This is a genomic window from Roseovarius tibetensis (assembly GCF_050896375.1).
Classification (GTDB): domain Bacteria; phylum Pseudomonadota; class Alphaproteobacteria; order Rhodobacterales; family Rhodobacteraceae; genus Roseovarius; species Roseovarius tibetensis.
Window position 1 is genome coordinate 1 of the sequence record NZ_JBPBBB010000019.1, and the last position, 57317, is coordinate 57317.

54 protein-coding genes and 1 tRNA gene (1 of these 55 running past the window's edge) are annotated in these 57317 nt (G+C 64.8%); 23 read left to right on the forward strand and 32 right to left on the reverse strand.

All coding sequences use genetic code 11. The features are described 5' to 3' along the window. Positions 1–738: 738 nt before the first annotated feature. The 4 genes from ACROSR_RS12725 to ACROSR_RS12740 all read right to left on the reverse strand — a co-directional run bounded on the left by ACROSR_RS12725 (position 739) and on the right by ACROSR_RS12740 (position 5530). Positions 739–812, reverse strand: a tRNA-Cys gene (locus ACROSR_RS12725). A 180-nt stretch (positions 813–992) separates the two neighbouring features. After that, positions 993–3026, reverse strand: coding sequence for a TRAP transporter permease (locus ACROSR_RS12730; protein ID WP_432685617.1), 2034 nt, complete (start codon positions 3024–3026; stop codon positions 993–995). An 86-nt stretch (positions 3027–3112) separates the two neighbouring features. Continuing rightward, positions 3113–4117 carry a TAXI family TRAP transporter solute-binding subunit gene (locus ACROSR_RS12735; RefSeq protein WP_432685729.1) on the reverse strand — a complete coding sequence of 335 codons (1005 nt, stop codon included), beginning with the start codon at positions 4115–4117 and terminating at the stop codon, positions 3113–3115. 108 nt (positions 4118–4225) lie between these two features. Beyond that, positions 4226–5530 carry a hypothetical protein gene (locus ACROSR_RS12740; protein ID WP_432685619.1) on the reverse strand — a complete coding sequence of 435 codons (1305 nt, stop codon included), beginning with the start codon at positions 5528–5530 and terminating at the stop codon, positions 4226–4228. A gap of 257 nt (positions 5531–5787) precedes the next feature. Between ACROSR_RS12740 and ACROSR_RS12745 the strand changes: the two genes are divergently transcribed. Beyond that, positions 5788–6354, forward strand: coding sequence for a GNAT family N-acetyltransferase (locus ACROSR_RS12745; protein WP_432685621.1), 567 nt, complete (start codon positions 5788–5790; stop codon positions 6352–6354). Positions 6355–6519: 165 nt separating this feature from the next. Beyond that, positions 6520–7194, forward strand: coding sequence for a type 1 glutamine amidotransferase domain-containing protein (locus ACROSR_RS12750; RefSeq protein WP_432685623.1), 675 nt, complete (start codon positions 6520–6522; stop codon positions 7192–7194). 264 nt (positions 7195–7458) lie between these two features. On the opposite strand, the gene ACROSR_RS12755 is transcribed toward ACROSR_RS12750, so the two are convergent. The 8 genes from ACROSR_RS12755 to ACROSR_RS12790 all read right to left on the reverse strand — a co-directional run bounded on the left by ACROSR_RS12755 (position 7459) and on the right by ACROSR_RS12790 (position 16013). After that, a complete protein-coding gene (locus ACROSR_RS12755; protein ID WP_432685625.1) occupies positions 7459–7875 on the reverse strand; it encodes a BLUF domain-containing protein in 417 nt (138 codons plus the stop codon). Positions 7876–8025: 150 nt separating this feature from the next. Then, positions 8026–8745 (reverse strand): SDR family NAD(P)-dependent oxidoreductase, encoded by a 720-nt coding sequence (locus ACROSR_RS12760; protein ID WP_432685627.1) that lies wholly within the window; start codon positions 8743–8745, stop codon positions 8026–8028. Then, positions 8739–10949 carry an alpha-ketoacid dehydrogenase subunit alpha/beta gene (locus tag ACROSR_RS12765; RefSeq protein WP_432685629.1) on the reverse strand — a complete coding sequence of 737 codons (2211 nt, stop codon included), beginning with the start codon at positions 10947–10949 and terminating at the stop codon, positions 8739–8741. The genes ACROSR_RS12760 and ACROSR_RS12765 overlap by 7 nt, the downstream gene beginning before the upstream one ends. A gap of 28 nt (positions 10950–10977) precedes the next feature. After that, positions 10978–12246, reverse strand: coding sequence for a hydroxymethylglutaryl-CoA reductase, degradative (locus ACROSR_RS12770; protein ID WP_432685631.1), 1269 nt, complete (start codon positions 12244–12246; stop codon positions 10978–10980). Positions 12247–12278: 32 nt separating this feature from the next. After that, a complete protein-coding gene (locus tag ACROSR_RS12775; protein WP_432685633.1) occupies positions 12279–13043 on the reverse strand; it encodes an SDR family NAD(P)-dependent oxidoreductase in 765 nt (254 codons plus the stop codon). Between the two features lie 10 nt (positions 13044–13053). After that, positions 13054–14397, reverse strand: a complete 1344-nt coding sequence (locus ACROSR_RS12780; protein WP_432685635.1) for a TRAP transporter large permease — start codon at positions 14395–14397, stop codon at positions 13054–13056. Beyond that, on the reverse strand, positions 14390–14968 hold the full coding sequence (locus ACROSR_RS12785; RefSeq protein WP_432685636.1) for a TRAP transporter small permease subunit: 579 nt from the start codon (positions 14966–14968) through the stop codon (positions 14390–14392). Before ACROSR_RS12785 ends, ACROSR_RS12780 begins: the two co-directional genes overlap by 8 nt. Before the next feature lie 7 nt (positions 14969–14975). After that, the gene (locus tag ACROSR_RS12790) at positions 14976–16013 is read right to left on the reverse strand and encodes a TRAP transporter substrate-binding protein (protein WP_432685638.1); all 1038 of its coding nucleotides are present in this window, start codon (positions 16011–16013) and stop codon (positions 14976–14978) included. Positions 16014–16174: 161 nt separating this feature from the next. On the opposite strand from ACROSR_RS12790, the gene ACROSR_RS12795 reads away from it, so the two are divergent. From ACROSR_RS12795 to ACROSR_RS12815, 5 genes are read left to right on the forward strand one after another with little or no spacing between them, the layout of a single operon-like run. After that, positions 16175–16861, forward strand: a complete 687-nt coding sequence (locus ACROSR_RS12795) for a GntR family transcriptional regulator (RefSeq protein WP_432685640.1) — start codon at positions 16175–16177, stop codon at positions 16859–16861. Positions 16862–16866: 5 nt separating this feature from the next. After that, positions 16867–17646, forward strand: a complete 780-nt coding sequence (locus tag ACROSR_RS12800) for an SDR family oxidoreductase (protein WP_432685642.1) — start codon at positions 16867–16869, stop codon at positions 17644–17646. Next, positions 17646–18599 (forward strand): 3-hydroxyacyl-CoA dehydrogenase, encoded by a 954-nt coding sequence (locus tag ACROSR_RS12805; protein WP_432685644.1) that lies wholly within the window; start codon positions 17646–17648, stop codon positions 18597–18599. Before ACROSR_RS12800 ends, ACROSR_RS12805 begins: the two co-directional genes overlap by 1 nt. 13 nt (positions 18600–18612) lie before the next feature. Next, positions 18613–19548, forward strand: a complete 936-nt coding sequence (kce, locus tag ACROSR_RS12810) for a 3,5-dioxohexanoate:acetyl-CoA acetone transferase (protein ID WP_432685646.1) — start codon at positions 18613–18615, stop codon at positions 19546–19548. Beyond that, positions 19535–20293 carry an SDR family oxidoreductase gene (locus tag ACROSR_RS12815; RefSeq protein WP_432685648.1) on the forward strand — a complete coding sequence of 253 codons (759 nt, stop codon included), beginning with the start codon at positions 19535–19537 and terminating at the stop codon, positions 20291–20293. Before kce ends, ACROSR_RS12815 begins: the two co-directional genes overlap by 14 nt. 127 nt (positions 20294–20420) lie before the next feature. Here ACROSR_RS12815 and idi read toward each other — a convergent pair whose 3' ends face one another. The 6 genes from idi to ACROSR_RS12845 all read right to left on the reverse strand — a co-directional run bounded on the left by idi (position 20421) and on the right by ACROSR_RS12845 (position 26655). Beyond that, entirely contained in the window at positions 20421–20942 is a 522-nt protein-coding gene (gene idi, locus ACROSR_RS12820; RefSeq protein WP_432685650.1) for an isopentenyl-diphosphate Delta-isomerase, read from the reverse strand. Next, positions 20939–22117 carry a geranylgeranyl diphosphate reductase gene (locus tag ACROSR_RS12825; RefSeq protein ID WP_432685652.1) on the reverse strand — a complete coding sequence of 393 codons (1179 nt, stop codon included), beginning with the start codon at positions 22115–22117 and terminating at the stop codon, positions 20939–20941. The genes idi and ACROSR_RS12825 overlap by 4 nt, the downstream gene beginning before the upstream one ends. 3 nt (positions 22118–22120) lie before the next feature. Beyond that, positions 22121–23410 (reverse strand): BCD family MFS transporter, encoded by a 1290-nt coding sequence (locus ACROSR_RS12830; RefSeq protein ID WP_432685654.1) that lies wholly within the window; start codon positions 23408–23410, stop codon positions 22121–22123. After that, entirely contained in the window at positions 23410–24318 is a 909-nt protein-coding gene (gene chlG, locus ACROSR_RS12835; protein WP_432685655.1) for a chlorophyll synthase ChlG, read from the reverse strand. The genes ACROSR_RS12830 and chlG overlap by 1 nt, the downstream gene beginning before the upstream one ends. A 64-nt stretch (positions 24319–24382) precedes the next feature. Next, complete coding sequence (gene ppsR / locus ACROSR_RS12840; protein ID WP_432685657.1) at positions 24383–25816, reverse strand: transcriptional regulator PpsR; 1434 nt, start codon at positions 25814–25816, stop codon at positions 24383–24385. 32 nt (positions 25817–25848) lie between these two features. Then, positions 25849–26655, reverse strand: coding sequence for a cobalamin B12-binding domain-containing protein (locus ACROSR_RS12845; RefSeq protein WP_432685659.1), 807 nt, complete (start codon positions 26653–26655; stop codon positions 25849–25851). A 334-nt stretch (positions 26656–26989) separates the two neighbouring features. Here ACROSR_RS12845 and bchF point away from each other — a divergent pair, with 334 nt between their 5' ends. The 15 genes from bchF to ACROSR_RS12920 all read left to right on the forward strand — a co-directional run bounded on the left by bchF (position 26990) and on the right by ACROSR_RS12920 (position 43151). Then, a complete protein-coding gene (gene bchF / locus ACROSR_RS12850) occupies positions 26990–27478 on the forward strand; it encodes a 2-vinyl bacteriochlorophyllide hydratase (RefSeq protein WP_432685661.1) in 489 nt (162 codons plus the stop codon). After that, positions 27475–28761: a ferredoxin:protochlorophyllide reductase (ATP-dependent) subunit N gene (locus ACROSR_RS12855; protein ID WP_432685663.1), complete on the forward strand. Its 1287-nt coding sequence runs from the start codon at positions 27475–27477 to the stop codon at positions 28759–28761. The genes bchF and ACROSR_RS12855 overlap by 4 nt, the downstream gene beginning before the upstream one ends. Then, the gene (gene bchB / locus ACROSR_RS12860) at positions 28758–30296 is read left to right on the forward strand and encodes a ferredoxin:protochlorophyllide reductase (ATP-dependent) subunit B (protein ID WP_432685665.1); all 1539 of its coding nucleotides are present in this window, start codon (positions 28758–28760) and stop codon (positions 30294–30296) included. The genes ACROSR_RS12855 and bchB overlap by 4 nt, the downstream gene beginning before the upstream one ends. Beyond that, on the forward strand, positions 30286–33849 hold the full coding sequence (locus ACROSR_RS12865) for a magnesium chelatase subunit H (RefSeq protein WP_432685667.1): 3564 nt from the start codon (positions 30286–30288) through the stop codon (positions 33847–33849). Before bchB ends, ACROSR_RS12865 begins: the two co-directional genes overlap by 11 nt. 115 nt (positions 33850–33964) lie before the next feature. Beyond that, positions 33965–34888, forward strand: coding sequence for a ferredoxin:protochlorophyllide reductase (ATP-dependent) iron-sulfur ATP-binding protein (gene bchL / locus ACROSR_RS12870; RefSeq protein ID WP_432685731.1), 924 nt, complete (start codon positions 33965–33967; stop codon positions 34886–34888). Next, positions 34888–35568, forward strand: a complete 681-nt coding sequence (gene bchM / locus ACROSR_RS12875; RefSeq protein ID WP_432685669.1) for a magnesium protoporphyrin IX methyltransferase — start codon at positions 34888–34890, stop codon at positions 35566–35568. The genes bchL and bchM overlap by 1 nt, the downstream gene beginning before the upstream one ends. Further along, positions 35565–37010 carry a PucC family protein gene (locus tag ACROSR_RS12880; RefSeq protein WP_432685671.1) on the forward strand — a complete coding sequence of 482 codons (1446 nt, stop codon included), beginning with the start codon at positions 35565–35567 and terminating at the stop codon, positions 37008–37010. Before bchM ends, ACROSR_RS12880 begins: the two co-directional genes overlap by 4 nt. A gap of 28 nt (positions 37011–37038) precedes the next feature. Continuing rightward, positions 37039–37812, forward strand: a complete 774-nt coding sequence (gene puhA, locus ACROSR_RS12885; protein ID WP_432685673.1) for a photosynthetic reaction center subunit H — start codon at positions 37039–37041, stop codon at positions 37810–37812. 28 nt (positions 37813–37840) lie between these two features. After that, complete coding sequence (gene puhB, locus ACROSR_RS12890; RefSeq protein ID WP_432685675.1) at positions 37841–38488, forward strand: photosynthetic complex putative assembly protein PuhB; 648 nt, start codon at positions 37841–37843, stop codon at positions 38486–38488. 15 nt (positions 38489–38503) lie between these two features. Further along, positions 38504–38971 carry a photosynthetic complex assembly protein PuhC gene (puhC, locus tag ACROSR_RS12895; protein ID WP_432685677.1) on the forward strand — a complete coding sequence of 156 codons (468 nt, stop codon included), beginning with the start codon at positions 38504–38506 and terminating at the stop codon, positions 38969–38971. Positions 38972–38985: 14 nt separating this feature from the next. After that, entirely contained in the window at positions 38986–39282 is a 297-nt protein-coding gene (locus ACROSR_RS12900) for a hypothetical protein (RefSeq protein ID WP_432685679.1), read from the forward strand. After that, entirely contained in the window at positions 39279–40403 is a 1125-nt protein-coding gene (acsF, locus tag ACROSR_RS12905; protein ID WP_432685681.1) for a magnesium-protoporphyrin IX monomethyl ester (oxidative) cyclase, read from the forward strand. The genes ACROSR_RS12900 and acsF overlap by 4 nt, the downstream gene beginning before the upstream one ends. 90 nt (positions 40404–40493) lie before the next feature. Further along, positions 40494–41306 (forward strand): putative photosynthetic complex assembly protein PuhE, encoded by an 813-nt coding sequence (gene puhE, locus ACROSR_RS12910; protein ID WP_432685683.1) that lies wholly within the window; start codon positions 40494–40496, stop codon positions 41304–41306. Then, positions 41296–42510, forward strand: coding sequence for a 5-aminolevulinate synthase (gene hemA / locus ACROSR_RS12915; protein ID WP_432685685.1), 1215 nt, complete (start codon positions 41296–41298; stop codon positions 42508–42510). The genes puhE and hemA overlap by 11 nt, the downstream gene beginning before the upstream one ends. Before the next feature lie 152 nt (positions 42511–42662). Then, positions 42663–43151 (forward strand): pseudoazurin, encoded by a 489-nt coding sequence (locus tag ACROSR_RS12920; RefSeq protein WP_432685687.1) that lies wholly within the window; start codon positions 42663–42665, stop codon positions 43149–43151. 62 nt (positions 43152–43213) lie between these two features. Here ACROSR_RS12920 and dxs read toward each other — a convergent pair whose 3' ends face one another. The 14 genes from dxs to ACROSR_RS12990 form a co-directional block, all read right to left on the reverse strand. After that, positions 43214–45142 carry a 1-deoxy-D-xylulose-5-phosphate synthase gene (gene dxs, locus ACROSR_RS12925; RefSeq protein WP_432685689.1) on the reverse strand — a complete coding sequence of 643 codons (1929 nt, stop codon included), beginning with the start codon at positions 45140–45142 and terminating at the stop codon, positions 43214–43216. Between the two features lie 110 nt (positions 45143–45252). Then, positions 45253–46350 (reverse strand): photosynthetic reaction center cytochrome PufC, encoded by a 1098-nt coding sequence (gene pufC, locus ACROSR_RS12930; protein WP_432685691.1) that lies wholly within the window; start codon positions 46348–46350, stop codon positions 45253–45255. 3 nt (positions 46351–46353) lie between these two features. Further along, on the reverse strand, positions 46354–47343 hold the full coding sequence (pufM, locus tag ACROSR_RS12935; RefSeq protein ID WP_432685693.1) for a photosynthetic reaction center subunit M: 990 nt from the start codon (positions 47341–47343) through the stop codon (positions 46354–46356). A gap of 4 nt (positions 47344–47347) precedes the next feature. Next, a complete protein-coding gene (gene pufL, locus ACROSR_RS12940; RefSeq protein ID WP_432685695.1) occupies positions 47348–48187 on the reverse strand; it encodes a photosynthetic reaction center subunit L in 840 nt (279 codons plus the stop codon). A 125-nt stretch (positions 48188–48312) separates the two neighbouring features. Further along, positions 48313–48474, reverse strand: a complete 162-nt coding sequence (pufA, locus tag ACROSR_RS12945; protein ID WP_167197222.1) for a light-harvesting antenna LH1, alpha subunit — start codon at positions 48472–48474, stop codon at positions 48313–48315. 14 nt (positions 48475–48488) lie between these two features. Beyond that, the gene (gene pufB / locus ACROSR_RS12950) at positions 48489–48638 is read right to left on the reverse strand and encodes a light-harvesting antenna LH1, beta subunit (protein WP_009819267.1); all 150 of its coding nucleotides are present in this window, start codon (positions 48636–48638) and stop codon (positions 48489–48491) included. Positions 48639–48773: 135 nt separating this feature from the next. Next, entirely contained in the window at positions 48774–48998 is a 225-nt protein-coding gene (pufQ, locus tag ACROSR_RS12955; RefSeq protein WP_432685697.1) for a cytochrome PufQ, read from the reverse strand. Then, positions 48995–50479, reverse strand: a complete 1485-nt coding sequence (gene bchZ, locus ACROSR_RS12960) for a chlorophyllide a reductase subunit Z (RefSeq protein ID WP_432685699.1) — start codon at positions 50477–50479, stop codon at positions 48995–48997. The genes pufQ and bchZ overlap by 4 nt, the downstream gene beginning before the upstream one ends. After that, positions 50479–52065 (reverse strand): chlorophyllide a reductase subunit Y, encoded by a 1587-nt coding sequence (gene bchY / locus ACROSR_RS12965; RefSeq protein WP_432685701.1) that lies wholly within the window; start codon positions 52063–52065, stop codon positions 50479–50481. Before bchY ends, bchZ begins: the two co-directional genes overlap by 1 nt. After that, entirely contained in the window at positions 52062–52250 is a 189-nt protein-coding gene (locus ACROSR_RS12970; RefSeq protein ID WP_432685703.1) for a hypothetical protein, read from the reverse strand. Before ACROSR_RS12970 ends, bchY begins: the two co-directional genes overlap by 4 nt. Beyond that, positions 52237–53241 carry a chlorophyllide a reductase iron protein subunit X gene (locus ACROSR_RS12975; RefSeq protein WP_432685705.1) on the reverse strand — a complete coding sequence of 335 codons (1005 nt, stop codon included), beginning with the start codon at positions 53239–53241 and terminating at the stop codon, positions 52237–52239. Before ACROSR_RS12975 ends, ACROSR_RS12970 begins: the two co-directional genes overlap by 14 nt. Further along, the gene (gene bchC / locus ACROSR_RS12980) at positions 53238–54179 is read right to left on the reverse strand and encodes a chlorophyll synthesis pathway protein BchC (protein WP_432685707.1); all 942 of its coding nucleotides are present in this window, start codon (positions 54177–54179) and stop codon (positions 53238–53240) included. Before bchC ends, ACROSR_RS12975 begins: the two co-directional genes overlap by 4 nt. Before the next feature lie 127 nt (positions 54180–54306). Beyond that, positions 54307–55434 (reverse strand): methyltransferase, encoded by a 1128-nt coding sequence (locus ACROSR_RS12985; protein ID WP_432685709.1) that lies wholly within the window; start codon positions 55432–55434, stop codon positions 54307–54309. A gap of 6 nt (positions 55435–55440) precedes the next feature. Then, positions 55441–56310, reverse strand: a complete 870-nt coding sequence (locus ACROSR_RS12990; protein ID WP_432685711.1) for a polyprenyl synthetase family protein — start codon at positions 56308–56310, stop codon at positions 55441–55443. 93 nt (positions 56311–56403) lie between these two features. On the opposite strand from ACROSR_RS12990, the gene crtD reads away from it, so the two are divergent. Then, a protein-coding gene (gene crtD, locus ACROSR_RS12995; RefSeq protein WP_432685713.1) for a 1-hydroxycarotenoid 3,4-desaturase CrtD crosses the window boundary here: on the forward strand, positions 56404–57317 show its 5' portion. The gene runs 673 nt beyond the window's last position; only the first 914 of its 1587 coding nucleotides appear in the window; its start codon is at positions 56404–56406; the stop codon falls past the right edge of the window.

Genomic DNA, 57317 nt, shown 5'->3' on the forward strand with positions numbered 1-57317 from the left:
AGCCGCCGGATTGGGTGGTTTCGAGTCACCCGGAGATTACGCCACATTCAAATTTCAACCAACTTCGCGACACGACCACGTTTTCCGCGTCCATGGGCTTTGGGACAAGCTTCGCTCGAGTCGAATGTCAGTAGTTGCGACGACTTCGACAATGCGTGTCACTAAAAGGATATGTCATCAAGAGAGTGTACCCCATCCCGCCGCCGAACCCTGCGAAGCAGCCTCGGCGGCGGTCAGATGCCAGTGCATCTTTGTTTGCGCGGCGTGGCCGCGCGTCTAAGGGGCTTCGCCCCTCTCGCGTATCAAGCAATCGTGCTCGCCATGCTCGACTAGGGCTTCTGCGCCCTTCGGGCTTGGCCTTCGGCTCGCCCTGGTCTGCGCGTGGCTCCGCGCGACAGCTTGACACACTCCACCCCAATCTCGGCGATGGCCAGACCCCGATGCGATGCATCGGGGCTTAGCCAATTTGGGGGACTAGCCCGATACCGTCAGACGAACCCAAAACGGAACAACACGCCAGAACAGGACACACCGGCACGAGAACAGAGCAGCGCGCGCGTAGCGAATGCCAAGGCATGCTAACTGCTCGAATGACCTTGCCGAGAGAGCGTTCGGGCTGCCCGCAGAGCGGGCTTGTCACCCATCGTTTGCGAACAGAACAAAAACCGAATGTTTAGACGAATGTTTAGACTCAAAAAATCGCGTGCGCGAGTATTTCACTAAGTGATTGATTTTAAATGGAGGCGAGTGGGGGAATCGAACCCCCGTACACGGATTTGCAATCCGCTGCGTCACCACTCCGCCAACTCGCCCGCCTCATGGTGTGCGTACGCATTATGCCGATACGAGCCGGAACGCAAGAGGGCCGGATCACATGCGATCACCGCGTTCAAAGCCTGCACAAGGGCGATCACACCTGCGGCGAGATCTGCGCGCACGGCGTACCGATGTCATCTGCAGACCCCGGACCAAGCGGGCCGGGACCGACTGGGCTATGCCACGTCCCGGCGCTTGACGACCTGCCGGATTACCACCGGCGACCACAGGAGCGCCCCCAGCATCATTGTGGTCAGACCCGGAGCGATGAACAGCAACGACACCAGCCCGACCCACCACCGTTCGAGCCGCGACATATGCGTCAGGAAAAAGCCGGAAAACGCCACGCCCAAGCCAGCGATCCCCAGCATCGCCCCTGCAAGGGTCAGCGCGAAGGCCGCCCATGTGAACCCGTCCGTGATGATCAGTAGCGCTGGCGAGTAGACGAAAACGAACGGAACCAATGCCTTGGCAATTCCGAGACGGAACGCGGTGTTCCCGGTTCTGAACGGGTTGGCCCCTGCGATCCCCGCCGCCGCATAGGCGGCAAGCGCCACGGGCGGGGTTATATCGGCCAGAACACCGTAGTAGAACACGAAGAAATGCGCGACGATCGGCTCGACCTCCAGCAGACCGAGCGCGGGCGCGGCGACCGCGACGAGAATGATATAGGTGGCGGTCGTCGGGATGCCCGCCCCCATGATGATGCACGCGAGCGCGATCAGGATAAGCGAAAAGAACAGCGTCCATTGACCGACCGTGTAAAGGCTCAGCGGCCAGATGCCGCCGATCGCATTGCCGATGTCGGTGGCGGTCTGGACAACCACATAGCCCAGCCGAAAGCCGACCCCGGTCAGCGTCACGACGCCCACGACGATCCCCACGGTGGCCGCCGCCGCCCCGACGGCCAGCGTGTTGCGTGCGCCATCCGAAAGCGCCAGCCACAGATCATGCAGGGTCAAACGATTGACGGGATTTAGAAATCCGACGACGACACAGGCGATGATGCCGTAGACGGCGGCGAAATCCGGGGTCTTTCCGGTCAGGATCATGGTGACCAGCACGATCAGCGGTATGATCGACAACCAGTGCTGGCGCAGCACCAGCCCGGCCTTCGGCAGCTCGTCCGCCCTGAGGCCGCGCAGGCCCAGCTTGCGCGCTTCCAGGTGGACCATGATGAAGATGCCGAAATAGTGCAGCAGCGCCGGGAACAGCGCGGCCGCGAGCACGTCGCGCAGCGGGATCTCCAGGTATTCCACCATGATGAACGCCGCCGCCCCGAGGATCGGCGGCGTGATCTGCCCGCCGGTCGAGGACGTCGCCTCGACCGCGCCCGAAAAATGTGGCGGATAGCCGACCTTCTTCATCGCCGGAATGGTCAGCGCGCCGGTCGTCACCGTGTTGGCGATGCTCGACCCTGAAATCGTGCCCATGAACGCGGACGAAAAGATGGCCACCTTGGCAGGGCCGCCAGCGTAACGCCCGGCGACCACCATCGCAAGATCGATGAACAATTGTCCCAGCCCGATCCGGGTGGCCAGCACGCCGAAAAGGATGAAAAGGAACACGTATTGCGCCATGACGCCGATGGCGATGCCGTAAATCCCCTGGTTCGTCATGTAGAGATGGTTGATCAACCCGGTCCATCCGACGCCACCATGCTTCAGCGCGCCGGGCGCCCACGGCCCGAACAGCGCGAATGCGACGAAGACAAGCGCGATCACGGGCAGCGTGATGCCCACGGATCGCCGCGTCGCCTCCAGCGTCAGCACCAGAAGCGCGGTGCCCATGAGGACATCGAAGGATGACGGGTTTCCGACCCGGACCGACACCACCTCGGGCGGCAGGAGCGGCAGGTAGAGAGAGGCTGCGACCGCCAGAACGGTCAGCAGGATATCCACGATCGGCACGCCGTCGATGCGGTGCCATGCCGGGGCCGGCAACACGGTGCTCAGCGATCTGCGCCACGAAAAGAGCAGGAACACCAGCCCCAGCACGAAGGACAGGTGAATGCCGCGATGCAAAAGCTCGCGCACCAGCCCGAACCCCGAGGCATAGAAATGATATGCCGACATCGCCACCAGCGCGATGCTTATGACCATCCCGATGGTCCGGCCCGTGGGCCGAAAGGCCAGTTCGGGATCGAACCTGCGTTCGATCTCGTGCAGGTCGTCGGGGGTCAGTTCATGGTCTGGGTCAGAGTGCGACATGGCCGGGTCCAATCACGTGGAAACTGGTCAAGATAAAACCCGGCCGCCTTCGGGCAGCCGGGTCAAGGGTCACGAACTGGTCGGGATCACTCCAGCAGTCCGGCCTCGCGGTAGAATCTTTCTGCCCCGGCATGAAGCGGAACGCCCAGGCCCTTCAGCGCCGTATCGGGCGTGATCGTCTTGCCCTTGGCGTGCCCGACATCCAGCAGCTTGCGCGAGTTGTCGTTCCACAGCGCCTTGGTGATCTGGTAGATCAGCTCTTCGTCCTCGTCGGCCGAGGTGAACCACTGCGCGCCCACTGCGACGGTCGCGGTTTCCTCGACGCCCTCATACGTCCCGGCCGGAATATTGCTTTGCGCGAAAAAGCCGTATTCCTCGGTCAGCGCATCGGCACCGTCGCCGGAAATCGGAACCAGCTTGATATCCTCGGCCGAGGCCAGTTCGACCAGCGATCCGGTCGGGTAACCCGCGACAACGAAGAATGCATCGATCCGCCCGTTGCGCAGCGCGTCGGAGGCTGCGTTGCCCTTGAGGGCCTCGGCGCTCACGTCATCGACAGAAAGACCGTTCGCCTCGAGGATCAGACCGGCATCAACATAGGTGCCCGAGCCGGGCTCATCCAGCGACACGCGCTTGCCTTCCAGATCGGCCACGCTGTCGATCTCTCCATCCGCGCGCGCGACGAGGTGGATATGCTCTTCGAACAGCGCCGCGATCGTGCGCAGATTCTCGGCGGGGGGCTGGCCTTCCATGGTGCCAGTGCCGGTATAGGCCCAGTAGGCGACGTCGGATTGCGCAAAGCCCGAGTTGCGCAGCCCCGAGACGATGGCGTTGATGTTGTCGACCGACCCGCGCGAGGACACGGCAGAGGCGATCAGCCCGTCTACCCCGCAGCTTCCCCCCTCGTCGCAGGGGCGCGAGCCGGGCGGCCTGGAGATGGCGTTGGCGATCACACCGCCCACGGGATAATAGGTGTAGGCCGTGCCACCCGTGCCGATGGTAAAGAATTTCAGATCCTGTGCGATCGTCGCACTTGCGACTCCGACGCTTAGCACGGCCCCTGTCGCGAGGGTGCGCACAAACTTCGTCATGGCGGTCATTCGGGTCTCCCTTATATCTTCTGGACTTAGGTACTATCGACGATCAGGCGCGGCGGGGCAATGGCAACATGACATGCACCCGGCACCCACATCGCGCGGTCAGAGTGGCGCGTGCAGGGCAAGGCCGTCGATCCGCGTCTCGATCATGTTCAGGATCGCGGTGTAGCTGTCGCTGTCGATGCCGCCGAACCGCGTGCTGAACTCCTCGCCCGTCATGATCTGCGGAATATCGTCATAGGGCACGATCACGTCACCCTCTGCCTTGATCCGCGCGATCAGGTCGGGCCAGCGATCAGCCGGCGTCCCCATGAACACATCCGCCAGCCGGATCCCCGAATTGTTGGCGGCGAGATCGGTGAAATCGAACCCGCCGGATTTCAGGGTATCGCGAAGTTCCTTGTATTCGCCGACAGAGACCGAAACATTGCGATTGCTTGCCGCCTGGATCGCCGCGGCGGTGGTGAAATGGCGGCGGCTGTCAATCCGGTCGTTGAGGGTCAGTCGCCCGCAATCGGTGTCCCATGCCCGCGCGGCGGCAGACCCGGCCTTGACGACATCACCGAAAAGCAAGTGAAAATCGTGCGCGCCGCAGATGCGGGTCAGCGCGAAGATCGCGGCGGTAAAGGCATCGGACGCGCCTTGGGAACTGGCGCCCTGATGCGCCGCGGTCAATGTGAAGACGAGATACGGCAGATAGCTGCCCGTGACCGGCAGATCGCCCCGGTCCATCGCTTCGCGGATTCGGACATGGTAGCTGTCGACGAGGGCGTCGGGCGGCATCTGGCCGCCGCGCAGCGCCCCGAACAAGCCGCCGATGATTCCGTTCTCTCCGACCCGGTCTATTTCAAGGTCAACCGTCACCGTATCGCCCGCAACATGCATCCGCGACGCCGCGCGTACCGCCCTGTCGCCCAACCCGTCGCCCAGGATCAGATTCGCCCCGACACGTCCCATCTCGAGCGCGAGCGTCGGCGGGATCGCAACCGGGCCAAGCGTCACACGCCCCAGCGTGAGCCCCGTCTCGAACTCCGGCACGGTTACCGCCAGGTTCAGCCACTGCGTCGCACCGGGCAGGTCCACGGGCAACGCGGCACGAATTTCGACGCGGCCGGGTTCGACCGCGACCTCGCCGCGAAAACCAGGGATAAGCCGCACGCCGAGACGCACGAGGCTTGAAAGCTCTGCCTCGGTGGTGACAAGCGGTAGCGCGTCCCCTTGCCCTGGACTTGCGGCAGCCTTGACATCGCTGACGAACGCGCGCGCGGTCATCACGTCCTCGGGGGTGGGTGCGCCGCGCGGCTGCAGGGCGGGCGCATCCTCGATCACGACAAGCGCCAGGATCAGGATTGACCCTGTCAGCAGCGCCAGAATCACGAACAGCGACTTGAGGAATTTCGACAGCATTGTCTTTCCGACCCCGGAAACACGGCGCATTATACGCCTAGAACATAACGAATTTCATGCCTCACCCTCCTTGTCCAACGCGAATCGATTGGACCCCGCCGAAAGCCGGGAACAGGTCGTATCAGGTCAGCAACCGGGCAAACGTCGAGGTATTCCGCACAATGGACGCCGGCATGACGTGGCGGCACGACCCCTCGCAATTTCTGCGATGCAGCATAACTAATGGTGACAGGAGAACCTAATGGAAGTGAAGTCTCATGTCTTGTGCCGATGTTCTGCCCCGCCCCACCCTTCTTGCCGGTAAGCTGCCGGACTGGCGCCGTGTTCTGGCCAAGCATTACGCGGCCCTGAGCCGCAAGTCGCGTCAGCGCCGCTTCATGGCGAGCCTTCCCGATCATGCGATACGCATGATCGCCGACCGCGCCAGCCCAGACATCGTGCTGGGGATCGAGGATGAAGGCCGCGTCGTCGGTGTTCTGGAAATTTTCCGTGGCACGGACGGGCATGCCGAGATCGGCATCTCGGTCGAGGATGCCTACCAGGGACACGGCTATGGCAGGGCGTTGTTTCTTGACGGGCTTGCGGCGGCAGAGCGCCTTGGCGTCCGGACCGCCGATCTTTACTTTTCGTGTGAAAACAGTGGCATCCGCAAGCTTGTGGCGGCCGCGGACGGCGAGGTTGTCCGCACCGGGGCCGAGTGCGAGGCCCATATCGATATCTCGCACTGCGCATCGTGCCCGCATCTCGCGTCCGAGGTGCCGGACACTGCGATGTCGCCGCGCCCGGTGCCCGTCTCACGACGGTTGGACGATGTCCGGTCCTGACGGGCGTTTGGCTCGGACACACCCCACCGGACGAGACGCATCTTGCCGTATCGCCCCGGTCGCCTCACATGCGATCAGGACGCGAACCCGACCTGCGACACCCCCGACCCGCGCGCGGCCGAGTGCCCGCCGGCAAACCGAAATCAAACTTACGGAGATCCTTTGATGAAAATTCTCATGGTACTGACATCGCACGACCAGCTTGGAGATACGGGCAACAGGACCGGGTTCTGGCTGGAGGAATTCGCGGCGCCCTATTACGTTTTCCGCGACGCCGGCGCCGACATCACGCTGGCCTCGCCCAAGGGGGGACAGCCGCCGGTCGATCCCACCAGCGACGCCGAGGATGCCCAGACGGATGCAACGCGGCGCTTCAGGTCCGATGACGCGGCCCAGCAGACGCTTGCGCAGACCGTGCCGCTGTCCAGCGTGTCGGCCACAAAGTTTGACGCGGTCTTTTATCCGGGCGGGCACGGCCCGCTCTGGGATCTGGCCGAGGACGCCGACAGCACAGCCCTGATCGAAGCATTCGCCGCACAGGATCGCCCGATCGGCGCGGTCTGCCATGCCCCCGCGGTCTTTCGCCATCCCAAGGGCACGGATGGCAAACCCCTGGTTGCCGGCAGGAACGTCACAGGCTTCACCAATACCGAGGAGGAGGCCGTTGGCCTGACAGGGGTCGTGCCGTTCCTCGTCGAGGACATGCTGACCTCCAACGGGGCGGCGTACCAGAAAGGCGACGACTGGGCGTCTTTCGTTGTGACTGACGGCACACTTGTGACCGGTCAGAACCCCGCCTCGTCGGAAGAGGCCGCAAAACGCCTGCTCGCGCTGTTGTGACCCCGGCGCATTGACGGCACGCCACCGGTGTTCAGGCTGTACCGTAGGGTACGCATGCCTTGGGTGCCTGATAACCCGTCTTGGGCGCGATATGCGCCCGGGATGGGTTCCCGCCTCCGCCTGATCCGGGGCAGATCTGGACCGGCACATGTCGGCGGGCAGATGAGGGCGAGATACGTTGCGCGACCTGCCACGTGGCAGCCCAGCCTACCTACACCGTTACCCTGTCCCGCCCGTATGCGCCACGCGAGATGTCGCGGCCGGTCAGACCTCGCGCGGGGGCACCACGCCCTGATCGGCCAGACGCTTGAAAAATCCAAGCACTTCGTCCTCGTTGGTGCGCTCTATCGCACCGTCGCGCACTTCCTCGATGGTCCAGACCCAGCTGTCGGCGGGGTCGTCGCGCATCGCCCAGCCGGGAAAAAGCCGCGTCTCTATCCGCCTGTCGACAAGCTTCGTGACCTCGACATGCCGGTCGTCGTCAAGGATGCGCCGATACACGGCCTCGACCTTTTGATCCGGCCCTTCCAGAAGCTGCAGGTAAAGATCGTGCCGCGCGATCAGCGCGCCGGTGATGTTGTCGCGCACGTTTGCGCGGCGCGAGTCGAGCAGAAGGTTCGACAGCGTGGCCTGATCGAAACCGAACGGACGGGAGGCATAGACAAGCTGGACGAGCGGCATGAAAACTCCTTTCGCGTGGGACCCCAAGGCGTTGGTCCATGATGAATGGCATATCGACGGTGCATGAGCGCGTCCAGCCTTCGTTCGGATCCCGACGGGTGCGGGGGCCCCGGGGCGCAAACCACCATGCGACCGCGTTGCCGGGTGCCGTCACGCGGCGTAGACGCCGCCGTTGACGTCGAGGGTCGCGCCGGACATGTAGCTTGCCGCGTCCGAGCACAGGAAAACGATGGGCCGGGCAATCTCGGCCGGGGCGGCCAGACGCCCCAGAGGAATAGCACCGGCGTCTATCCCGGACCCCGCAACCATCGCCGTCTCTGTCGCGCCGGGGGCGACGGCGTTCACGTTCACCCCGTGCGGTGCGGCCCGCGCCGCCATCCATTTCGTCATCGAGATGACACCGCCCTTCGCGGCCACGTAATGCGGGCTGGCTTGCAGCCCGCCCATGCGTCCGGCCACGGACGCGACGAGGACAGCCTTGCCGTGCCCCTGCGCCATCATCCGGTCGAGGGCGGGACGAAGGATGTTGATCACCCCCCGAAGATTGATATCGACCACGTCGACGAACGCGGCGTCCCAGTCCGGATCGTGCCAGTCGTCCCACGGGCAGTACCCGGCATTGGCGACCACCGCATCAAGACATGGCAGGTCCGTCACGAACCGTTCCGCGCGATGGCGGTCGCGGATATCGAAGGTATCGGTGACGGTCTCGGCCCCGTCCGCGCGCAATTCGGCGGCCAGCGACGTGCAATCGGCGCGATCACACAGCACGAGCCGCGCGCCAAGCCCGGCAAGGATGCGCGCGGTTTCCGCGCCGATCCCGCCCGCCGCGCCGGTGACAAGAACGGTTTTGCCGTCAAGGTTCAGCATGACCGCACCCCGTTTCCATGGCTGGGCCGTCGCAGGGCACTGTCGCGCACCATCTCTTGCAGGGCCGCCTCGATCTCGGCCTCGCCGGCCAGCGCGGCACGCTCCAGCACCCGCGAGACAGTAGGCGGGGCCCATCCGCCGGTGACACGTTTGACGGGCTGGTCGAGGTGGTCGAAGAAACGGCGCTGGATCTCGTCCACGAGGAAGGCCCCGAAACTTGCGCCGCGCGTGGTCTGCTCGATCACCGCGACGCGCCCGGTCTTGCGCACCGACTGCCCGATCAGGTCGTAATCCACGTCGCGCTGCGACAGGCTGCGCAGGTCGATGACATCCGCCGAAAGGCCCATTCGCGTCGCCAGATCGGCGCAAGGGTCCGCCATCCCGAGCGAGGCCAGCAAGGTGAGATCGCGTCCCTCGGACACGCGCCGGGCGCGGCCGATCGGGATATGGTAATCGAGATCGGCGGGCACCGGGCATTTGCGGCCATGTAGCGCCTGTGGCTCTATCACCAGCACCGGGTCGTTGCAGCGCAGCGCCGCATTCATCAGGCCCACATAGTCGAACGCGTTGGACGGCGCCAGAATATGCCAGCCCGGAAACAGCGAGAACACGCTGGTCGGGTCCATCGAGTGCTGCGAGCCGTAGCCTTCGAGCCCCGGAAGGCGGCAGCGCAGGACAAGCGGCACCTGCGCCGTGCCGTTGAACAGGTGACGGATCTTGCCGGCCTGGTTGAAAAGCTGATCGGCGGCGACCAGAAAAAAGTCGCTGTACATCAGTTCGACGATGGGGCGCATCCCGGACATGGCCGCGCCGACGGCAAGACCGCAAAATCCGTTCTCGGTGATCGGGGTGTTGATGATCTGCGTCCCGAAAAAACGCGACAGTCCGCGCGTTGCGCCCACCGTGCCCCCGCCCATGTTGGCCACGTCCTCGCCGAACAGCACGACATTGGGGTCTTGCGCCATCGCCGCGCCCATGGTTGCCGGGATCGCCTCGATGAAGGACATCTCGCGCATGTCACCGGGGGCGAAATCCTCGGGCTCTGCGGCGCGTTGCCCCGCAAACTCGGACATGTCGGAAACGAGGTGATCGTCGACGGTTGCAGGCACGGGCCAGAGGGCCTCGGGGATGTGCATCCCCGACCCCTTGCCCTCGGTGCAACTTTGGGCGGCGTGGTCCATGGCCTCGGACACGGCGGCGTCGATGGCGTCAAGCTCTTGCTGGCTGACAGTGCCATGCGCGGTCAGCCGCTCGCAGAGATATTCCCACGGCGACCGTGCGCGCCAGGCATCCTCTTCCTCCTTGCTGCGATAGCCGAAGGCGCTGCCGGGAATGGGCGAGGACTGATGATAATAGCGATAGACATCGGCCTGCACGAAGGCGGGGCCGCCCTTGGTCCGGATGTGATCCTCGGCCCAGCGGGTGGCCAGCCAGACCGCCAGCGGGTCCATGCCGTCGACATGCAGGCTTTCGATGCCATGCGCGAGGGGGCGCGTGTTGAGGTTGGTCTCATAGGTGGATTGTTCGACACTGGTCGACACCGCGTAGCCGTTGTTTTCACAAAAGAACAGCATCGGCAGCCGGTAGAGCGCGGCGAGGTGCATGGCCTCGTGCGTGGTGCCCTGATGGATCGCGCCATCACCGAAGAACGACACCGTCAGCCGGTCCCCGCCACGGGCCTTTTCGGCAAAGGCATGGCCGCAGGCGATCGGCAGGCCGCCGGCGACGATGGCATTGGTGCCCATCACGCCAAGAGCCTCGCGGCGCAGGTGCATCGAGCCGCCGCGCCCACCGGTCCAGCCGTCCTGCAGCCCAAGGATCTCGTGCATCATCATGCGTATCTCGGCACGCATCTCGTCGCGCAGCCGAGAGCCGGCCGACGGATCGAAATTGTCCGTGTAAAGCGCGTTCACCGCCTTGGCGACGACCTGGTGATGCGCACGGTGCGAGCCGTTCATCATCGTATTCAGCGGCAGCGCCGCGAGACAGCCCGCCGCGCCTGCCTCCTGCCCCAGGCTGGAATGGGCCGGTCCGTGAACCAGCCCGCGCTTGTCGAGGAACAGGATCTTCTCCTCGAACCGGCGCGCGGTGATCACCAGCGTCGCCAGTCGCTTGGCATCCTTGGTCGACAGGTCGGCCCAGTCGGCGTCCTCGACCGTCAGGCGGCGCATGTGCGTCGTTGTGTCGATCGGCGCGTATTTCATCCTGTCGTGGTCCTGATGGCCGCGATCGTCACGCCCGCATCTCCGCGAGAAGCTGTTTCGCCATGCGTTCGTTGATTTCGCCGCGCGCCTTCATGGCGTCGGCCACGGTCACGATCTCGTCGCCCTCGGCGCCGGCCGTTATCGCGATGTTCTGCGCGTGCAGCGCCATGTGGCCTTTCTGGATACCGTCGGTCGCCAGCGCCCGCACGGCCCCGAAATTCTGCGCCAAGCCGACGGATGCGACCATGCGCGACAACGTCTCGGCCGTATCGGCCCCCATGATCCGGAGCGCCAGTTGCGCGACGGGATGGATGCGCGTGGCCCCGCCCACGATCCCGAGCGACAGCGGAATTTCAATTGACCCCGCGAGATCACCATTTGCGGTCTTTTCCCACCGCGTGAGGGGGCCGTACTGGCCGCTTTGCGCAGCATAGGCATGCGCGCCCGCCTCGATGGCGCGGGTGTCGTTTCCGGTGGCGAGCACCACGGCCGAGACGCCGTTCATGATCCCCTTGTTGTGCGTCGCGGCGCGGTACGGGTCGATCTCCGCGAAATCGGCCGCCTCCAGCATCGTGTCGACGACGGCTGCGCCGCCGATCTCGTTGGCGGGCCAGATCGCCTCGGCGCGTGTCAGGCGCCGGTCGGCAAGGTTTGACAGGATTCGCAGCAACGCCCGGCCGCCCGTCCAGTCGGCCAGTACCGGGGCGATCCGCTCGGCCATGGTATTGACCGCATTGGCCCCCATGGCATCGCGGGTATCGACGATCAGATGGACCACGACCATGGTACCGCGCCGCCCTTGCAGCAGCCGCACCTCGACATCGCGCAACCCGCCGCCAAGTTCGACGAGCATCGGATCGACCTTGTCGCAGATCTCGCGGATGTCCTCCATCCGGCGCAGGATTTCAAGCCGCGCCCGGTTCGGATCCGCGACGTCGAGTATCTGCACCTGTGCGATGGTCAGCGACCCCGCGTAGGACGTGCGAAAGCCGCCGGTGGAACGGCAGCGCTTGGCCGAATTGCACACCGCGGCGATGACCGAGCTTTCCTCGGTCGCCATGGGGACAAGGACATCCCTGTCATCCACGATCATGTTCGTGGCCACACCAAGGGGGACAGGCATGGTGCCGATGGCATTCTCGACCATCCGCTCCACCAGTTCGCCGGGCAAGGTGCCGATTTCTTGCACGTCGCCCGAACCGCCGGTGTCGTCGGCCAGCCAATCGTTCAGGACGGCAAGCCTCTCTTGCCGGCTCAGGGTTGCAAATCCGGACAGTCTCGACGTGCGCTCGGTCATCTCTTCTCGCTTTCCTTTTCACTGGCAGCGGGTCACGCCCGCATGACATACCCGCCATCGACCGGAATGGCCGTTCCGGTCATGAACCGCGACGCCGGGGTCGCAAGAAACAGGATCGCGCCGGCGATCTCGTCGGGGGTGGCCCATCGGCCCACCGGCGTCCGTTCGCAAACCCGGCGGTCAAGGTCGGGAATATCCTTTCGGGCCTGGCGCGTGAGCGGCGTGTCCACCCAGCCCGGAAGGATGCAGTTCGCGCGAATGCCGTCCTCGGCCCAGGCCACGGCAAGGCTGCGTGTCAACTGCACGACCCCGCCCTTGGCCGCGGCGTAGGGCGCCGTGGCCTCGTTCGCGAGGACCGACATCATCGACCCCAGTGTCACGATCCGTCCGTCCCCCGATCCGCGCAGTGCCGGGTAGGCGGCGCGGGCGGTCACGAACGTCCCTTTGAGGCTTGTGTCCAGCACCGCATCCCAGTCGTCCAGGGTCAGATCCTGAGGGGCGCCGCGCCGGTTGATCCCCGCCGCACAGACGAGCACGTCGACGCCCCCCATATGCGCCTCGGCGGTGTCGACAAGCGTTTTCGCAGCCGCCTCGTCCGCAGTGTCGCCCGGCACGAACCAGGCCTGTCCCAGCCCTTCTAGCGCGCCAAGCGCGGTCTGCCCCCGCTCGGCCGAGCGCCCGTTGAGCACGACGCGCGCGCCGGCCTCGAGAAACGCGCGCGCCGCGGCAAGGCCGATGCCGCTTGTCCCGCCGGTAACCACCACGCGCTTGCCCGCCAGGTCGAACAGTTGGCTCATGCCGTCATCCTCACTTCGCCAGCACCTCCGGCAACCACAGGACCAGCGACGGGAACAGGATGCACAACCCCAATCCGAACAACTGGATCAGGACGAACGGAATGATGCCTGCATAGATGTCGCGAATGCCCACTTCCGGCGGCGCGATGCCCCGCAGGTAGAACAGCGCATACCCGAAGGGCGGCGTCAGGAACGACGTCTGCAGGTTGACCGCGACCAGAACCGCGAACCATGTCAGCGTGACCCCCGAGGTGCCCAGCCCGAAATCCTGCCCGGCGATGATCGGCGCGAACAGCGGCAACACAACGAAGCTGATCTCGATCCATTCCAGAAAGAAGCCGAGGACAAAGATCAGCGCCATGATCAGGAACAGCGTCTGGTACGGACCCGACGCGATGGCCATGACCGCATCCTCGATCATGGTATCGCCGCCCACCCGTTTGAAGATCCCGCTGAACACCGTCGCGCCGATGGCCACGGTCAGGATCATCGCGGTGGTCAATGCCGTCTCCTGAACGCAATCCACGAGGTTTTTCCACGTCAACTGGCTCATGACGGCGGCAAGGGCCGTCGCACCGAGTGCGCCGATCGCGGCGGCCTCTGTCGGGGTGGCCACCCCGGCCACGATGGACCCAAGCACGCTGAGGATGAGGATGACCGGCGCGACAAGGTGCTTGACCAGAACGCCGATCGCCTCGACCGTCGACACCTTTTCCTGAACGGGGCTCGGTGGCGCAACCGATGGATTCAGATGGGCGACGACGAGGATGTAGACCGCGTAAAGCCCGCCAAGGATCAGACCGGGGATCACCGCCCCCATGAACAGATCGCCGATCGAAATCTGGAGAATGTCGCCAACGAGCACCAGCATGATCGACGGTGGAATGAGAATGCCAAGGGTGCCCGCGGAACAGATCGTCCCGGCGGCAAGCCGCATGGAATATTTCTGCTTGAGCATGACCGGCAGCGCCATCAGCCCCAGCATCACCACGGATGCCCCGATGATCCCGGTGCTTGCGGCCATCACCACGCCCACGATCGTCACCGACAGCGCCAGTCCGCCCGGACGTTGGGCGAACAGCCGTTCCAGCGACAAAAGCAGGTTCTTGGCGATGTTGGATTTCTCCAGCATCAGCCCCATGAACACGAAAAGCGGCACCGCCAGCAACAACCAGTTCGTGAGATTGCCGGTGAAGATCCGCGACGAGATCGTGTTGAGAAAGACCAGCGGCACATCGCCGATGAAAGTAAAAAGGATGCCCACCCCGGCCAGGACCAGCGCGACCGGATAGCCGGACATGATCCCGAGGATCAGCGCCAGGACCATCGAAAGCGGCAGGATGTATTCAACCATGTGAGCGGCCTCCGCCGGTGAACAGTATGCTCAGGTGAACCAGGACGCGCCCGACCCCTGTCAGCGCGAGCACGGCGAAACCGATCGGAAGGATCGCTTTCACGAGATACCTGTCGTCGAGACCGCCGTAATCCGAGCGCTCTCCGGTCGCGAACGAGTAGGAGACGTAATCAAGGCTAAGCCAGCCGATGATCGCGCAGAACGGCAGCAGAAACAGCAGGTCACCGACAAGGTTGACCAAAGCCATCCCACGCGGCGAGAATTTTTCGGAGATCATGTCGACCTGAACATGCGCGTTGCGGGCCAGCGCGTAGGACATGCCCAGCATCACGATGATCGCCTGAAGATGCCATTGCAGTTCGGCAAGCGCCGTCAGCGTGAGATCAGAGCCGAAGAGCGGCAGATCGGTCTCCCAGCTGGCGATCTGGCCCACGCCCAAAAGCGATCCAACAACCGCAAGCAGGACCAGTGCCATCATCGGCAGGAGCAGCCAGGCCGCGACACGGCCGGGCCATGCGCTTGCCTCGACAAGCGCATGGCCGACCCGCTCCAGAATGGAACGTTCGGTCATTTATCCGTCACTCCGCCGCATCCGGGATTTCCTGAAGCGATGTCCATATCTCGGCCTTGGCGAGATAGTTCTGGATCGACTCATAGGCTTCGGCGAAGATTTCATCCTCGGCGGCCTGCTCTTCGAGAACCTCCACAGAGGCTTCGCGCAGGGCCTGAAGCACCTCGTCGGGGAAGCGCTTGGTTTCGACACCCTGCGCGCGGAATTCCTCGATGATTGCACCCTGCGGCTCTGGCGCCGCTGCCAGCGACCAGTTCACCGTCGCCTCGCAGGCCACCATGATCTGGTCACGGGTTTGCTGGTCAAAGCCTTCCCAGACATCCATGTTGATGATCAGCGAGTTCCAGCTTGCGGGCTGATGCCAGCCGGGGAAGTAGTAGTACTTGGCGATCTCGGCAAAGCCGAGCGCCTTGTCGACGACCGGAAGCGAGAATTCCGTCGCATCGATGCGCCCACGTTCCAACGCGACATAAAGTTCACCACCGGGAATGAGCTGCGTGGATGCGCCCAGCTTGTTCAGGACCTGCCCGCCCATGCCGGAAATCCGCATGTTCAGTCCCTGAAGATCCTCGACGCTGTTGATTTCCTTGTTGAACCAGCCACCCGGCTCGGGGGCCGTGACGTGGCAGGGCAGCATCTTGACGTTGACCTCGTCATAGGCCTTCTGGACGATCTCCATGCCGCCCCCTTCCCACATCCAGCCGACAAAGAGGTCGGGTCCGGGACCGAAGGGCATCGAGCCCGCCAGCGACGCGACCGGGATCGTGCCGCCCCAGTACCCGACATAATCCCAGCCCGCCGGGATCGCGCCGGTGCTGACCTGGTTGAGCACTTCGAGCGCCGGAACCAGATCGCCGGCACCGTGCACCTCCAGCTTGACGTCGCCGCCGGTGGCCGTCTCGATGTTCTTGGCCAGAACCTCGGCCCCCTCCCCCAGAAACGCCAGGTTCTTTGGAAACGTGCTTGCCACATCCAGCGTCTGCGCATGCGCCGGACCTGTGGCGACCACGGCAGCCGCGGCCATCAGTGTTGCCTTGAGTTTCATTTTGCTCCTCCCTTCGTGCGGCCCGGACATGCCGGGCGGGTTGCGATCGCCGGTGCAGGGGTTGACTTGACTTCTGTCGATCCGAACTGCAATCTGCGATCTCAGATCAACGATAACGAACGAAATCCGATATGCAAGACGTTTCCGTATCTCATCCAACGTTGACTGGCGGCAATCTCCGACGGGACAGCCTGCAACAGCAAGTCTATGAAAACCTGCGCGACGCGATCAAGTGCGGGGCCTTCAGACCGGGCGAGGTGCTGTCCAGCCGTGGCCTCGCAGAGCAATTGGGCGTCAGCGCGATGCCCGTCCGCGAGGCGCTGACCCGCCTGACCACCGAAGGCGTCCTGGAAAACACGTCAAGCCGAACGCTCCGCCTTCGGGTGCTGCGCCCGGAAGATTTTGACGAGATCACGGCAATACGTCTCGAACTGGAAGGCATGGCCGCCGCGCGCGCCTGCGCCGAGATGCGCGCCGTGGATCTTGGCGGCATCCGTGCCCTCAACGACGACCTCACCGCCGCCGCCGCCAGCGGTGACGTCGATTGGTACCTCAAGGCCAATGCCGCCTTTCACGCGGCGATCTACAGGGTGTCGGGCTGGCCGCTTCTGGTCGGGATGATCGAGCGTCTCTGGCTGATGGTCGGCCCGTCGATCCGCATCAGCGTGCCGGATCGCGCGCACATGTCCACCTCTCAGAGGTTCCACGATCAGATCATGGCGGCCCTCGAGGCCGGCGACGACGCGGCGGTGCGCACAGCCATCATCGATGACATCACGACCGCCGCGAAGGACATTCGCGCCTTTCTCGGCCGTGACCGGACCCAATCAACAGTAAAAGAGGTATGACGACCATGACAGCACCCTCCGCCCTCACACCATCGCCGGGACTGCGCGTCCTGATCACGGCAGGGGCCGCCGGCATCGGCAAGGCGATCGCCGACGATTTTGCCGCCGCGGGCGCCAGGGTGCATATCTCGGACGTGAATGCCGACGCCGTGGCCGCGGCCTGCACGGACCGGATCACCGGGACGGTCGCCGACGCGGCGGACGAGGACGCCACCCGCCAGCTTGTCGCCGATGCGCGCGCGCAGCTTGGCGGTCTGGATGTCGTCGTGGCGAATGCCGGGATCGAGGGGCCGACCGCCACGATCGGCGACATCGCCGCCGAGGACTGGGATCGGGCGCTCGACATCAATCTGCGCGGGGCCTATCTCGCGGCCCGCTTCGCGGCGGACGACCTGATCGCCAGCAAGGGCAGCTTCATCGCCATCGCCTCGGTCGCGGGGCGACTGCCGTTTGCCTACCGGACCCCCTATGCCGCGTCGAAATGGGGCGTCATCGGTCTTGCGAAAAGTCTTGCTTCCGAACTCGGGCCGCAGGGTGTGCGGGCCAATGCCATCCTGCCCGGCATCGTCGAAGGCCCGCGGATCGATCGAGTCATCACGGCACGCGCCGAACGTCTTGGCCTTTCCTACGACGAGATGCGCGAACGCAATCTTCAAAAGGTGGCGCTGCGCCGGATGGTCAGCCCGCATGACATTGCCGCGATGTGCCTGTTCCTGAATACGCCGGGCGGCGCGAACATAACCGGACAGGCGCTGAGCGTCTGCGCCGGGGTGGAGACACTGTGATGACTGACCAGATGAAGACGGCGATCATCGGCAGCGGTCTTATCGGGTGCGGCTGGGCCGTGGCCTTTGCACGCGGCGGCTGCAATGTGACGTTGTTCGATCAGAACGCCGACGCGGCCCGGCAGGCGAAAGGGATGCTGGCGCGGCTGGCGCGTGAACTGGAAACGGCCGGGATGCTCGACGGGCAAACGGCCGACAGCATCACCGGCCGCGTCCATCTCGCGGCCGATCTGGACGAGGCGCTCGACGGGGCTGTTCACGTGCAGGAGAACGTGCCCGAAAAGCTGGAGATCAAGAAGGCGGTCTTTTCCGACCTCGACGCGCGCGCGCCGCGTGACGCCATTCTCGCCAGTTCGACCTCGGCGCTTTTGCCGTCCGCGTTTACCGAGCACCTTGCGGGGCGGGACCGGTGCCTTGTTGCCCATCCGATCAATCCGCCCAGCCTGATCCCCGCCGTGGAGATCGTGCCGGCCCCATGGACAAGCCCCGACGCGGTGGACCGATGCGCCGGGATCATGGAGCGGATCGGCCAGAAGCCCATCCGCATGCGGCGCGAGATCGACGGCTTCATCATGAACCGGCTGCAAGGCGCTCTGCTGCAAGAGGCGTTCCGCCTTGTCGCGGATGGGATCGCCACGCCCGAGGACGTGGATACCGGCCTTCGCGACGGGCTGGCGCCCCGCTGGGCGCTTCTGGGCCCGTTCGAGACGATCGACCTGAACGCGCCCGGAGGTGTGCGGGATTATGTCGCCCGCTATGGCCAGATGTACGCGAAAATCGCCGAAACGCAGCGTGACCCCGCGGACTGGACCGGCGAAACGCTGGATGCGGTCGAGGCGTCGAGACGCGACCGCCTGCCGCTCGACCGGATCCCCCACGCGCAGGCAGAGCGCGACAGCCGGCTTGTGGAGATGATGAAGCATCTGCGCGCCAATACCCCGAAATCTGACTGACAGGAGGTCGATCATGCCCAAACCCACCCGCAAGGTCATCATAAGCTGCGCCGTCACCGGTGCGATTCACACCCCCTCGATGTCGCCGCACCTGCCGGTGACACCCGAACAGATCACCACCGACAGCCTCGCCGCCGCCGAGGCCGGCGCAACGATCCTGCACCTGCATGCGCGCGACCCCGAAACCGGGCGGCCCACGCAGGACCCCGACGCGTTCCGCGCGTTCCTGCCGCAGCTCAAGCAGGCGACCGGGGCGGTTCTGAACCTGACGACCGGCGGCAGCCCCCACATGAGTGTCGAGGAACGCATGCGCCCGGCCGCGGAACTCAAGCCCGAGGTCGCCTCGCTCAACATGGGGTCGATGAATTTCGGGCTTTTCCCGATGCTGGACCGCTTCAAGGAGTTCAAGCACGACTGGGAGCGCCAGCACCTGGAAAACAGTCGGGATCTGGTGTTCAAGAACACCTTCAAGGACATCGAGCATATCTTGCGGACCGGCACCGACAACGGCACCCGGTTCGAATTCGAGTGCTACGATACCAGCCATCTCTACAACCTTGCGCATTTCGTGGATCGCGGTCTAGTCGAGGCGCCGTTCCTTGTGCAGACGGTGTTCGGCCTGCTGGGCGGGATCGGCGCCCATCCCGAGGATGTGGCCCACATGAAGCGGACCGCCGACCGTCTTTTTGGGGATGCCTATGTATGGTCCGTGCTGGGCGCCGGACGCAACCAGATGCCGGTCGCCGCGCAGGCGGCGGCGCAGGGCGGCAACGTGCGGGTCGGGCTGGAGGATTCGATCTGGATCTCGCCCGGCAAGCTCGCCGAAAGCAACGCCGATCAGGTCCGCAAGGCGCGCGAGCTTCTGGCGGGTCTCAGCCTCGAGGTCGCGACGCCGGACGAGGCGCGCGAGATGCTGGACCTGAAGGGCGGCAACAATGTCGCATTCTGAAACCGGTCCCGTGGTGGTCACGGGGGGCAGCCGCGGCATCGGCGCCGCGACTGTCCTCGCGCTCGCGCAGGCGGGGCGACCCGTCGTGTTTTCCTATGCGTCCAGTTCGGAGGCGGCGCAGGCGCTGACGGATCGTGTGCACGCGGCGGGCGGCACGGCCCTCGGCGTGCAAGGAGACGTGGCCGACGACGCGGCGGCAACCACCCTTTTCGAGGTGTGTCGCGAACGCTTCGGTGTGCCGACCGGCGTCTTTGCCAATGCCGGCATCACCGGGCCGTCGACGCGGCTGGAAGACCTCGCACCTGCCGACCTGCGCCGCGTACTCGACGTCAACGTGACCGGTACGGTCCTGACGGTGCAGGCCGCGACGCGGGTCATGTCGACAAGGCATGGCGGGGCCGGCGGCGCGATGGTCCTGATGTCAAGCCGCGCCGCGGCGCTTGGCGGGGGCAATGAATGGATCCAGTACGCGGCCTCGAAAGGGGCCGTCAATTCGATGACGGTCGGTCTCGCGAAGGAGCTTGGCGGCGACGGCATTCGCGTGAACGCAGTTGCGCCCGGCCTGATCGACACCGAGATACACGCGGCTGCGGGGCTGGCCGACCGCCTTGCAACCAAGGCGGCCGATGTGCCGCTCGGCCGCATCGGACGCGCCGACGAGGTCGCCGCGGCCGTCGCATGGCTGCTGTCGGACGCGGCCTCGTACGTCAGCGGCACGATCCTCGATATCTCTGCGGGCCGATGATGCGGGCAAGGCCCCGTGTGGCCGGTCACCGCAAGACAGGTGTCAATCTCGCAGGATGACGCCCTGCAACGTCAACCGCCCCGGACTAACGACCTTGGGCGGGGATCACGCGCGGGCGCCCCCGCCGTCAGACGAAAATCTGTTCAGAATGCCGCTCGAGGTAGATACGCAGCCACGGCGTGAAGCGTTCGGGATGGGACCGGGTTTTCGCGACCAGATCCGGCATCGGTGTCCAGTCGACCTCCATGACCTCCTCGGGGTTCGGATGAACGGCAACACGGCGGGGAACGCGGGCGATGAAGATGTCCACCAGTTCATGCTCGACCAGCCCGTCCCCCACATCGGCGCGATATTCCACCTGATTGCGATGCGCGAGGGTCAGCCCCTCGATCCCCAACTCTTCGCGCAAGCGGCGGTGCGCGCAGATCTCGGGCGGTTCATTCCAATGCGGATGCGTGCAGCACGTGTTCGCCCAGAGACCGGGGGTGTGATACTTGCCCAGGGCGCGGCGTTGCAAAAGGACAGCGTCATCATGCATCACGAAGACCGACACCGCCTTGTGACGCAATCCGCGCCTGTGCACCTCGACCTTTTCGACCGGGGTCAGGACACCGTTGTCCCAGGCCGGAATCGTTCCTGTGCCCGTCATACACGCGCCGCCGAGATCAGCCCCGTCAGATGGGCGATGTTTTTCAGCCCAATTTTCAGATGTGCCATCGGACGCGCGCGGACAAGGCGTTTGTTCATGTAGGCCTCGAAGGTCAGGCGCTGCACATCGATATCATGGCACAGCGACACGAAGCGCTCGCGCCGCTCGTCGGACCTGTAATAGGCGTTCTGCATCGAGCTAAGCACGCGGAACACCGTCTTGTGCTCGGACATGAACAGCTTGCGCGCCAGACGCAGATCCTTGATCCGGCCCGAGGCCAGACAGGCCGCGGCCGCCGTCGCCGCCACGCGGCCTCCGACCATGGCATAATAGATCCCCTCGCCCGAGCTCGGCGCGACGACACCGGCGGCGTCGCCGGCCAGCACCACGTCATGGCCGTTATCCCATCGGTCCAGCGGCTTGAGCGGAATGGGCGCGCCCTCGCGGCGGATGGTCGGGCAATCGGTCAGCCCACTGGCGGCGCGCAGATCGGCGGTCGCCTTTTTCAGATCGACATCACGCACCATCGACCCCATCCCGACGCTGGCCGATTTGCCGTGCGGAAACACCCAGCCGTAGAAATCGGGCGAAATGCGCCCGTCATAGATCACGTCGCAGCGGGCGGGATCATACGCGCCGACCTTGCCCGGCGCCTCGATGATCTCGTGATAGGCGATGACGTACGGGATCGTGTCACCGCCCGGCACCTCGGCACGGGCGACGTTCGAGCGCGCGCCGTCCGCCCCGATCACGAGTTTCGTGGTCAGTCGGTGATCGGTGCCGCTGTCTCGATCGCGGTAGACCACATGCGTGCCCGCGTCGTCACGCTCTATCCGCTGGAAGGTGCCGGTGATCCGTGTGGCCCCCGCATCGCCCGCGCGCTTGCGCAGGAACGCGTCGAAATGTTCGCGGTCCACCATGCCGACAAAGCCGTTCTCGATTGGGATATCGACCTTGCGCCCCGTCGGCGAGATCATCCGCGCGGTCGAGATCTTGGCCACGATCTGATCGTCGGGAATGTCGAAATCCGCGATCAGGCGCGGCGGGATCGCCCCACCACAGGGCTTGATCCGCCCCGAGCGATCCAGCAGCGCGACAGTGTGGCCGGATCGCGCGAGATCCTCGGCGGCCGTGGCCCCCGACGGGCCCCCGCCCACGACAACAGCATCATACATGGCTCAATCTCCCGGAACGGTGGCCGCCACCCGGCGACCGGTGTGTTCGATGACCCGCAGCGCCATCAGCGCCGCGAGGATGAAAAGCGTCGCCTCGGCAAGGAAAACCGCGCCGAAGGCCTGTGCATCGCTGGCAAGCAATAGCCGCATGACATCGACGGCCGCGGCCCCGATCAGACCGCCGAATCCCGCCGCGATGGCCTGTGCCGCGCCCCAGACGCCCATGCGCGTGCCCTCGCGCGCGCCACGTCCCTGCCCCGCCAGCGCCATCATCGAGCCGATGGCGGCCACGGCAAACATGCCGTTGAAAAACCCCAGGCTGACCACCGCCGGCATCAAGGCAACCGCAAGACCCGCACCACCCAGCAGAGTGATCAGCGCGAGGCTGCCCGCAGATCCCAGACATCCCGCGACGACCCACGCGCGCAAGCTGCCAAGGCCAAGGCCCGTGCCCATGATGCCCACGGTCAGCATGCCGAAGAACACCCCGCCATTCTGCGCCCCGCTAAGGGTTGTGGTCTGACCCGGTGTGAAACCGAAGACCAGGCCCGCATAGGGTTCGAGGATCAGCTCCTGCATGAAATAGGCTGTCATCGACAGAAACACGAAGACCGAGAAATTGCGCGCGGCAGGCTCGGCCCAGATCTCGCGCATCCCGTCGAGGAAACTGGTCGTGTCGGGCGGGCGACGGCTGGCCTGAACGCGCGCCTCGATCCCCCAGACGGCGAGGATCGTGGCAAGGATCGCCGCCCCGGTGACGACGCCAACGATCCTCAGCAGCAGCATCGGCGTATAGGGGTCCAGGAATGCGCCAACCAACCCGGCGGTGACGGCAATGCCGAAGATCATCATCAGCCAGGTGATGGTGGCGGCGGCGGCGCGGCGGCGCGGCTCGGTCGCGGTCGCCAGAAGCGCAAGCAGCGACGTGCCCGAGGCCCCGACGCCCAATCCGATCAGCGCATAGGCAAGGACGGACAGCGCCAGACCGGCGGCAAAGCTGGTCTCGAACAGGATCACGCCGACGGTCGCGCCAAGCGCACCGAGCGCGAGCACGACCATGCCGCCGATGATCCAGCGCGTGCGGTGTCCGCCCGCATCCGACAGGAACCCCCAGTTGGGCCGCGTGATCTGGATGCCGTAATGCAACGCCACCAGCAGGCCCGGCAGAACCGCCGGCAGCGCAAGCTCAACCACCATCAGGCGGTTGAGCGTCGAGGTGGTCAGCACCACGATCGCCCCGAGCGCCATCTGCACCACGCCCAGCCGTGCGATAGAGAGCCAGCCCAGCGTCATCAGAAGCCTCCGACAGTGCGGACCGCAAAGGCGGAAACCATCATCCCGCTGATATACAGCGTGACGCCGGTCGCATTGTACCACGGCGCGCGCCCCTTGGGGTCCGACAGCAGCACGCGCATCGCCCAGATCTGCGCACCGATCAGCGCGGCGATGGCCAAGGCATGCCATGGGCGGTCCCACGACACCAGCAGCGCCACAACCGCCACCTGCGGCAGCGCCATGACCCAGCACGCGACACGCGCCGCGCGTTCGGGGCCAAGCGTGACGGGCAGCGAATTGACGCCGGTCTGCCGATCGCCTTCCAGCGCCTTGAAATCGTTGAGGGTCATGATCCCGTGTGCGCCTATGGCGTAAAGCAGCGCCAGCGTGATGACGGGCCAAGACGGCGCGCCGTCCGCCAGGACGGCAGTCCCCGTGAACCACGGCAACCCTTCATAGCACAATCCCACCAGCGCCGGGCCCCAGATGCCGGATTTCTTCAGGCGGACGGGTTCGGCGGAATACGCCCATGCGGCCAGCACGCCGAAAACCGTCGCGCCGAATCCCCAAGGCCCAAGCGTGGCCCCCAGAACCAGCGCCAGCGCGCTCATCATCAGTGCGATCCATAGGCCCCAGCGGCCCGGAATGGCACCCGACGGGATCGGACGATCTGGCTCGTTGATGGCATCGACATGGCGGTCGCACCAGTCATTGGCCGCCTGGCTCATGCCGCAGACCACGGGGCCGGCCAGAACCATCCCGATGAGCACCAGCCACGGCGCCTCGGACAAGGGAACGCCCGAGGCAACCACGCCACACAGGTAGGCCCAGATCGGCGGAAACCATGTTATCGGCTTGATGAGGGTCAGCATCGCGCGCGGACGCGGCACCCCCCTGACGGCATGAATTTTGAACGTGACACTCATGGTGTCAATTAAACTATACAATCCGATTCAAGGAAAGCGATTTGTTGTCGCGGCCGACCGGCGATCACGCGCTCTCGCCACCTGATTTCAGCAACCCATGTTTGCGAAGTTTGACATACAGGCTCTGGCGCGACAGCCCCAGCATCTCGGCAGCCGCCACGCGGTTATTGCCGGTCAGTTGCACCGCGGTCTCGATGCACATCTTCTCGATGACATCGGACGTCGCCGAAACGAGTTCCTTGAGCGACGCGGTGCCGACCAGATCCATCACGTGCTTCATCGCGTCGTCGCTGACCATGACACCGGGCTCGCTGGGAGAGTTGATCTCGGTCCGGGTGACATCGCGGATCACGAACCCGACGCCAAGGTCACCGCCGCGCTGCCGCAGCTGAGCGATCGAGATATCCACCATCGCACGATTGCCGACAATGCTTTTGAGCTGTGCGGAATAGCTGCGCATGCTTCCCGATTTAACGGTGTTCTCGAGCATGAGCTTGAGATCCACCCCACCCCGCGCAAGAAAATCGGCAAGCGAGCGGTCCTTCACGTCGCGAAGCTGGGCGGTGTCGGTCATCACGAGAAAGGCCTCGTTGGCCTCGCGAATGTTGCCATTCGCGTCCGTCAGCACGATGGCATCCGTGCTGGCACAGTAGAGCGATGCAAGCGTCTGCGCGAATTCGGGGTTCCCGGCATCGTCGTCGTCCACGATCTGCATGCGACACAGCAGGGCGAGATTACCGGACGCGCGGAAGAATTCGGGGAAAAGCTTTACCACACGGCCGTTGCGGCGGGACACGGCCTCGAGGATCCGGCGTTCGTCCGAACTGGCCGCCGACGAGATCACGTCCATGAATTCGGACTGACGACGCCCGTCGAATGCCTGCGCGAACGCACTGCCCAAAAGCAGATCCGCGGTGCCGCCGAGAAGGTTGGCCGCGGCGGAGTTGATCTCGGCGATACGTCCGGTCTCGGGATCAAGAAGCACCATCGGCGTTTCCGACGCTTCGAGGACGATCCGGAAATGCGTCTCGGCGCTGCGCGCCTTTTGAAGGTCCCGCTCACGCGCCGATTGCTCGCGCACGAGGCGTTGCTGAATTTCGGCGAAGGGCTGCATGTCGCGCCCGATGAGAAGGACAGCATCGCTGTCTCGCGCGCGGTGCAATGTGTAGCGAACCGGAAATTCCCACTTGGCGTTGTCAACGTGGTTCAATTCCATGGGTCGTACGGTCGGTTCCGACCCGGCGCGCAGCATCGCGGCGCGCTCTGCAAACTTGCCTTGGCATTCATCCGTCAGGAAATCGGAAAACACCCGGCCGACCCAGTGATCGAGACGCCCCAGTGACGGGCAGTCCGGACTGACCGATATCCCGATGACAACGCCCTCGGCATCGACCGCGACGGCCATGTCCGAGGCTTGTTCGATAAGGTGCTCAACGTGCTCCGGTTCCGGCAGGACACCCGCGATGAAGCGCTCGGATGCCCGCAAATATTTTGTCACGTCTACACCTCAAATCACAATCATGGCTCTCGTCAGAACGTCAGTTCAGAAGAGAGCGGTTCGGCGACCGATGAAAGACTGCATCGTTCGATCGCCTCCCGCACGGATTTGACAGCATAAGTCACCCCCGTCTGATCTGCAACCGTTGCAACCTCGTCCACGACATGGCCGCCAATGATAAGAGGTGGGCATTCACTCACCCCCGCCCGCAGATCTGACACCATTTCGGTCATCTTATCCAGCGCTTTCCCAGTGGAGAGGGTGAAACCCACCATCGCGAAGCGCCCGCCTGCCACCAATCTGATCAGTTCCGCCGAGTCCATGCCGATCGCCAGATGCACCCAGATGCCATGGCGGCGAAACTGGTCGGCCGCAACGAAGGCGCCAAGCGAATGATCCTCGAACTGCGGGATCACCATCAGGATGGATTGACCAAGCGGGATGCTGCGATCCATCCAGAACCCCCTGTCGCCGTCGCCCTTCTCTCGCATGATCCCCTGCAGGCGCGCGGCGCCTTGCGTGACCTCGACGAAGCTTGCCTCGTCATAAAGCCACATCTCGCCCAGTTGCCTTGCGGCGGCCGGAACGATCGAATGATACAGCTCTTCGGGCTCGAACCCGTTGAGGACCATGTCCGAGATCACGGACTGATATCCGGTCTCCGAGTCGGCAATGAGGGCATCGCACAAAAGCTGGACCCATTCGGACCGCGCGGTGGGCTTTATGTGGGTCTTGTTGGACGCAACGCTTCTCAAGGCGGATTCCACAAGGAACCGGATCCCGTCATCCTCGTGATACGATCCATTTCCTGCACGCGCCTCCTGTGTGTCTTCCTTCATCATCCCCTCCCCTCAGTGAAATCTTTGCGACGTTGTCTGACGCACCGGCGGCAATCTTCAATCATAACCAGAGTGCTCATCTCGATGTCAATTGTCAAATCTTGTTGACACGCAGCACCTTGGAAAAATGGCAGCCCTGTGCTCTCCAAAGATAAAATTCAGCGCTGAGGGGCCTTTGTTTCTTGGCAGCATGCCGGGGTGACGTGAAAACCGCCGACTTACGTATCAAGCCGAATTGACGGTTGGCACATTTTGGCCTGTAAGTTTTAGTTGACACTTTTGCCCGCAGTCTCTTAGCATGAATCTCATACAAGATCGCCCTTCGAGGAAAGCAATGGAACTGCAATCACGTGCAAACAACGCTCCGTCCGCGCTTTATACCAAGGCGCAACGCGTGCGCCGCGACGAAAGCGTCTGGACCCTGATCCAGGGAATCCTCGCACCTGTGCAGTTCCTCGTGTTCCTTGTGTCCCTGGGACTGGTGCTGCGCTTTCTTGCGACGGGTGCCGGATATGAGGCCGCGACAGTGTCGATCCTCGTAAAGACGGGCTTTCTCTATCTCATCATGGTCACCGGGGCGATCTGGGAAAAGATCGTTTTCGGTCAGTACCTTTTCGCCCCCGCCTTCTTCTGGGAGGACGTGTTCAGCTTTGCCGTGATCGCCCTGCACACGGCCTATGTCTACGCGCTGTTCACGGGGACGATGGGACCGAATGCGCTGATGGCGCTCGCGCTCGCGGCCTATGCCGCCTACGTGATCAACGCCGGGCAATTCCTGCTGAAACTGCGGGCCGCGCGCCTGCAGTCGGAGGCGGCAGGATGACCCACCACACGCCCCCTCCCCCCGCCACCGGGTGCCGCAACGCCCCTGTTCTGAAACAGCGCGGTCAGCATGAGGTATTCTGCGGACTGACGGGAATCATCTGGCTGCACCGCAAGATGCAGGACGCGTTCTTTCTTGTGGTGGGGTCGCGCACCTGTGCCCACCTGCTGCAAAGCGCCGCCGGCGTCATGATCTTTGCCGAGCCGCGCTTCGGCACTGCGATCCTCGAGGAAACCGACCTGGCCGGGCTGGCCGATGCGCAAGACGAGCTTGAGCGCGAGGTCGATCGCCTGCTGGCGCGGCGCAGCGATATCCGCCAGTTGTTCCTCGTGGGCAGCTGCCCGTCCGAGGTCATCAAGCTGGACCTCGCGAAAGCGTCGGAAAAGCTGAGCGCGAAGCACGCGCCGAAGGTCCGCGTGCTGAATTATTCCGGTTCCGGCATCGAGACCACCTTCACCGAAGGCGAGGATGCCTGCCTTGCATCGATGGTCCCGGCCCTGCCGGCGACCGACAAGCGGCAGTTGATGCTGGTCGGCGCCCTGCCCGACGTGGTCGAGGACCAGGCACTGGATCTTCTGCGGCAGATGGGCATCGAGGATATAACGGTGCTGCCCGCACGGCTGGCCGATACCGAGGTCGCCGTCGGCCCGAACACCGTGTTCGCCCTGACACAGCCATTCCTTGGCGGGACCCATGCCGCCCTGGAAAGACGCGGGGCGCGTCACATTCCCGCGCCATTCCCATTCGGCGAAGAGGGCACCACCGCGTGGCTTCACGCCGTGGCTCGGGAGTTCGGGGTCGATCAGACAACCTTCGACGCCGTTACCGACGCGCCCCGCGCACGCGCCCGCAAGGCCGTGGCCAAGGCGACCGAGACCCTGAACGGCAAGACGGTGTTCTTCTTTCCCGACAGCCAGCTCGAAATCCCGCTGGCACGTTTCCTGACCCGCGAATGCGGCATGACGGCCCTCGAGGTCGGCGCGCCCTTCATCCACAAGGATGTGGTCGGGCCTGACATGGATCTGCTGGCCGATGGCACGCAACTGGCCGAGGGTCAGGATGTCGATCTGCAACTGGAACGCTGCCGCGCCGCCCATCCCGACCTCACGGTCTGCGGGCTTGGTCTGGCAAACCCGCTCGAGGCCGAGGGCCTGACGACCAAGTGGGCAATCGAGCTGGTCTTCACCCCTGTGCATTTCTACGAGCAGGCCGGCGATCTGGCCGCGCTCTTCTCGCGCCCGATCCGCCGGCGCGAGGCCCTGAGGCTGGAGGCCGCATCGTGAAGCTGAGCGTCTGGACATATGAGGGCCCGCCGCATGTCGGCGCGCTGCGCGTGGCCACCGGCATGACCGGGCTGCATTACGTGCTGCATGCGCCGCAGGGCGACACCTATGCCGATCTTCTGTTCACCATGATCGAGCGGCGCAATCATCGCCCGCCGGTCACCTACACGACCTTCCAGGCGCGGGATCTGGGCAGCGACACCGCGCAGCTTTTCAAGACCGCGTGCGAAAATGCCTATGAGCGGTTCAAGCCGCAGGCGATGATCGTCGGCGCGTCCTGCACCGCCGAGCTGATCCAGGACGATCCCGGCGGCATGGCCGAAATGATGGGCATGCCGGTTCCGGTGATCGCGCTGGAACTGCCCAGCTATCAACGCAAGGAGAATTTCGGCTGTGACGAGACGTTCTTCCAGCTGTGCCGCGCGCTGGCCAAGCCGGTCGACAAGACCACGCAAGTCACCGCGAACCTGATCGGTCCTACCGCACTTGGCTTTCGTCATCGCGACGATATCGTCGAGGTGACGGCCCTGCTCGAAGAGATGGGGATCTCGGTCAACGTCTGCGCACCGATGGGGTCGTCGCCCGACGATCTGACCCGACTGGGGGCCGCGCATTTCAACGTTCTGATGTATCCCGAAACCGGCGAATCGGCCTGCCGCTGGATGGAGCGCGACCTCGGCCTGCCCTTCACCAAGACCGTGCCGATCGGGGTCGGCGCGACGCGCGATTTTCTTGATGAAGTCAGTGCCTTGACGGGCATTCCTGCCAGGATGGATGACGCGCGGCTGCGCCTGCCCTGGTACTCGGCCAGCGTCGATTCGACCTACCTGACCGGCAAGCGGGTGTTCATATTCGGAGACGGCACGCATGTGGCGTCCGCCGCGCGTATCGCCCGCGACGAGATGGGCTTCGAGGTTGCAGGGCTTGGCTGCTACAACCGCGAGATGGCGCGCCCCATCCGGGCCCTGGCCAAGGAATACGGCGTCGAGGCGCTGATCACCGACGACTATCTCGACGTGGAACAGGCCATCGAGGCGCTCGCGCCCGAGATGATCCTCGGCACGCAGATGGAGCGTCATATCGGCAAACGGCTCGGGATTCCCTGCGCGGTGATCTCGGCCCCCGTGCATGTGCAGGACTACCCCGCCCGCTACAGCCCGCAGATGGGCCTCGAAGGCGCCAACGTGATCTTCGACACGTGGGTGCATCCGCTGGTGATGGGGCTGGAAGAGCATCTGCTCAACATGTTCCGCGAGGATTTCGAGTTTCACGACGACGCTGGCGCCAGCCATCACGGCGCCGCCCACGTGCCCCGCGCCGCCGACGCGCCGCCGGTTTCCGCCGATCAGACCCCGACCAGCGCGCAGCCGGGTGAAACGGTATGGCTGGCCGATGCAGAGCGCGAGTTGAAGAAAATACCGTTTTTCGTGCGCGGCAAGGCGCGACGCAACACCGAAAGCTACGCCGCCGAACGCGGTGTCGCCGAAATCGGTGTGGACACGCTTTACGAAGCAAAGGCGCATTATGCTAGATAATATGACCATATCCCCACGCTACAGCATCGCCATCATAACGCTCGATGCGCATTCCGCGGGACCCTGCGCCAAGGCGGCAACGCGCATGGCAGAGGAGTTTCCCGGCCTCGAGGTCAGCGTGCATGCGGCCGCCGAGTGGGGCGAGAGCGCGGATGCACTGGCGGCCGCGCGGGCCGCGGTCGCGCGGGCGGATATCGTCGTCTCGACACTGCTGTTTCTGGAAGAACATCTGAACGCGATCGTGCCCGACCTGAAGGCCCGGCGCGACGACTGCGACGCGATGATCGGGATCGTGGCCGATGCCCAGATCGTGAAACTGACACGCATGGGCACGCTGGACATGGGCGCGCCCGCTTCTGCCACCGGCAAGCTGCTGAAAAAGCTGCGCGGCTCGTCCAAGCCGTCCTCGCAGAGTGGTGCGCGCAACGTCCGGATGCTGCGGCGCCTGCCCCGCATCCTCAAGCTGATCCCCGGCAAGGCGCAGGATCTGCGCGCCTGGTTCCTGACGATGCAATACTGGCTGGGCGGCTCGGATGACAACATCGAGGCGATGCTGCGCTTCCTGATCTCGCGCTATTGCCACATCCCCGAATGGCGCGGTGGTCGCGTTCCGGCACCGTTGGAATATCCCGATACCGGGCTTTACCACCCCGACCTCGCCGACCGTATCACCGAAGATCCGGCGGATCTGCCGGGACCGGACGGATCGCGCGGCACCGTCGGGGTACTCTTGATGCGCAGTTACGTGCTTTCGGGCGACACCGCGCATTACGACGCGGTGATCCGCGCGCTCGAGGCACGGGGCTTGCGCGTTTTCGCCGCCTTCGCCTCGGGGCTGGACGGGCGGCCGGCGATCGAGACGTTCTTCCGTGACACGCTTGGCGCGAAGATCGACGCGCTTTTGTCGCTGACCGGGTTCAGCCTCGTCGGCGGCCCAGCCTACAATGACAGCGACGCCGCGGTCGATGTGCTCAAGGCGCTGGACGTGCCGTATGTCGCGGCGCACCCGCTGGAGTTTCAGACGCTGGCGCAATGGGCGGCCTCGCCGCAGGGGCTGGGCCCGATCGAGACCACGATGCTGATCGCCCTGCCAGAGCTTGACGGCGCCACCAATCCGACGATCTTCGCCGGACGCCACGGCGCGTCGGGCTGCGCCGGTTGCGGGCATAACTGCGCCGCGCAAAGCGACGTCAAGGCGATGGCCCCTTGCCCCGAACGCGTTGCGAAACTGACCGAACGTCTGGACCGGCTGGTGTCCCTGCGCCGCAGCCTCGTGGCCGAGCGTCGGCTTGCAATCGTCCTGTTCGGCTTCCCGCCGAATGCGGGTGCCGCGGGCACGGCAGCTTATCTGGATGTCTTCCGGTCGCTCTACAACACGCTGCACGCGATGGCCGAGCGCGGCTACGACCTGACCCCGCCCGAAAGCGTCGAGGCGCTGCGCGCCACCGTGCTCGAAGGCACCGCGCAGCAATACGGGCAAGAGGCCAATATCGCCGCGCATGTCGGCGCCGACGAGATGGTGGCCAACACCCCGTGGCTCGACGAGATCGAGGCGCAATGGGGGGCCGCACCGGGCAAGGTGCAATCGGACGGGCGCGGCGTCTACGTGCTGGGCGCGCAGTTCGGCAATATCTTCGTGGGGCTGCAACCCACCTTCGGCTACGAGGGCGACCCGATGCGCCTTCTGTTCGAACGCGGCTTTGCCCCCACCCATGCCTTTACCCAGTTCTACCTCTGGCTGCGCAACAGCTTCAAGGCGGACGCGGTGCTGCATTTCGGCATGCACGGCGCGCTGGAATTCATGCCCGGCAAACAGGCCGGTCCAAGCGCTGGCGACTGGCCCGACCGGCTGATCGGCGACATGCCGAACGTCTATCTCTATGCCTCGAACAACCCGTCCGAGGCCACGCTGGCCAAGCGCCGTTCGGGCGCGGTCACAATCACGCACATGACGCCGCCGCTGGCGGCCTCGGGGCTCTACAAGGGGCTGGCGGAGCTGAAGGACAGCCTGACCCGCTGGCGGGGCATGGAGCCGGACGCGCATCAGCGCGACGAGCTTGAGGCGCTGATCGCCGAACAGGCCGCCGCAGTGGACATGAACGGCGAGGATCCGCACGCGCTGTGGCTGCGCCTGCTGGAGACCGAGGATGCCCTGATTCCCGAAGGGCTGCACGTCCTGGGCCGCCCGATGAGCGACACTGCCCGCGCCGATTACCTGAACCTGATGACGGCTGCCGATGCCGAGACGCGGGCACGGGTCGATCGTCTCTTGCAGGGCAATCACGAGATTCCGGGCTTGTTGAACGCGCTGGAGGGGCGGTTCACCGCACCCGTGCCCGGCGGCGACCTGATCCGGTCGGCCAACATCCTGCCGACGGGACGCAACATCCACGCCTTCGATCCGTTCCGCATGCCGTCGGAATTCGCCTGCCGCGAGGGCGCAAAACAGGCGCAGGTGCTGCTTGACACGCACAAGAGCCTGCCGCGCAGCGTGGCACTGGTGCTTTGGGGGTCTGACAACATCAAGTCGGATGGCAGCCCGATCGCGCAGGCGCTGGCGCTGATCGGCGCCGTGCCGCGCTTCGACGGGTTCGGGCGCCTTTGCGGCGCCGACCTGATCCCGCTGGAGACGCTGGGGCGTCCGCGTATCGACGTCATCATGACGCTGTCGGGCATCTTCCGCGATCTGCTGCCGCTGCAGAGCAAACTGCTGGCCGAGGCCGCGCTGAAGGCCGCCACCGCCGACGAACCGGTCGAGCAGAACTTCATCCGCGCCCACGCGCTGAGCTATGCCGAGAAGATCGGCTGCGACATGGAAACCGCGGCATTGCGGGTGTTCTCGAATGCAGAAGGCACCTACGGGTCGAACGTGAACCAGCTTGTCGACAGCTCGGCCTTCGGCGAAGAGGACGAGCTTGCCGACGCCTACGAGGCCCGCAAGAGCTTTGCCTACGGCGTGAACGGAAAGGCGCAGCAGAACACCCCGCTTTTGCAGGCAGCGCTGCGCGACGTGGATGTGGCGTACCAGAACCTCGAATCCGTCGAGCTGGGGATCACCTCGGTCGATCACTATTTCGACACGTTGGGCGGCATCAGCCGCGCGGTCAAACGCGCCCGCGGCGGGCAGGAGGCCGCCGTCTATATCAGCGACACGACCCGCGGCGCGGGCAAGGTACGCACGCTGGCCGACCAGGTCTCGCTCGAGACGCGGTCACGCGCGCTCAACCCCAAATTCCACGAGGCGCTTCTCAGCCACGGCGCCGAGGGTGTGCGCCAGATCGAAAGCACCGTCACCAACACGATGGGCTGGTCAGCGACCACCGGCCAGGTGGAGCCGTGGGTCTATCAGCGGCTGTCGGAAACCTTCGTGCTGGACGAGGCGATGCGCAAGCGGATGACCGATCTCAACCCCGCGGCCTCGTCGCGGATGGCCAACCGCCTGCTGGAGGCACATGACCGCGCCTACTGGTCCCCTGACGACGCCACCCTCTCGGCCCTGCGCGACGCCGCGGACGCCATCGAGGACCGACTCGAAGGGATCGCGGCAGAATGACCCGTCCCAGCACAGCGCAAACAGGCCCGGACAAAGGGCGCACCACCCCAATAGGGAGGAGATACTCATGAGCCCACTGGATAACAGACAACAACCCCCCGCCGCGCGGGCCAACATGCGCGAGGCCGCCGGTCTCGAGGCCCGCAGCAAGGTCGAGAGCCCCCCTGTCCTCAAGGGGCAGGACGGCGAAGGGTCGGTGCAGGTGCATCAGGACGATTCGATGAAGATCGAGGGGGCCAAGGTCTTTTCGGTCTACGGCAAGGGCGGGATCGGCAAGTCAACGACCAGTTCGAACCTCTCGGCGGCATTTTCGAAAATGGGCAAGCGCGTACTGCAGATCGGCTGCGATCCCAAGCATGACAGCACCTTCACCCTGACAGGGCAGCTTCAGCCGACCGTGATCGACATCCTGAAAGGCGTCGACTTCCACGCCGAAGAGCTGCGTCCCGAGGACTTCGTGACAGTCGGCTATGGCGGCGTGCAATGCGTCGAGGCGGGCGGACCGCCGGCCGGCACCGGCTGCGGTGGCTACGTCGTCGGCCAGACCGTCAAGTTGCTCAAACAACACCACATGCTGGAAGAGACCGATGTGGTGATCTTCGACGTGCTGGGCGACGTGGTCTGCGGCGGGTTTGCCGCCCCCCTGCAACATGCCGACCGGGCATTGATCGTCACGGCGAACGATTTCGACAGCATCTACGCCATGAACCGGATCATCGCCGCCGTGCAGGCCAAGGCGAGCAACTACAAGGTGCGGCTGGCCGGCTGCGTCGCGAATCGGTCCAAGAATACCGACGAGGTGGACAGGTACTGCGCGCGTGTCGGCTTCGACCGCATTTCGCACATGCCGGACGTGGATGCGATCCGCCGCTCGCGCCTGAAGAAGAAGACGCTGTTCGAGATGGACGACGAAGAGGATATCGTGGCCTGCCGCGCCGAATACATCCGGTTGGCGGAAAAGCTCTACAACGGGACCGATCCGCTGGCACCGGCCCCGATGGAAGACCGCGATATCTTCGAGATGCTCGGGTTCGACTGATGAGCTACGACCGCACCCTTGCCCGTGTCGAAACCTATTTCGACAGAACGGCCACCCGCGCCTGGGAACGGCTGACCAGCGATGCGCCGGTCAGCCGGATCCGCGAGACGGTGCGGGCCGGTCGTGACCGGATGCGGGCACAGATCCTGTCGCGTCTGCCGGCCGACATGACCGGTCTGCGGGTGCTGGACGCGGGGTGCGGTGCGGGTCAGATGACCGCGGAACTTGCGGCGCGCGGGGCCGACGTGGTGGCGGTCGATATCTCGCCGGCGCTTGTCGACATCGCGCGGGCGCGTCTGCCACACCACCTGCAGCACCGTGTCAGCTTTCACTCCGGCGACATGCTGGAGGCCGGGCTTGGCCCGGTCGATCATGTCGTCGCGATGGACAGCCTGATCTACTACACGCAGCCCGACCTCGCGCGCGCCCTGGCGGGTCTGGCCGACAGGACACGCGGCAAGGTCGTCTTCACCGTCGCCCCGCGCACCCCGCTTCTGATGGCGATGTGGCAGGCGGGCAAGCTTTTCCCGCGCGCCGACCGGTCGCCCACGATGGTGCCGCACGCCCCGGCCGCGCTTGCGCAGGCGTTGCGCGCGACGCCGGTCGAGGCGCGGCTTGTCGCGCTCGACCGGATCAATTCGGGTTTCTACATCTCACAGGCCATGGAGCTTGCTGCATGACACGGCGCCGTCCCTCTCCGCTGATCCACCTGACGACGCGCATCCTGCCCTTTTCGGACGCGGCGAGCGCGGGCCTGCCAATGGGCCAGTTGTTGCGGCTGTCGCTGTTTCAGGTGTCGGTGGGGATGGCGACGGTGATGCTGCTCGGAACGCTGAACCGGGTGATGATTGTCGAATTGTCGGTGCCCGCGACCATCGTCGCGGTGATGATCGCCCTGCCCGTCCTGATCGCACCGTTCCGCACGTTGCTCGGCTTTCGGTCCGACACGTATCGCAGTGCCATCGGCTGGAAGCGCATCCCGTATCTCTGGTTCGGCTCTCTGTGGCAGATGGGGGGGCTTGCCGTCATGCCCTTCGCGCTTCTCGTGCTGTCGGGGCAACAGGTCGTGGGACCATCCTGGGCCGGCGAGGTGCTGGCGGCACTGGCGTTCCTGATGACCGGCCTTGGCCTGCACATGACGCAGACCGCCGGGTTGGCGCTGGCCACCGACCGCGCCGACGAGGAAACCCGGCCGCGGGTCGTGGCGCTGCTTTACGTGATGTTCCTTCTGGGCATGGGCGTGTCGTCGCTGATGATCGGCTGGCTGCTGCGCGACTTTACGCCCTTCACACTGATCCGGGTCGTCCAGGGGGCGGCGGTGGTCGGCATTCTGCTCAACCTGATCGCGCTCTGGCGGCAGGAAAACGTCACGCCCATGACCCGCGAAGAGCGCGCCAGTCCGCGCCCCCGCTTCCGCGAGGCCTGGGCCGACCTGCTTGCCGGCGGCCAGGCCGGGCGGCTTCTGGCGGTCGTGTTTCTGGGCACCATGGCCTTCAACATGCAGGATGTTCTGCTGGAACCTTACGGCGGCGAGATCCTCGGGCTGTCGGTCTCCGCAACCACGCTGCTGACGGCGGTCTGGGCCTCGGGGGCGCTGATCGGCTTCGCGCTTGCCGGGCGGATGCTGGCGCGCGGCGTCAACACCTACCGAATGGCGGCCAGCGGTCTTCTGGCGGGCATCGCCGCGTTCGCGGTGGTGATCTTTGCCGCGCCTCTCGAATCGACCGTGATGTTTTTCACCGGTGCGGGTCTGATCGGTTTCGGCGGCGGCCTGTTCGCGGTGGCGACATTGACCGCGGCGATGACCATGCCGATCACCGGCACGGCCGGGCACGGGCTTGCGCTTGGCGCATGGGGGGCCGCGCAGGCCACCGGCGCCGGGCTGTCGATCGCCATGGGCGGTGCCCTGCGCGACTGGATCAACGCGATGGCGACATCGGGCACCCTCGGCGAGGCGCTCAACACGCCCGCGACGGGGTATTCGTTCGTCTACCATATCGAGATCGGACTGCTTTTCGTCACCCTCGCAGCACTCGGGCCGCTGGTCCGGATCGCGCGCGTCGGTCCCCGCAAAACCCAAAGGGAAACGGCCCGTATCGGCCTGGCCGACTTCCCCACATGACCTGCCGTTCCTTCGAAAGGATACCGACATGACCGCAACATTCTTTGGAGAAGTCGATCTGGCCAGCGTGGCCCTCTGGCTCTTCTATCTCTTCTTTGCCGTGCTGATCTTCTACATTCAGCGCGAGAACATGCGCGAGGGCTACCCGATGGAGGACGACGACGGCAACCCGTCCCCGAACCAGGGCCTGTTCCCGCTGCCCAAGGACAAGACGTTTCGCCTGCCGCATGGCCGGGGCGACGTCACGGTGCCCTCGGGCCAGACCCCCGAGCGCAGCCATATCGCGCTGGAGAAGTCCGCCGTCGCCAACGGCTTTCCGTTCGAGCCGACGGGCGATCCGATGGTTGACGGGGTCGGCCCGGCCTCATGGGCGCCGCGCCGCGACATGCCCGAGCTCGACGGCAAGGGCCACCCCAAGATCGTGCCGATGGCCGCGACCGACAGCTTCGGCGTCTCGGCCGGGCGGGACCCGCGTGGCCTGCCGGTCAAGGCCGGCGACGGCGAGATCGTGGGCACGATCAGCGACATGTGGCTGGACGAGCCCGAGCAGATGGTCCGCTATCTGGAATTTGAACTCGACGCCGAGCATGGTGGCGGCAAGCGGCTTGTGCCTCTGACGATGGCGCGGATCAAGAAGGACTGCGTCAAGGTCCGCTCGATCTTCGGCAAGCATTTCGCCGGTGTGCCGAAACATGCATCCCCGAACCAGGTGACGATGCTGGAAGAGGACAAGATCAGCGGCTACTATGCCGGGGGCACGCTTTATGCCTCCGAGGCCCGTCAGGAACCGCAACTGGGCTGACCGGCCCGGACAGAAGGGAGAGGCTGTCATGAGCCACGATCAAGATCACGACGATTTCGCCGTCGAACCTGTCAAGGGGCTGCCCGAGCGTCCGCCGGAGGGTGAACATATCCTGTGGCAGGGACGCCCGCACTGGTGGGCGCTGACACGCGATGCCCTCAGCCTGTATTGGGTTGCGGGGTATTTCGTGGCCCTGTTCGCCTGGCGTTTCCTTACGCTGATCGATCAGGTCACCCTGTCCAGCGCCTTTCGCGCCTCGTTCCCGTTCATCATCCTCGGGGGCGTGGTCTGCGTCATCCTGCTGATCGTGGGCGTCGCGCAGGCGCGCGCCACTGTCTACACGATCACCAATCGCCGCGTCGCCATGCGCATCGGGGCCGCACTGACAGTCACGCTGAACCTGCCCTTCAACCAGATCCGCAACGCCGATCTCAACCTGCGGCGGGACGGCACCGGGACGATCGCACTCGATCTTCTGGAGGCGAAGACGCGGCTGAGCTATCTTGTCTGCTGGCCGCATGTGCGCCCCTGGGTGATGCGCCGCACGCAACCCGCCCTGCGCTGCATCCCCGATGCCGAGATCGTGGCGCGCCTGCTGGCAGACTCCGCCGAGGCGCGGGTCCAGACACCGCAGGTATCGCGCGTGTCGGATGCCACCCCCATCGCCGCAGAATAACCACAAGGCTTCGTCATGACCCAGATCGACACACGCCCCGCCAAACGCCCCTACGACAAGGAACTGATACCGCGTGCCATGATGCGGGCGATGCTGGCGCTGGTTCTGTCGGTCCTGGCCCTGGTCAGTTACGCCCGCCTCACCGACCGTCCGCTGATCTCGACACCTCCCGAAGGCAACACCGTGGTCAGCCGCGACGTGCTGATGTCGGGCGACATGTCGGGGGCCGCCACGATCCGCAACCTCGACGGAACCCTCGTCGCCGACCTGACCCCGGACGAGGGCGGGTTCATATCGGGTGTCTGGCGCGTGATCCAGCGAGAGCGTACAAAAAATCGCGTGGCACTCGACGGTCCCGTCACGCTGATACGTCAGGATAACGGGCGGGTGTCGATCCACGACCCCAGCACGGGCTGGAGCGCCGATTTGATGGGATTCGGCGTCGACAACGCCAGAGCCTTCGCGCGGCTCTTGGCACAATAGGAGAGGAGGCCGCAATGGGATGGCTGACCAAGGAAATCGAACATGCGCCTTGTACTGTGGAAATCAGTCACAAGTTCGAGTCGCTGCACGCACATGTGCGTTTCAACAACGGCGCCACGGTCTATCCGGGCGATGAGGTCAAGGTGCAGGGGCCAGAGATCATGGCACCGTTCGGCGAGGTCGTGAGCGAGGATCGCGACGCGATCATCTTTCGCGCCAGCGGGCTGGAACGGCTCTGGACCCGTCTGACCGGAGATTTCGAAGTGATGGAGCTTTGCGAATTTTCCTTTTCCGAGGAGGCTACGCTATGAACGTCCAATCCAAGCATACTGCCGACGCCGTCACGGCCGAGGAAAGCTTTGCCATTCAGGAGGAACAGGCAAAGTTCGACAGCAAGGCCGCCACCGACGTGGCGATGCAGAACACCCTGCTGACCCCGCGCTTTTATACCACCGATTTCGACGAGCTCGACGCGATAGATGTCAGCCCCGTCCGCGAGGACTGGGACAAGCTGATCGCGCGGATGGTCAGCGATCCCAACAAGGGTCATTTCCGCAAGACCGAGGATTGGGATCACGTCGACTGGGACAATATGGACCCGGAGTTGAAGAAGGAATTCATCGACTTCCTGATTTCCAGCTGCACCGCCGAGTTCTCGGGTTGCGTGCTATACAAGGAAATGAAGCGGCGCGGCACCAACAAGGACATCACGCAGCTCTTCCAGCTGATGGCGCGCGACGAGGCCCGGCATGCCGGTTTCATCAACGATGCGTTGCGCGAGGCCGGTGTGGCGGTGAATCTTGGGTTCCTGACCCAGAAGAAGAAATATACCTATTTCCGGCCCAAGTTCATCTATTACGCCACGTACCTGTCCGAAAAGATCGGCTATGCGCGGTATATAACCATCTTCCGCCATCTCGAGCAGCACCCCGAACACCGGTTCCATCCGATCTTCAAGTGGTTCCATGAATGGTGCAACGACGAGTTCAGCCATGGCGAGGCGTTCGCGCTTCTGATGAAAACCGACCCCAAGATCACCAGCGGGATCAATGTCTGGTGGATCAAGTTCTTCCTGACGGCGGTGTTCGCCACGATGTATGTCCGCGATCATCAGCGGCCCGCCTTTCACAAGGCTCTGGGCGTCGATCCCGACTGGTACGCCGGCGAGGTCTTTACCAAGACCTCGGAGATGACCAAGCAGATCTTTCCCATCACGCTGGATATCGACAATCCGCGCTGGCAGGCGGGCCTGGTTCGGTTGCAAAAGGCCAATGCCGATCTGGCGCGGGCCAAGACAGAACAGGGTGTCGGGGCCTGGCTGCGGCGAACGGGGGCACAGGCCCGCGCGGCGATGGCCTTCGCCGGGCTTTACACGATCCCGGCGAAGAAACACGAGGTTCCGGCCTCGACCCGGCTGGAGCCGGCATATTGACCGCGGCTTCGGTGCATGTCGCACCGACCCGTGGGGGGGGCCAGCCCCCCACACCCCCCGGAGTATTTCCGGAAAGATGAAGGATTAGACGTGCACAGCCCTTGGATCGCAGCCCTGATGGCCCTGTTTCTCTGGTGGTTCGCCACCGGGGCGATCCTTTTGATCGTGCGGCTTTGCGAACGACGCGCGGATGGTGCGGGGCGCCGGGCCGTGATGCTCGCCGTGCCCGTTCTGGGGCTTGGTCTGTGGGGCTATCACGCGACGCTGGAGATGACCGGTATCGGAGCGGCCTATGGTGCGTTTCTGGCGGCCCTGGCGATCTGGGGCTGGATCGAGCTGAGCTTTCTGACCGGCGCGATCACCGGTCCGAACCTGCGCCCCTGCCCGCCCGACGTGGTCGAATGGGAGAGGTTCCTGCGTGCGTGGGGGACGGTCGCCTATCACGAGATGGTGCTGACCGGGGCCTTGCTGGTGGTCTGGCTTGCGGGGCACGAGGCGGCAAACCAGGTGGGTCTATGGACCTTCACGGTGCTCTACTTCGCGCGCATCACGGCCAAGCTGAACCTCTATTTCGGGGTGCCGCGGATCAACGTCGAATTCATCCCGCGGGCACTGGCACATATGGGCAGCTACTTCCGGATGGCCCCGGTCGGCTGGTTCTTTCCCGTCTCGGTGACGGCGCTCAGCCTCGCGGTCGCCTGCTGGCTCGAACGGGTCTATTCCGCCGGCACGCCGGCCGAACTCGTCGGGTTTTCCCTGCTCGGCGCGATCACCGCGCTGGCGCTTCTGGAACACTGGCTGATGGTCCTGCCATTGCCGGACGCGAAACTCTGGCGCTGGATGTTGCCCGCGCCCAAACACTCACCAAAAAAGACAAGACCGGAGGGGCACCATGAATTTTGATGGCATGTTCGATGCGCAGCTGGAGGCTTTGCGCGAGGAGGGAAACTACCGCGTTTTCGCCGAGCTGGAACGCCGGTGCGGTGATTTTCCGAGGGCGAGAAGCCATGACGCCGACAGTGTTGGCGATGTCACGGTCTGGTGTTCCAACGATTACCTGGGCATGGGGCAGCAATCGGTTGTGCGCGAGGCGATGAAGGACGCGGTCGACCAGTGCGGCACCGGCGCCGGCGGCACGCGCAACATCTCGGGCACCAATTGTCATCACCTGATGCTCGAGCGCGAGCTGGCCGATCTGCATGGCAAGGACGCCGCGCTGCTCTTCACCTCGGGTTACGTGTCGAACTGGGCCGCGCTGTCGACCCTTGGCAGCCGGTTGCCCGATGCGGTGATCCTGTCGGACGAGCTGAACCATGCCAGCATGATCGAGGGCATACGCCATTCCCGTGCGAAAAAGGTGATCTGGAAGCACAACGATCCCGAGGATCTCGATCGAAAGCTGGCCGCATTGCCGGTCAACACACCCAAGATCGTCGCCTTCGAGAGCGTCTATTCAATGGATGGCGATATCTCCCCGATGCGCGAGATCGTCGAAGTCGCCGAAAAACACGGCGCGATGACCTATCTCGACGAGGTGCATGCCGTCGGGCTTTACGGGCCACGCGGCGGCGGTGTTTCCGAAGAGCTTGGGCTGGCCCACAGGATCACGTTGATCGAGGGAACGCTTGGCAAGGCCTATGGCTGCATGGGCGGGTACGTGACCGGCTCGGCAAGCCTGTGTGATTTCATCCGCTCCTTTGCCAGCGGGTTCATCTTCACAACCGCCCTGCCGCCCGCCGTGGCCGCAGCCGCGACGGCAAGCGTTCGGCACCTCAAGCAGTCGGATACAGAGCGCAAGGCGCAACGCGCACAGGTGGCCAAGCTGCGCCGGCAGCTCGACATCCATGGCATCCCCCATCTTGACAACACCAGCCATATCATTCCGGTCATGATCAAGGATCCCGTGAAATGCCGGGTGCTGGCCGACATCCTGATGCGCGACTGGGGCATCTACGTGCAGCCGATCAACTATCCCACCGTTCCCAAGGGCACGGAGCGGCTGCGGTTCACACCCGGCCCACTGCACAGTGATGCGGATATCGATCACCTGGTGGCCGCCCTGAACACGCTATGGAAGCAATGCGCCATCGCCCACGCGGTTGCCTGACACGATTGCGCGCAAGAGCGTACGAAAACGGCTTGATTTGCCGGTGACAAGGCTACCTTTCTCATGCAGATCAAAATGCGGCTAGGCAATTCCACCCATGCCGATATCTTAAAAGGTCGCCTCGGGCGGCCTTTCACTGTAAGGAGGAAACGATGAAACTGACACGACGCACAACCATGAGTCTTCTGGGCGCCACTGCCGCGACCGCTCTACTTCCGTCCGGCGCGCGCGCGAACGGTGAAGTGCACGAGGTGCAGATGCTCAACCGTCACCCGGACGAGAATGAAAGCATGGTCTTCTACCCCGACATCATCGAGGCGCAGCCCGGCGACACGATCCGGTTCGTTTCCGTCGACAATGGCCACAACGCCGTCAGCTATGACGACATGCTGCCCGACGGGGCCGAGGGCTGGAAAAGCCGGATGAACAAGGATTTCGAGGTCGTGGTCGAGGCCGAGGGTGCCTATGGCTACTATTGTCAGCCGCACAAGGCGCTTGGCATGGTAGGTCTGGTTCTCGTGGGCGACGCGACGACCAATTACGAGAGCCTGAAAGAGGCCAACCTGCGCGCGCCACGCGAGAAGCAGCGTTGGGAAGATATCTTTGCCCGCGCCGACGAGATCGTGGGCGGCGCCGCCTGACACGCACAGGCGCGACAAGACATCTGACCGTCACTGGCCGGCCCCATGCGGGGCCGGCCTTTTCATATCATCCGCAGCGGGATCACACGGGCGTCGTCTGGCGAGACGGCATCGCGTATCATCCTGGCAATATCCTGTGCCGTCATCTGCGCATCTTCGTACATGGCAGCCGGGCTCGCCTGATCTATGAACCGGTCCGGCAGGCAGACATTGCGCATCACGAGGCCGCGGTCGAACGCGCCACGTCGCGCCAGATCGTGCATGACGATGGACCCAAAGCCTCCTTGTGCACCTTGTTCAACGGTGATCAACGCCCGGTGATGGCCGACAAGCTGCATCAACAGATCGCTGTCGAGAGGTCTGGCAAATCGGGCATCTGCCACCGTGACCGAAATTCCGTCCTCGGCCAGCATTGCGGCGGCGACGCGGCATTCTTCCAGATGCGCGCCGAAGCTCAGGATCGCGACATCGGTGCCCTCTTCGATCACGCGACCGCGGCCGATCTCGAGCGGTTTGCCCCGCTCGGGCAGCACCACACCCGTACCGGCCCCGCGCGGATAGCGGAACGCGATGGGACCCGCGTCATGCGCGGCCGCCGTGGCGACCATGTGCACAAGCTCTGCCTCATCGGCGGCAGCCATCACCGTGAATCCCGGCAGGTTGCCAAGATACCCGATATCGAACGCGCCCGCATGGGTCGCCCCGTCGGCACCGACAAGCCCCGCCCGGTCTATCGCGAACCGCACCGGCAGACCCTGCAACGCCACGTCGTGCACCACCTGGTCATAGGCGCGTTGCAAAAACGTGGAGTAGATCGCGCAGAACGGCTTGAGGCCCGAGGCCGCCATCCCGGCGGCAAAGGTCACGCCGTGTTGCTCGGCGATGCCCACGTCGAAGACGCGGGACGGGAAACGCTCGGCCATCTTCGTCAGACCTGTGCCGTCCGGCATGGCCGCCGTCACCGCGACGACCCGGTCGTCGCGCGCGGCCTCATCGCACAGCGCGTCGCCGAACACGGCGGTGTACGAGGGCGCGGCAGGTTTCGACTTGGCCTGAGTTCCCGTGGCGGGGTCGAATTTCGCCACGCCATGACCCTTGTCGGCGGCGTCCTCGGCAGGGGCATAGCCCTTGCCCTTTATGGTGCAGCAATGGATCAGCACCGGCCCCGTGGCGCGGGCCCGCGCGGCACGCAGCACACCCAGAAGCTGGCCCATGTCATGCCCGTCGATAGGGCCGACATACTGGAAGCCGAGCTCTTCAAACAGCGTGCCGGACCCTGCCAGCCCGGTCACGAGCTGGCGGGCACGCTTGGCGCTTTCGCGGATCGGGGCGGGAATCGCCGCCTCGAACCCTTCAGCGAGCGAGGCCATCCGCGCCAGCGGTTCGCTAGCATACATGCGGCTGAGATAGGACGACATCGCCCCGACCGGGGGCGCGATGCTCATCTCGTTGTCATTCAGGATCACGAACAGGCGGCGGCCCTCGGCCCCGGCGTTGTTGAGCGCCTCGTAGGCCATCCCGGCGCTGATCGCGCCGTCACCGATAACGGCGATCGCGTCGCCCGTGGCCTGGCCCATGTCGCGCCCCACGGCAAAGCCGAGCGCGGCACTGATAGAGGTGGAACTGTGCGCGGCGCCGAACGGATCATGCGCGGATTCGGCGCGCTTGGTGAAGCCCGACAGCCCGTCCTTTTGCCGCAGCGTCCGGATACGGTCGCGTCGGCCGGTCAGGATCTTGTGGGGATAGCACTGGTGACCCACGTCCCAGATCAGTTTGTCCATCGGCGTGTTGAACACGGCATGGATGGCGACGCTCAACTCGACCACGCCAAGGCTGGAGCCAAGATGCCCGCCGGTTTGCGAGACGGCGTCGATCACCTCGGCGCGCAGTTCGTCGGCAAGCTGGCCGAGGTCGCAGTCCGGCATCTGGCGCAGGTCGGACGGTCCGGCCACGCGGTCAAGCAGCGGTGTTTTCGGTAATTCCTTGGTCATCGCACCCCCTCCCTTCAAGGTGGTTCACGCGTCGCCCGCATCGATTTGTCGGGGCGCGAACGGCGCGATATGACCGGAGGCGGGATCTGCGCCCCGCCTCCGGTGGTCTGTCAGTTGCCGTAATCCGGCTCTCCGCTCAGCGTGGCAAGCTCTGGCCAGTCACCGATCACGTTGGTGCCCTGAAGGGGCTGTTGATACCCCTTGTGGCAGGTCTTGCAGGCGGCCTTGGGGGCGTCGGCATAGACCGGGCCCAGTCGTTTTTCGGGCAGGATACCGTCAAGCGGCGCCAGATAGGTGTTGTTCAGCTCCAGCACCATCTGGATCCCCAGCGTTTCCGTGGCCCATTGCGGCGTGATCTGCCCGCTGGCCGAGTAGAACGCCCGGCTGTTGTGACAGAACAGGCAGTTCACACCCAGCGAGTTGCTGATGTAGTTCATCAGCGAATAGGTCCGCTCGGCCTGCTGGATGCCCGGATAGCCATCCTCGCCCGGCACGCCGGCAACCCGGCTTTCGAGATCATGCACCGCGATCGTCTCGCCATCGAGCAGGTATTTCTCCAGCGCGTCCGAGGGCAATGACGTGTATTGCGATTGCATCGTCACGCGGTTCTGGTTGGCCGACCAGCCTTGCACGTTCTCGTTGACGGGGCTGATCTTGTACCAGACATCCGACGGCACCGCCTGACCACGGTGGCAGGTGTAGCAGGTGACACCGACCTCTTTGTTGGCGTTCACGTGACCGGCCCATTCCTCGTTGAGGGTCTGGGTCATGCCGATCATCAGGTAGCCGACGCTGGTCTGGTAGCTGTCGAGATCGTCGAAGAGGTTCGGAATCCCCGTCCATTCGCGCATCGCGGCCAGCAGGCGATCGTAATTCTCGACCGTCAGGTTCTCCAGCCCCGGCGGCACGTTCTCACGCGCCTCGCCCGCGGTCTCTTCGCCGCCCTGCGGCGGCACCGGGTCGGAGGTCGAGGCGAGGAACGCCTCGATATCCGGGTCCGGCTTTGCGAGGTCGGCCTTGAACTCGGGCACCGACATGCCGGTGCCACGCGGCCCGGTCTGCAGGCTTTCGGTGGCGTAGGGCTGTCCCCCGCTCACCAGAAGCGCCGCCACGAAGACCGCCCCCCCCACCACGCCGATGGCGATGGCGGGGCCGTAGATCTCCTTGGGGTTTTCCCGGTTCCATTTGTCAAACCACTTGGGAAACATGGCTCAGTCCTCCTGTCCGATGAAGGCTTCGTAAGAGCCATAGTTCTCGTAGCCGTATGACCCGTCATACATCGGCGCGAAATTGTGCTCTTGTGCCCAGATGAACCAGTTATCCACGACGGTTCCGGTCAGCAGGATCCCGATCCCGCCGGTGATCGGCGTCAGAACCGCGAACCACCAGGCCCACCGGTGGATGCCCTCCATCGTGGCGTTGAAGCCCATGGTCCAGCGCCAGAACAGCGCCGCGCGCTCGCTCGCCGTGCCGCGATCATAGATCTGCTCAAGCTCGCGGTCGCCGCCGAAACGGGTCACCGCAAGGATCGTGGCACCGTGCATCGCGAACAGCAGCACCGACCCGTAGAGGAACACGATCGAAAGGCAGTGGAACGGGTTGTAGTAAAGGTTGCCGTAGCGGATCGAGAACGCCGTGGTCCAGTCGAGATGCGGGAAGATGCCGTAGGGCACCGCCTCGGACCACGATCCCATCAGGACCGGGCGGAAGAGGCCCAGCACGAGGAACAACCAGATCGCCGACCCGAACGCCCAGGCCACGTGCTTGCCCATCTTGTGGCTTGCCGCAAGCTGATAGCTGCGCAACCACCAGGCCAGAACGCTGACCAGCAGGAAGAAGGAACTGATGATGTACCAGCCGCCATCATTGAGCGGGGGCATCGACAGGCCGTATTCGGGACCCGGAGGTTCCAAGGCGAGCCAGAAAAGCTGACGCAGGAATTCCGGGATCGACCAGCCGACCTGCGCCAGCATGTTGAATCCCACGATCACGAACCACAGCGTGCCCGTGACAAGGCTGACGACCCCCAGCATCCCGAGGTTGATCGGGCCGATCTGCGCATTGCCGATCCAGCCGATGAGTTTCGAGAAGGTCGGCTTGCCGGCGCGCTCGCCCATCAGGCGCCCGCCGGTGCCATCCAGGCCCATTTCGGGCGGGCCCTGAACCTGCACTTGCGTGAATATGTTCTGATATTCGGCCATTGTCTTACATCCCTACCTGAGAGGGCCAGATCGGCGCCTCGAGCCACCAGTTCCACCATTCGGGCCAGCCCTTCGTCCAGACGGGTCCGCTGATGATGATGCAGACCGCCGACCAGAACCCGGCATTGAGCGCCAGCAGCAGACCAACGCGGTGAATCCCCAGCGTGCCCACCGAATAGCCGATGAAATCACGAAAGAACGTGTCCTCGTGATCCGGCGACTTGGCCTCTTCACCCTTCTCGGGGTTCGCCGCCGACAGCACCAGCCCGCCATGCAGCGCCAGCGCAAGCGTCGTCGCGAAGAAGAACGTCACGGCCAGCATGTGTGCCGGGTTGTAGTGAAAGTGCAGGTAGGCGTAGCCGGTGTTGCTGACCCAGTCGAGGTGACTGAAGATCCCGTAGGGAAAGCCATGCCCCCAGGCCCCCATCAGCACGGGGCGAAACACAACGAGCGTCGCGTAGGCGAAGATCGCGACACCGAACGCGAACGGCACGTGATAGCCGATGCCCAGCTTGCGGCAGATCTCGACCTCGCGCAGCATCCAGCTTATGAAGGCGCCGAGCGCGCAGATGGTGATGATCTGCCACAGCCCCCCTTCCATGAGCGGGGCCATTCCCAGCCCGTAGGACAGATCGGGCGGTGCGATGTTTATCAACCATGGGTTGAAGGTGCCCTGGTTCGCGGCCCCCCAAAAAATCAGAATGGTCCCCAGAACGGCAAAGAACACCGTCGTGACACCGAAAAATCCGACATAGAACGGTCCGACCCAGAAGTCGAACAGATCGCCGCCGATCAGTGTCCCTCCGCGGACCCGGTACTTTCGTTCGAAACTGAGCACAGCCATTTTCGCAGCCTCCGAGTATGGTGACCTCTCGGGGACGGAGCCCCGCGGTCAACCTGATCAATACGTGTCTTGGTCGCCGCGGGCGGGAGATCCCCCGCCCACAGCGTCAGTGGAACAAGCGCGGTTCAGCGCCCGTACTTCTCGGCGGCGATCTCAAACCAGTTGAAACCGTCGGTGCTGAGCAGCACGAGATGGATCATCGCGGCCAGAAGGAACAGGAATGCGCCCTGTGCCACGAAGACGCGACGCGGGTCGAAGATCAGCCAGATCTTGTAGAATTTAGCCATTGTGTTGTCCTTTCTTAGAACCACGGGAACCAGATGAAGGTTGCGATATGCGCAACCACTGCAATCGCCGTGAACAGCCAAAGGCCGCTCATATAGACGGAATGCAGCTCCTGGGCTTGCTCGTCTGTGAGACCTGTGAACGACAGGTCGGATTTATCAGCCATGAACTTTCCTCCGGAATGTTATGCCGAAGCCGCGATCCCCGCGGCCGGGGTGCCTTCGGGACCACCATGGCCCCTCAGGTTTCTGTCCGCCCTCATTGGCAGGCAGTTTCTGGTATCGGTCTCTGGGCATTGGCCTCAGACCGAGAAAATCATCGGTGTCACACGGTCCGATTCGAGCCATGCGCGCGCCAGCGGACCGCGCAGGTTCAGCGTCCGGTACTGGATCACGTCACGGATCCAGCGCACGCTGGCGAAGGGAATCGCGACGAAGAAAATGACGAAGAAATACAGGTGGTATTCCGCGCTGCGGGGACGCCCCGCACGGCTGCGCTGCGGCGGGTTCGATGTAATGTCGGTCATTTGAAGTCCTCCTCCTGGGATGGATTGGGTGTCGACCCTGTGGGCGACACGGCTTGAACGGTTTCGAGAACCACACGCTCGTCGCCCTGGCGCAGTGCTGCGTCCTCGGCAGCGTCACGCAGGGTCTTGGCGGCGGAAATGCGGGTCAGAACGGGATGGCCCGCGACAACGCGGTCGAGCTCGCGCTGCGCGTCTTCGTCCCACGGAAAGTCGCGACGCAGCGGCGTGGGCGTGGCCGAGGCCGCGTCCATCTCCGAGCCGAGCGGCAGGATGTGAAACAGCGCGTCAAACAGACCGTTGCACACTTCCTGCAAGAGGTACGTCGCGCCCGCGTAGCCCATCATCGGCGTGCCCGTGGCACGCCGGATCGCGGCGCCGGGAAAGCTGGCCGGAATGAAAGCCGGTTGCGGGCCATGCCCGCCCTTGCATTCCGCGAGATACATCTTCTCGTTGATCGACCCCATCAGGATGATGGGCCGCTTGCGCGCGATCATGGCGCGCACTTCCTCGTTGTTGGTCTTGGTGCCTGCGCAACGCGCCACGGCAAAGGCGCAGGGCAGACCCAGATCGCCTTCGAGATAGTTCCGGATGCCGCGCGCATATGTTTCATTCGCGACGATCCCGAAATTCGCGGTCGCAAAGAAATCCTGCGTCACAGAGCGCCACAGATCCCAGACCGGCTTGATCGTGGAATGCTTCTCGCGCGTGATGAACGGCTCGGGGTCGAGGCCCAGAAGATCGCCCAGCTTGCGCAGGAAGAGCGTGGTGCTGTCCACCCCGATCGGGGCCTGCAGGTAGGGCTTGCCCAGAACCTCGGCCAGCCCCCGGCTGAACTCGCGATACATGCAGATATTGACGTCCGCGTTCACCAGTTCGCGCATCTCGGCCAGGTGCGTGCCAAGCGGCATCACCATGTTGACCTCGGCGCCGATCCCCTCGACCAGCCGCCGGATCTCGTGCAGATCCGAGGGCATGTTGAACGTGCCGTACATCGGGCCAAGGATATTGACGCGCGGCTTGGCATCCTCGGCGCGCTTTTTCTCGGGCGGCATGCGCCCTTTGGTCATGCCGAATTCGGTGAACAGCCAGGTGATCGCCCGGTCGGCGGCCTGCCACTGATCCTCGTCGATGGTACGCGGCAGGAAGCGCTGGATGTTGGTGCCCTGCGGCGTCACCCCGCCGCCGATCATCTCGGCGATGGACCCGGTGACCACCACCGCCGGCAGCGCCGGATCCAGCACGCCCCAGGCGCGCTTCATCGACTCTTCGGTGCCCGAGCCCATCTCGTGCTCGCCCAGACCGGTGACCACGATGGGCAATTCATGCGGCGGCAGCGCGTCGGTGTAATGCAGCACGGAGGTCACCGGCAGGTTCTCGCAGCCCACGGGGCCGTCGATCACCACCTGCAATCCCTTGACCGCACAGAAGGCGTAAACCGCGCCCCAGTAGCCACCGGCCCGATCATGATCCTGAATCAGCATCAGATCATCTCCTGCGCCTTGGCGGCGCGCTTTTGCTTGTCGATCTTCTTCTGGTTCAGCGCCCGGAAATCCTCGCGGATGTTGGGATCGCCCTCCCAGACACCGGCTGTATCCCCGGTGCCGACACCCTCGAAAAAGCTGCGCATGTGTTCCATGCGTTCGCGCCCTGCGATGGCGGCGTTGACCACCTCGGCAAGGCTGCCCGCGCCCGCCGGTCCCATCAGCGGCCGCGCCGAGATGAGGTTGGTGAAGTAAAGCGCCGGGATCGCCAGCTCTTTCGCCTTTTGCACCACAGGCGTCGTGCCGATCGCCAGGTCGGGCTTCAGCCCTTCCATCGCCGCGCAGTCGTCTTCCAATGATGCGCGGAATTTCACCGTCACACCGCGTGCGCGCAGCCACTCGGCATCGGCCTCGGACCATGGTGTCTTGGGGCAGGCGGTGCCGACATACGGCACGTCCGCGCCGCTTTCGATCAGCAGACGCGCCACCAGCAGCTCGCTGCCCTCGTAGCCCGACAGCGTGATCGTGCCCTTCACGGGCGCGCCGCTCAGCGCCTCCTTGATCGTCGGCAGCACGGCGTTCTGCGCCGCCGCGATCTTGTCGGCAGGCAGGCCGAACGCTTCCCCGATCTGCGCCAGCCACGCGGCGGTACCGTCATGGCCAACGGGTGCGCTGCCGATGATGGGCCGACCGGCGGCCTCGAATTCGCGGATCGCGGCGGTATAGAACGGATGGATCGCCGCCACAGCCCCGCAATCGAGTGCGGCGTAAAGCTCGCGCCACTCTCGGCAGGGCACGACCGGCCCGACGGCCAGACCCATCGGGTCCAGCATGCGGCCGATCATCATCGGGTCGGCGGGGAACATCTCGCCCAGCAGGGTGACGGTCGGACGGTCCGAAACGCCGCCTTCCGGGGCGGGCACGGGACCGGCCTCGACCTCTTGGCGCGCGTAGTTCAGCATCGCACCGGCCAGCACATCCTTGGCCTCGGCATGGGTGGGGATGCCAAATCCGGGCACGTCGATGCCGACGATCCGCACGCCGTTGATTTCGCGGGGCAACAGCCGCAGCGGCACGCCGCTGGCCGTGGGCACGCACAGGTTGGTCACGACCACCGCGTCATAGCGGTCGGGGTCGGCCAGTTCGTGCACGCTGTCGCGGATATCCTCGAACAGCTTGCCGGTGACCAGCGATTCCGAATTGAAGGGCACATAACCCACCGACCGGCGCGCGCCGTAGAAATGGCTGACGAAGGTCAGCCCATAGACGCAGCAGGCCGAGCCCGACAGCACCGTGGCCACGCGCTTCATCCGCAGACCCACCCGAAGCGAGCCGAACGCAGGACACATGCTTTGCGGCTTGTCATGCGGGCCTTGCGGATAGTCTTTCGCATATTGGTCGAGGATCTCGCTCTGCCCGGCCATGCGGGCGGCTTTCTCCATCTCGGCGCCGGAGTGGCACCCCATGCCCTGATCCATGCCCTGATCGGGGCCGGCCTCGACCGGCATATCGGGCGACGCGGTGTCGTTTGACGCCGTCACTACCTCGGCCTCGGCCGCCTTGTCGTACTTGACTTCGTCGGTCATGCCGTCCCCCTCGGATGGGTCGATGGGTGGTCATCGGACGCCCCGTTGTCGCGAATGTCGTCCATCAGGCGCAGGATCTGCTCGGGACGGGCCTGCGCCAGCATCAGGCGCACCTCGCGCAGCCGCATGTCGAACGACCGCTCCCGCCGCGGCAGGGTGATCCGGACCGGCTCAGGCCTCATCATAGACCACCTCCAGGCTCTCCTTCGGCGCGGAAAACTTGCCGCGCATATCCTCGTCGGTGGCCGGCACCAGGACGTAATCGCCACCGGTGTCCTTGCTGTCGAACAGCCCCAGCAGACCGTCCTGATCCAGCGGCGACGGGCGCACCGGCGGCGCCTCGGATACCTGCTCGGCCAGCCCGGCGAACAGGCTGCCCCACTGGCTGTCGGCGGTGCCGACGATCTGGTAATTGGCGGATTTCTTGCGCAGGTCGTCATCCGCAGGGATGGCCGCCAGAACGGGGATGTCCACCGCCTTGGCAAAGGCCTGCGCCTCGCCCGAGTGATCGTCCTTGTTGATCACCAGTCCGGCGACCCCGACATTGCCGCCCAGCTTGCGGAAATACTCCACCGCCGAGCAGACATTGTTGGCCACGTAAAGCGACTGCATGTCGTTCGAGGCGACCAGGATGACCTTCTGCGCCATGTCCCGCGCGATCGGCAGGCCGAAGCCACCGCACACCACGTCGCCGAGGAAATCCAGCAGGACGTAGTCGAAATCCCAGTCGTGAAAGCCCAGCTTTTCCAGCAGCTCGAAACCGTGGATGATGCCGCGCCCGCCGCAGCCGCGGCCAACCTCGGGTCCACCCAGTTCCATCGCGAAGACGCCGCCGCGCTTGAAGCACACATCGCCGATCTTCACCGGCTCGCCGGCGAGGTTCTTCTTGGTCGAGGTCTCGATGATCGTCGGACACGCCTTGCCGCCGAACAGCAGCGAGGTGGTGTCGGATTTCGGGTCACAGCCGATCAGCAGCACGCGCTTGCCCTGCTCGGCCATCATGTGGCTGAGATTGGCGAGCGTGAAGCTCTTGCCGATCCCGCCCTTGCCGTAGATCGCGATGATCTGGGTCTTCTGTGTTGGCTCGCCCTGATGGATCACATCGGCCAGATCCTCGTGCGCCTCGTCACGAAGACGCTGGTCGAAATCCTTGAGATTTGGCACGTCGTCCTTCACGCTGCTTCCTTCCAGTTGAGTATCATTTTCAGACAGGCGGGATCCTCGAACGCCGTGCGATAGGCGTCGGGGGCCTGTTCGGCGGCGGCCCTGTGCGTGATCAGCCCGCCAAGCGACAGCGCGCCGTTCTCGATCAGCGCCGCCGTGGCGGCCAGATCTTCGCGTGTCCATTCCGCGGCGACGCGCAACCGCGCCTCCTTCACGAAGGCCGGCGGAAACGCAAAGCTCAGGTTGTCTGGATAGAACCCGGCCAGAACGATCTCGCCACCCTTGCGGATACGACCGATCAGGTCGTTGAGGATCGCGGCATTGCCCGACGCATCATAGATGGCACCGTAGTCGCGACGCGGGTCGTCGGCGGGGTCGATCACCTCATAGCCTTCGGCACCACCGCGGCGGCCCGGCTCGGTCTCCCACACGGTGGGGGCCGGTGCGCCCGCGGCGACCGTCAGCCGCGCCAGCAACCGGCCGAATACGCCGTGCCCGACGATCAGGTCAGGCACCGCCCGGTCGAGCCCCGCCATCGCGTGCCGCGCCGTCGCGGCCAGCGCCAGCAGCGCCCCCTCGGGGCCAAGACCCGCGTCGATCCGGGTCACGCGACCCGCATCAGTGACAAGCCGCGCCGCAGCCCCGCCGAACAGCCCGAACGCCCCGTCGAAGCAATCCGCGCCCGGCACGAACACCTGGTCACCGGGCTTGTAGCCGGTACCCGGTGCGGCCTCGACCACCTCGCCGGCGGCCTCGTAGCCGGGCACAAGCGGGTAACCCATGCCGGGAAAGGGCGGCATGCGCCCCGACCAGAACAGCTTTTCGGTGCCGGTGGAAATCCCGGAATACGCAATATCGACGACCAGGTCGTCCTTGCCCGGCGCGTTGAGCGCGAGGGTGTCCAGTCGAAGATCCTCGGGACCGTTCAAAAAGACAGCGCGGGTCTGCATTGGCGCCTCCGTCTCTGGTTGGCCGCTGGTCGATAAGACTCAGTCAAAACGGCGAACCCTTGTATGTAAGTTTACGTAAACAGCTATAGCTGTCAAGTTTTGTTTACACAGAAATCAGGGAAGTCACTCAACGAGGCTTGATGCAGCTCAGGGCGCTGGTGACGTAAGGGCGCGGGGCGCGCGGAATCCGGACCGCGTCGAACCCGGCTGCGCGACACATGTCGGAGATCGTCGCCGCCGATCGCGCCCGGCCGGTTCCCATGGCCATGGTGTAGAACGCGAAATAGACGTCACCGACAGGGTCGGGCCGCGCCCCGCCGGACATCGGTTCGGACACGATCAGGCGCCCGCCCGGCGGCAGCGCCGCGAAGGCCTTGGTCAGCAGATCGGCCACGGTGTCGTCGTCATGGTCGTAAAGCACCCGGATCAGCGAAATCGCGTCCGCGCCCTCCGGCAAAGGCGCCTCGCGGAACGACCCGGACCGGCAGCTGATCCGCGCACCCAGCCCCATCCGGTCGATACGATTCGCGGCGGCGGGAATCACTTCGGGCAGATCAAGAAGGCTCACCTTGAGGGAACGGTGACGCGCGGCGACTTCGGACGCGAACACACCCGACCCGCCGCCCACATCCATCAGATGCCGCACCCCGCGCAACGAGATCATGCGCAGCGTATCCTGGGCCACAAGCGTCTGCGACTGCGCCATAAGATCGGAATACCGCGCCGCGTCCTCTGCGGAGACGGTGCCATCGGCACCGTGAACGTAGGGCCAGAATCGCGCCAGCCCGGTGTCGCCGGCGCCACGCAGCAATGCCAGAGGATCGGCCATATCGTCGTAAAAGACGTGGTGATGCCGAATCATGGCCTCCAGCCCCGGCACACCCAGAATCGCGGCGCCCTTGCGCGCGATGCGAAATCGGCCATCGCGCCGCCGCTTGAGCACACCCATGGCCGCGCCGGCCTGCAACAGGATCTCCATCCGGTCCGGGGCGATATCCGTGCCGGCCGCCATGTCGCGCGCGGACAGGGGGCCGTCCATCAGCCGGTGCAGAATACGCAACTCGATCAGTGCCGACAGCACGCCAGAGCGAACAAAACCCTGAACGAGATCGAAAATCTCTGCCCCGTCGCGCCGCGCCAAGCGCGCACCAAGCGGCAGGCGCGCCGCGATACGCTGCAGATCGGCACGCGCAACGAGACGATTGAGCCATGTGATCGGATCGAACACCTGCCGCGGAGGGTCTTGCGGCGTCACGGTGCCTCAGACCCGGCTGGAGACGGGCACGGCAGGCACGATCTGTTCAGCCTGCGCCCGCACCATGCGGGCCAGCTGGGCCTCGCCCGGGCAGGACGGAATCGACGCGATCGCGCCGGCAAGGATGTCCGACAGCCGCGTTGACGCCCCCTCGACGCCAAGCTGCGCCACGGCGTTCGGCCTGTCATGCAAGGCGTCCTGCCCCACGGGCTTGCCCAGGGTGTCGGCGTCGAGAACGGCGTCGCGCAAGTCGTCGGCCACCTGAAAGGCCTCGCCGATCAGGGCGCCAAGGTCGCGCCAGTTCTCGGGGTCATGCCCGGCAGAGATGGCCCCCATCTCGGTCGCCGCGATGAATAGCGCACCGGTTTTCGAGCGGTGATAGGCGGCCAGATCGACCTTTGCCTCGCTCTCCCATCCCTGCCCCGCGCAGATCCCGCCCGGCATGCCAGTGCGCTGCGCAAGGGCGATGATCAGCGCCGCGGCGCGTTCGGGATCGATGGCGGTCGCCCGCGCCAGCACCTCGAAGGCCAGCACGATCAGGCTGTCACCGGTCAGCACCGCCAAGGGTTCCGAGAACGCCTTGTGCACCGACGGCTTGCCGCGCCGCGTGTCCGCATCGTCGAAACAGGGCAGATCGTCATGAACGAGACTGGCACAATGGATCAGTTCCAGCGCGGTCGCTGCCGCATCCGAAAGCTCGGGCCGGTCGTCGCCGCAGGCGGTCGCCACCGACAGCAGGATCGTCGGCCGAATCCGCGCCCCACCCGGCCCGGTCGCGTATCGCAGCGCCTCGCCCAGACGGTGCGGGGCCGCGTCGCCCCGCGCGCGGTCAATGGATCGCGACACAGCCGCTTCGATCCTGTCGGTCATTTGCATTCCGTGCCTCCTGATCCGCCATGTCCATATTTCAGGACATACCATGTGTAAATTATACTGGACAGTTTGCGCCGTCGAGTCAACAATCAAGACATGACAGCGCGCAGACCATCCCGGGGCGACACGGTCGTGATCGTCGGCAGCGGCATCGCGGGCCTTTGCGCGGCGGCCCGGCTTGCCCATGCAGGCCACCGCGTCCGCGTCCTGGAACGGCATGCCACACCCGGCGGCAAAATGCGCTGTCTGGCGTCGGCGGCCGGACCTGTCGATACCGGCCCCACGGTGCTGACCCTGCGCGGCGTCTTCGACACGCTTTTCACCGATCTGGGCGAGCGGCTGGACGATCACGTCACGCTGATCCCGCAGCGCATTCTCGCGCGGCATTTCTGGCCCGATGGCAGCCAGCTCGATCTTTTCGACACCGAAGAGGACAGCGCAAACTCCATCCGGCATTTCGCCGGGGCGCAAGCGGCGCGGCAGTTTCGCGACTTTTCGGCGCGTGCGCGCACGCTCTTCAACGGGTTCGAGGCGCCGGTGATGCAGGCGCCCGCGCCTTCGCTGCCGGGGCTTGCGGCGCATGTGATGCGCAACCCGCACCTGCTACGCCCGATGGCGCCGCTTTCGACGCTGGCCGATGTCCTGGGCCGCAGCTTTGACGATCCGCGCCTTGCGCAGCTTTTCGGGCGCTACGCCACCTATGTCGGCGGGTCGCCCTACAAGGTGCCGGGCCTGCTGGCCCTGATATGGCAGGCCGAGGCGGCCGGGGTCTGGGTGGTTCAGGGCGGCATGCACCGGCTGGCCTGCGCGCTGCGCGATCTGGCTCAGTCGCGCGGAGCCGAGTTTCAGTTCGACGCGCATGTCGACAGGATAGAGAACACGCCACACGACGGCGCACGCGCCGTCATCCTCGACGACGGGGTCCGCATTGCCGCCGATACCATCCTGTTCAACGGCGACCCCAAGGCACTGGCCACAGGGGCGCTTGGCCCCGACTGCGCGCATGTCGC

What these genes read in the sequence shown, in the direction of transcription:
- bchY (WP_432685701.1), bottom strand. Translation starts at nt 52,065, where the DNA reads ATGACCGACGAAGTCAAGTACGACAAGGCGGCCGAGGCCGAGGTAGTG.
- pufL (WP_432685695.1), bottom strand. Translation starts at nt 48,187, where the DNA reads ATGGCTGTGCTCAGTTTCGAACGAAAGTACCGGGTCCGCGGAGGGACA.
- dxs (WP_432685689.1), bottom strand. Translation starts at nt 45,142, where the DNA reads ATGACCAAGGAATTACCGAAAACACCGCTGCTTGACCGCGTGGCCGGA.
- bchZ (WP_432685699.1), bottom strand. Translation starts at nt 50,479, where the DNA reads ATGCTGATTCAGGATCATGATCGGGCCGGTGGCTACTGGGGCGCGGTT.
- ACROSR_RS12735 (WP_432685729.1), bottom strand. Translation starts at nt 4,117, where the DNA reads ATGACGAAGTTTGTGCGCACCCTCGCGACAGGGGCCGTGCTAAGCGTC.
- ACROSR_RS12830 (WP_432685654.1), bottom strand. Translation starts at nt 23,410, where the DNA reads ATGACGCTGGGCTGGCTCTCTATCGCACGGCTGGGCGTGGTGCAGATG.
- ACROSR_RS12760 (WP_432685627.1), bottom strand. Translation starts at nt 8,745, where the DNA reads ATGCTGAACCTTGACGGCAAAACCGTTCTTGTCACCGGCGCGGCGGGC.
- ACROSR_RS12780 (WP_432685635.1), bottom strand. Translation starts at nt 14,397, where the DNA reads ATGGTTGAATACATCCTGCCGCTTTCGATGGTCCTGGCGCTGATCCTC.
- ACROSR_RS12765 (WP_432685629.1), bottom strand. Translation starts at nt 10,949, where the DNA reads ATGAAATACGCGCCGATCGACACAACGACGCACATGCGCCGCCTGACG.
- hemA (WP_432685685.1), top strand. Translation starts at nt 41,296, where the DNA reads ATGAATTTTGATGGCATGTTCGATGCGCAGCTGGAGGCTTTGCGCGAG.
- puhC (WP_432685677.1), top strand. Translation starts at nt 38,504, where the DNA reads ATGACCCAGATCGACACACGCCCCGCCAAACGCCCCTACGACAAGGAA.
- ACROSR_RS12970 (WP_432685703.1), bottom strand. Translation starts at nt 52,250, where the DNA reads ATGATGAGGCCTGAGCCGGTCCGGATCACCCTGCCGCGGCGGGAGCGG.
- chlG (WP_432685655.1), bottom strand. Translation starts at nt 24,318, where the DNA reads ATGAGTGTCACGTTCAAAATTCATGCCGTCAGGGGGGTGCCGCGTCCG.
- bchC (WP_432685707.1), bottom strand. Translation starts at nt 54,179, where the DNA reads ATGCAGACCCGCGCTGTCTTTTTGAACGGTCCCGAGGATCTTCGACTG.
- ACROSR_RS12880 (WP_432685671.1), top strand. Translation starts at nt 35,565, where the DNA reads ATGACACGGCGCCGTCCCTCTCCGCTGATCCACCTGACGACGCGCATC.
- ACROSR_RS12740 (WP_432685619.1), bottom strand. Translation starts at nt 5,530, where the DNA reads ATGCTGTCGAAATTCCTCAAGTCGCTGTTCGTGATTCTGGCGCTGCTG.
- pufA (WP_167197222.1), bottom strand. Translation starts at nt 48,474, where the DNA reads ATGGCTAAATTCTACAAGATCTGGCTGATCTTCGACCCGCGTCGCGTC.
- ACROSR_RS12865 (WP_432685667.1), top strand. Translation starts at nt 30,286, where the DNA reads ATGCTAGATAATATGACCATATCCCCACGCTACAGCATCGCCATCATA.
- ACROSR_RS12845 (WP_432685659.1), bottom strand. Translation starts at nt 26,655, where the DNA reads ATGAAGGAAGACACACAGGAGGCGCGTGCAGGAAATGGATCGTATCAC.
- ACROSR_RS12775 (WP_432685633.1), bottom strand. Translation starts at nt 13,043, where the DNA reads ATGAGCCAACTGTTCGACCTGGCGGGCAAGCGCGTGGTGGTTACCGGC.
- kce (WP_432685646.1), top strand. Translation starts at nt 18,613, where the DNA reads ATGCCCAAACCCACCCGCAAGGTCATCATAAGCTGCGCCGTCACCGGT.
- puhA (WP_432685673.1), top strand. Translation starts at nt 37,039, where the DNA reads ATGACCGCAACATTCTTTGGAGAAGTCGATCTGGCCAGCGTGGCCCTC.
- ACROSR_RS12750 (WP_432685623.1), top strand. Translation starts at nt 6,520, where the DNA reads ATGAAAATTCTCATGGTACTGACATCGCACGACCAGCTTGGAGATACG.
- bchL (WP_432685731.1), top strand. Translation starts at nt 33,965, where the DNA reads ATGCGCGAGGCCGCCGGTCTCGAGGCCCGCAGCAAGGTCGAGAGCCCC.
- ACROSR_RS12920 (WP_432685687.1), top strand. Translation starts at nt 42,663, where the DNA reads ATGAAACTGACACGACGCACAACCATGAGTCTTCTGGGCGCCACTGCC.
- idi (WP_432685650.1), bottom strand. Translation starts at nt 20,942, where the DNA reads ATGACGGGCACAGGAACGATTCCGGCCTGGGACAACGGTGTCCTGACC.
- ACROSR_RS12900 (WP_432685679.1), top strand. Translation starts at nt 38,986, where the DNA reads ATGGGATGGCTGACCAAGGAAATCGAACATGCGCCTTGTACTGTGGAA.
- ACROSR_RS12805 (WP_432685644.1), top strand. Translation starts at nt 17,646, where the DNA reads ATGACTGACCAGATGAAGACGGCGATCATCGGCAGCGGTCTTATCGGG.
- ACROSR_RS12790 (WP_432685638.1), bottom strand. Translation starts at nt 16,013, where the DNA reads ATGAAACTCAAGGCAACACTGATGGCCGCGGCTGCCGTGGTCGCCACA.
- ACROSR_RS12815 (WP_432685648.1), top strand. Translation starts at nt 19,535, where the DNA reads ATGTCGCATTCTGAAACCGGTCCCGTGGTGGTCACGGGGGGCAGCCGC.
- pufC (WP_432685691.1), bottom strand. Translation starts at nt 46,350, where the DNA reads ATGTTTCCCAAGTGGTTTGACAAATGGAACCGGGAAAACCCCAAGGAG.
- ACROSR_RS12825 (WP_432685652.1), bottom strand. Translation starts at nt 22,117, where the DNA reads ATGTATGATGCTGTTGTCGTGGGCGGGGGCCCGTCGGGGGCCACGGCC.
- ACROSR_RS12785 (WP_432685636.1), bottom strand. Translation starts at nt 14,968, where the DNA reads ATGACCGAACGTTCCATTCTGGAGCGGGTCGGCCATGCGCTTGTCGAG.
- ACROSR_RS12745 (WP_432685621.1), top strand. Translation starts at nt 5,788, where the DNA reads ATGTCTTGTGCCGATGTTCTGCCCCGCCCCACCCTTCTTGCCGGTAAG.
- ACROSR_RS12730 (WP_432685617.1), bottom strand. Translation starts at nt 3,026, where the DNA reads ATGTCGCACTCTGACCCAGACCATGAACTGACCCCCGACGACCTGCAC.
- bchF (WP_432685661.1), top strand. Translation starts at nt 26,990, where the DNA reads ATGGAACTGCAATCACGTGCAAACAACGCTCCGTCCGCGCTTTATACC.
- ACROSR_RS12990 (WP_432685711.1), bottom strand. Translation starts at nt 56,310, where the DNA reads ATGCAAATGACCGACAGGATCGAAGCGGCTGTGTCGCGATCCATTGAC.
- puhB (WP_432685675.1), top strand. Translation starts at nt 37,841, where the DNA reads ATGAGCCACGATCAAGATCACGACGATTTCGCCGTCGAACCTGTCAAG.
- acsF (WP_432685681.1), top strand. Translation starts at nt 39,279, where the DNA reads ATGAACGTCCAATCCAAGCATACTGCCGACGCCGTCACGGCCGAGGAA.
- ACROSR_RS12800 (WP_432685642.1), top strand. Translation starts at nt 16,867, where the DNA reads ATGACAGCACCCTCCGCCCTCACACCATCGCCGGGACTGCGCGTCCTG.
- ACROSR_RS12855 (WP_432685663.1), top strand. Translation starts at nt 27,475, where the DNA reads ATGACCCACCACACGCCCCCTCCCCCCGCCACCGGGTGCCGCAACGCC.
- pufB (WP_009819267.1), bottom strand. Translation starts at nt 48,638, where the DNA reads ATGGCTGATAAATCCGACCTGTCGTTCACAGGTCTCACAGACGAGCAA.
- pufQ (WP_432685697.1), bottom strand. Translation starts at nt 48,998, where the DNA reads ATGACCGACATTACATCGAACCCGCCGCAGCGCAGCCGTGCGGGGCGT.
- ACROSR_RS12755 (WP_432685625.1), bottom strand. Translation starts at nt 7,875, where the DNA reads ATGCCGCTCGTCCAGCTTGTCTATGCCTCCCGTCCGTTCGGTTTCGAT.
- bchM (WP_432685669.1), top strand. Translation starts at nt 34,888, where the DNA reads ATGAGCTACGACCGCACCCTTGCCCGTGTCGAAACCTATTTCGACAGA.
- ACROSR_RS12770 (WP_432685631.1), bottom strand. Translation starts at nt 12,246, where the DNA reads ATGACCGAGCGCACGTCGAGACTGTCCGGATTTGCAACCCTGAGCCGG.
- pufM (WP_432685693.1), bottom strand. Translation starts at nt 47,343, where the DNA reads ATGGCCGAATATCAGAACATATTCACGCAAGTGCAGGTTCAGGGCCCG.